The 57671-nt window shown below is 73.2% G+C and carries 52 protein-coding genes (2 of these 52 only partly in view); 32 read left to right on the forward strand and 20 right to left on the reverse strand.

Translation table 11 applies throughout. The features are described 5' to 3' along the window. The 7 genes from AAD528_RS12410 to AAD528_RS12440 form a co-directional block, all read right to left on the reverse strand. Positions 1-784, reverse strand: partial view of a GNAT family N-acetyltransferase gene (locus AAD528_RS12410; protein ID WP_345752391.1) — the 5' portion only. Its footprint begins 386 nt before the window's first position; only the first 784 of its 1170 coding nucleotides appear in the window; the start codon lies at positions 782-784; its stop codon lies beyond the left edge, outside the window. Between the two features lie 8 nt (positions 785-792). Beyond that, positions 793-1950: a GNAT family N-acetyltransferase gene (locus AAD528_RS12415; RefSeq protein WP_345752392.1), complete on the reverse strand. Its 1158-nt coding sequence runs from the start codon at positions 1948-1950 to the stop codon at positions 793-795. 136 nt (positions 1951-2086) lie between these two features. Beyond that, positions 2087-3124, reverse strand: coding sequence for an acyltransferase family protein (locus AAD528_RS12420; protein WP_345752393.1), 1038 nt, complete (start codon positions 3122-3124; stop codon positions 2087-2089). Positions 3125-3137: 13 nt separating this feature from the next. Next, positions 3138-4190: a hypothetical protein gene (locus tag AAD528_RS12425; protein ID WP_345752394.1), complete on the reverse strand. Its 1053-nt coding sequence runs from the start codon at positions 4188-4190 to the stop codon at positions 3138-3140. Continuing rightward, entirely contained in the window at positions 4187-4762 is a 576-nt protein-coding gene (locus AAD528_RS12430) for a hypothetical protein (protein ID WP_345752395.1), read from the reverse strand. The genes AAD528_RS12425 and AAD528_RS12430 overlap by 4 nt, the downstream gene beginning before the upstream one ends. Before the next feature lie 110 nt (positions 4763-4872). After that, entirely contained in the window at positions 4873-6033 is a 1161-nt protein-coding gene (locus AAD528_RS12435; protein ID WP_345752396.1) for an acyltransferase family protein, read from the reverse strand. A 79-nt stretch (positions 6034-6112) separates the two neighbouring features. Continuing rightward, a complete protein-coding gene (locus AAD528_RS12440) occupies positions 6113-7348 on the reverse strand; it encodes a glycosyltransferase (protein ID WP_345752397.1) in 1236 nt (411 codons plus the stop codon). Between the two features lie 126 nt (positions 7349-7474). On the opposite strand from AAD528_RS12440, the gene AAD528_RS12445 reads away from it, so the two are divergent. The 4 genes from AAD528_RS12445 (at position 7475) to AAD528_RS12460 (ending at position 11549) form a co-directional block, all read left to right on the forward strand. After that, complete coding sequence (locus tag AAD528_RS12445; RefSeq protein WP_345752398.1) at positions 7475-8632, forward strand: glycosyltransferase family 4 protein; 1158 nt, start codon at positions 7475-7477, stop codon at positions 8630-8632. A gap of 90 nt (positions 8633-8722) precedes the next feature. Next, the gene (locus AAD528_RS12450; protein ID WP_345752399.1) at positions 8723-9769 is read left to right on the forward strand and encodes a glycosyltransferase family 2 protein; all 1047 of its coding nucleotides are present in this window, start codon (positions 8723-8725) and stop codon (positions 9767-9769) included. Continuing rightward, positions 9766-10722 (forward strand): glycosyltransferase family 2 protein, encoded by a 957-nt coding sequence (locus tag AAD528_RS12455; RefSeq protein ID WP_345752400.1) that lies wholly within the window; start codon positions 9766-9768, stop codon positions 10720-10722. Before AAD528_RS12450 ends, AAD528_RS12455 begins: the two co-directional genes overlap by 4 nt. Then, complete coding sequence (locus tag AAD528_RS12460; protein WP_345752401.1) at positions 10719-11549, forward strand: alpha-1,2-fucosyltransferase; 831 nt, start codon at positions 10719-10721, stop codon at positions 11547-11549. Before AAD528_RS12455 ends, AAD528_RS12460 begins: the two co-directional genes overlap by 4 nt. 10 nt (positions 11550-11559) lie before the next feature. On the opposite strand, the gene AAD528_RS12465 is transcribed toward AAD528_RS12460, so the two are convergent. Next, a complete protein-coding gene (locus AAD528_RS12465; RefSeq protein ID WP_345752402.1) occupies positions 11560-13323 on the reverse strand; it encodes an ABC transporter ATP-binding protein in 1764 nt (587 codons plus the stop codon). A 277-nt stretch (positions 13324-13600) separates the two neighbouring features. On the opposite strand from AAD528_RS12465, the gene AAD528_RS12470 reads away from it, so the two are divergent. From AAD528_RS12470 to AAD528_RS12495, 6 genes are all read left to right on the forward strand, one after another. Further along, positions 13601-14653, forward strand: coding sequence for a glycosyltransferase family 4 protein (locus AAD528_RS12470; protein ID WP_345752403.1), 1053 nt, complete (start codon positions 13601-13603; stop codon positions 14651-14653). A 43-nt stretch (positions 14654-14696) separates the two neighbouring features. Then, the gene (locus AAD528_RS12475; protein ID WP_345752404.1) at positions 14697-16046 is read left to right on the forward strand and encodes an O-antigen ligase family protein; all 1350 of its coding nucleotides are present in this window, start codon (positions 14697-14699) and stop codon (positions 16044-16046) included. Further along, on the forward strand, positions 16046-17206 hold the full coding sequence (locus AAD528_RS12480) for a glycosyltransferase family 4 protein (protein ID WP_345752458.1): 1161 nt from the start codon (positions 16046-16048) through the stop codon (positions 17204-17206). Before AAD528_RS12475 ends, AAD528_RS12480 begins: the two co-directional genes overlap by 1 nt. A gap of 130 nt (positions 17207-17336) precedes the next feature. Then, on the forward strand, positions 17337-19259 hold the full coding sequence (locus tag AAD528_RS12485) for a glycosyltransferase (RefSeq protein WP_345752405.1): 1923 nt from the start codon (positions 17337-17339) through the stop codon (positions 19257-19259). Next, a complete protein-coding gene (locus AAD528_RS12490) occupies positions 19256-20275 on the forward strand; it encodes a glycosyltransferase family 4 protein (protein WP_345752406.1) in 1020 nt (339 codons plus the stop codon). The genes AAD528_RS12485 and AAD528_RS12490 overlap by 4 nt, the downstream gene beginning before the upstream one ends. Further along, on the forward strand, positions 20272-21405 hold the full coding sequence (locus AAD528_RS12495; RefSeq protein ID WP_345752407.1) for a glycosyltransferase: 1134 nt from the start codon (positions 20272-20274) through the stop codon (positions 21403-21405). The genes AAD528_RS12490 and AAD528_RS12495 overlap by 4 nt, the downstream gene beginning before the upstream one ends. On the opposite strand, the gene AAD528_RS12500 is transcribed toward AAD528_RS12495, so the two are convergent. From AAD528_RS12500 to cysK, 5 genes are all read right to left on the reverse strand, one after another. Continuing rightward, on the reverse strand, positions 21354-21968 hold the full coding sequence (locus tag AAD528_RS12500) for an arsenate reductase/protein-tyrosine-phosphatase family protein (RefSeq protein ID WP_345752408.1): 615 nt from the start codon (positions 21966-21968) through the stop codon (positions 21354-21356). The genes AAD528_RS12495 and AAD528_RS12500 overlap by 52 nt on opposite strands. 6 nt (positions 21969-21974) lie before the next feature. Beyond that, complete coding sequence (locus tag AAD528_RS12505; RefSeq protein ID WP_345752409.1) at positions 21975-23600, reverse strand: polysaccharide biosynthesis tyrosine autokinase; 1626 nt, start codon at positions 23598-23600, stop codon at positions 21975-21977. Positions 23601-23709: 109 nt separating this feature from the next. Continuing rightward, positions 23710-25101 (reverse strand): amidase, encoded by a 1392-nt coding sequence (locus AAD528_RS12510; RefSeq protein WP_345752410.1) that lies wholly within the window; start codon positions 25099-25101, stop codon positions 23710-23712. 1 nt (position 25102) lies between these two features. Beyond that, complete coding sequence (gene epsC / locus AAD528_RS12515; protein WP_345752411.1) at positions 25103-25666, reverse strand: serine O-acetyltransferase EpsC; 564 nt, start codon at positions 25664-25666, stop codon at positions 25103-25105. Continuing rightward, positions 25666-26604, reverse strand: a complete 939-nt coding sequence (cysK, locus tag AAD528_RS12520; RefSeq protein WP_345752412.1) for a cysteine synthase A — start codon at positions 26602-26604, stop codon at positions 25666-25668. Before cysK ends, epsC begins: the two co-directional genes overlap by 1 nt. A 251-nt stretch (positions 26605-26855) precedes the next feature. Here cysK and prmC point away from each other — a divergent pair, with 251 nt between their 5' ends. Further along, complete coding sequence (prmC, locus tag AAD528_RS12525) at positions 26856-27725, forward strand: peptide chain release factor N(5)-glutamine methyltransferase (protein WP_375339621.1); 870 nt, start codon at positions 26856-26858, stop codon at positions 27723-27725. Positions 27726-27806: 81 nt separating this feature from the next. Here prmC and AAD528_RS12530 read toward each other — a convergent pair whose 3' ends face one another. Then, a complete protein-coding gene (locus AAD528_RS12530) occupies positions 27807-29321 on the reverse strand; it encodes an exopolysaccharide biosynthesis polyprenyl glycosylphosphotransferase (protein ID WP_345752413.1) in 1515 nt (504 codons plus the stop codon). Positions 29322-29526: 205 nt separating this feature from the next. Here AAD528_RS12530 and AAD528_RS12535 point away from each other — a divergent pair, with 205 nt between their 5' ends. The 17 genes from AAD528_RS12535 to AAD528_RS12615 all read left to right on the forward strand — a co-directional run bounded on the left by AAD528_RS12535 (position 29527) and on the right by AAD528_RS12615 (position 48380). Beyond that, the gene (locus AAD528_RS12535) at positions 29527-30243 is read left to right on the forward strand and encodes an L-threonylcarbamoyladenylate synthase (RefSeq protein ID WP_345752414.1); all 717 of its coding nucleotides are present in this window, start codon (positions 29527-29529) and stop codon (positions 30241-30243) included. Continuing rightward, on the forward strand, positions 30240-31406 hold the full coding sequence (locus AAD528_RS12540; protein WP_345752415.1) for an MraY family glycosyltransferase: 1167 nt from the start codon (positions 30240-30242) through the stop codon (positions 31404-31406). The genes AAD528_RS12535 and AAD528_RS12540 overlap by 4 nt, the downstream gene beginning before the upstream one ends. Then, positions 31407-31889 carry a Cg1360 family ATP-synthase-associated protein gene (locus AAD528_RS12545; protein WP_345752416.1) on the forward strand — a complete coding sequence of 161 codons (483 nt, stop codon included), beginning with the start codon at positions 31407-31409 and terminating at the stop codon, positions 31887-31889. A gap of 175 nt (positions 31890-32064) precedes the next feature. After that, entirely contained in the window at positions 32065-32859 is a 795-nt protein-coding gene (atpB, locus tag AAD528_RS12550; RefSeq protein ID WP_345752417.1) for a F0F1 ATP synthase subunit A, read from the forward strand. Positions 32860-32900: 41 nt separating this feature from the next. Further along, positions 32901-33149, forward strand: coding sequence for an ATP synthase F0 subunit C (atpE, locus tag AAD528_RS12555; protein ID WP_344003555.1), 249 nt, complete (start codon positions 32901-32903; stop codon positions 33147-33149). Between the two features lie 28 nt (positions 33150-33177). Then, positions 33178-33735 (forward strand): F0F1 ATP synthase subunit B, encoded by a 558-nt coding sequence (locus AAD528_RS12560; RefSeq protein WP_345752418.1) that lies wholly within the window; start codon positions 33178-33180, stop codon positions 33733-33735. After that, on the forward strand, positions 33735-34517 hold the full coding sequence (locus AAD528_RS12565; protein ID WP_345752419.1) for a F0F1 ATP synthase subunit delta: 783 nt from the start codon (positions 33735-33737) through the stop codon (positions 34515-34517). Before AAD528_RS12560 ends, AAD528_RS12565 begins: the two co-directional genes overlap by 1 nt. Positions 34518-34584: 67 nt before the next feature. Next, positions 34585-36222, forward strand: coding sequence for a F0F1 ATP synthase subunit alpha (gene atpA / locus AAD528_RS12570; RefSeq protein WP_345752420.1), 1638 nt, complete (start codon positions 34585-34587; stop codon positions 36220-36222). Positions 36223-36244: 22 nt separating this feature from the next. Next, entirely contained in the window at positions 36245-37141 is an 897-nt protein-coding gene (locus AAD528_RS12575) for a F0F1 ATP synthase subunit gamma (protein ID WP_345752421.1), read from the forward strand. 28 nt (positions 37142-37169) lie between these two features. Further along, entirely contained in the window at positions 37170-38606 is a 1437-nt protein-coding gene (atpD, locus tag AAD528_RS12580) for a F0F1 ATP synthase subunit beta (protein WP_345752422.1), read from the forward strand. Between the two features lie 2 nt (positions 38607-38608). Then, positions 38609-38872, forward strand: a complete 264-nt coding sequence (locus AAD528_RS12585; protein ID WP_345752423.1) for a F0F1 ATP synthase subunit epsilon — start codon at positions 38609-38611, stop codon at positions 38870-38872. Between the two features lie 5 nt (positions 38873-38877). Continuing rightward, positions 38878-39627: a YaaA family protein gene (locus AAD528_RS12590; protein ID WP_345752460.1), complete on the forward strand. Its 750-nt coding sequence runs from the start codon at positions 38878-38880 to the stop codon at positions 39625-39627. Positions 39628-39712: 85 nt separating this feature from the next. Continuing rightward, entirely contained in the window at positions 39713-40582 is an 870-nt protein-coding gene (locus AAD528_RS12595; RefSeq protein WP_345752424.1) for a large exoprotein, read from the forward strand. Between the two features lie 77 nt (positions 40583-40659). Continuing rightward, entirely contained in the window at positions 40660-41640 is a 981-nt protein-coding gene (locus tag AAD528_RS12600; RefSeq protein WP_345752425.1) for an aldo/keto reductase, read from the forward strand. A 132-nt stretch (positions 41641-41772) separates the two neighbouring features. Continuing rightward, the gene (locus AAD528_RS12605) at positions 41773-42684 is read left to right on the forward strand and encodes a PP2C family protein-serine/threonine phosphatase (protein WP_375339618.1); all 912 of its coding nucleotides are present in this window, start codon (positions 41773-41775) and stop codon (positions 42682-42684) included. Between the two features lie 57 nt (positions 42685-42741). Further along, a complete protein-coding gene (locus tag AAD528_RS12610) occupies positions 42742-45525 on the forward strand; it encodes an FtsK/SpoIIIE domain-containing protein (protein ID WP_345752426.1) in 2784 nt (927 codons plus the stop codon). Between the two features lie 125 nt (positions 45526-45650). Further along, complete coding sequence (locus AAD528_RS12615; RefSeq protein WP_345752427.1) at positions 45651-48380, forward strand: cation-translocating P-type ATPase; 2730 nt, start codon at positions 45651-45653, stop codon at positions 48378-48380. A gap of 23 nt (positions 48381-48403) precedes the next feature. Here AAD528_RS12615 and AAD528_RS12620 read toward each other — a convergent pair whose 3' ends face one another. Then, on the reverse strand, positions 48404-49096 hold the full coding sequence (locus AAD528_RS12620; protein ID WP_345752428.1) for a nucleotidyltransferase domain-containing protein: 693 nt from the start codon (positions 49094-49096) through the stop codon (positions 48404-48406). A 20-nt stretch (positions 49097-49116) separates the two neighbouring features. Next, complete coding sequence (locus tag AAD528_RS12625; RefSeq protein WP_345752429.1) at positions 49117-50088, reverse strand: asparaginase; 972 nt, start codon at positions 50086-50088, stop codon at positions 49117-49119. Between the two features lie 220 nt (positions 50089-50308). Between AAD528_RS12625 and AAD528_RS12630 the strand changes: the two genes are divergently transcribed. After that, positions 50309-50779, forward strand: coding sequence for an OsmC family protein (locus AAD528_RS12630; RefSeq protein ID WP_345752430.1), 471 nt, complete (start codon positions 50309-50311; stop codon positions 50777-50779). A 30-nt stretch (positions 50780-50809) separates the two neighbouring features. On the opposite strand, the gene AAD528_RS12635 is transcribed toward AAD528_RS12630, so the two are convergent. Further along, positions 50810-51598 carry a lysophospholipid acyltransferase family protein gene (locus tag AAD528_RS12635; RefSeq protein WP_345752431.1) on the reverse strand — a complete coding sequence of 263 codons (789 nt, stop codon included), beginning with the start codon at positions 51596-51598 and terminating at the stop codon, positions 50810-50812. A gap of 133 nt (positions 51599-51731) precedes the next feature. Here AAD528_RS12635 and AAD528_RS12640 point away from each other — a divergent pair, with 133 nt between their 5' ends. Together AAD528_RS12640 and dxr are read left to right on the forward strand one after the other, a co-directional pair. After that, a complete protein-coding gene (locus AAD528_RS12640) occupies positions 51732-52694 on the forward strand; it encodes an FKBP-type peptidyl-prolyl cis-trans isomerase (protein ID WP_345752432.1) in 963 nt (320 codons plus the stop codon). An 8-nt stretch (positions 52695-52702) separates the two neighbouring features. Beyond that, positions 52703-53782, forward strand: a complete 1080-nt coding sequence (gene dxr, locus AAD528_RS12645; RefSeq protein WP_345752433.1) for a 1-deoxy-D-xylulose-5-phosphate reductoisomerase — start codon at positions 52703-52705, stop codon at positions 53780-53782. A gap of 281 nt (positions 53783-54063) precedes the next feature. On the opposite strand, the gene AAD528_RS12650 is transcribed toward dxr, so the two are convergent. From AAD528_RS12650 to AAD528_RS12660, 3 genes are all read right to left on the reverse strand, one after another. Next, positions 54064-55689 (reverse strand): Mur ligase family protein, encoded by a 1626-nt coding sequence (locus AAD528_RS12650; RefSeq protein ID WP_345752434.1) that lies wholly within the window; start codon positions 55687-55689, stop codon positions 54064-54066. A 73-nt stretch (positions 55690-55762) separates the two neighbouring features. Continuing rightward, on the reverse strand, positions 55763-56437 hold the full coding sequence (locus AAD528_RS12655; RefSeq protein WP_345752435.1) for a YcnI family protein: 675 nt from the start codon (positions 56435-56437) through the stop codon (positions 55763-55765). Between the two features lie 116 nt (positions 56438-56553). Further along, on the reverse strand, positions 56554-57123 hold the full coding sequence (locus AAD528_RS12660; protein ID WP_345752436.1) for a hypothetical protein: 570 nt from the start codon (positions 57121-57123) through the stop codon (positions 56554-56556). A gap of 63 nt (positions 57124-57186) precedes the next feature. Between AAD528_RS12660 and AAD528_RS12665 the strand changes: the two genes are divergently transcribed. Then, a protein-coding gene (locus tag AAD528_RS12665) for a M50 family metallopeptidase (protein ID WP_345752437.1) crosses the window boundary here: on the forward strand, positions 57187-57671 show its start. It continues 805 nt past the right edge of the window; the window shows 485 of its 1290 coding nt (coding positions 1-485); it begins with the start codon at positions 57187-57189; its stop codon lies beyond the right edge, outside the window.

The following is a 57671-nucleotide window of genomic DNA, read 5'->3' on the forward strand; positions in this document are numbered from 1 at the left end:
ACTCGTCGAGGATCGAGCGGAACCACTGCTCGGTGGAGTCGTGCAGAGCGAGTGCGAGGCCGCCCGCGTCGGCATCGCCCTTCCAGCCGGAGGCCTGCAGCTCCAGGAACCGCCCCACCGCTCCCGGATCGGCGCTGCGGTCCGCCAGCACGACGGGAGCATCGACGTCGCGTTGGAGGGCGCGCGCGCACCGGCGGAGCTCCTTCACGGTCTTGGCGCCGGCCGTCGGCAGGTCGACATCGGTGACGAGGGCGAGGGGGACATCGGGCTCCTCCGACGCCGCGGCGGCGGACGCCGCGCGACTCCTCGTCGCGAACGCCCACGGCTGACGCAGCTCCTCGACGACGAGGGCGTTCCGCTCGGCGGCGACCTGCGCCAGCGCGGTGGCCAAGGGGCCGTCGCCCACGAACTTGTGCAGCACGACCAGGCCGGGCAGCCTCGCCTGCTTCAGGCCGTCCAGCAGCGCCCCCAGAGTCGCGACGGGATCCTGGTGGTCGATCAGCGGATGATGCCGCTCCGCGTGCATGTGGAGGAAGCGTCCCGCTGTGGACGCGGCGCGGAAGGGGAGGCCCTGCCAGACGGGCTCGACCGTGAAGGCGAGCAGACCCCGCAGTCCGTCGCGGTCCTCGACGAGCACGAGGGAGAGATCCGGCGCGTCCGGATGGAAGCGCAGAGACGGCAGCAGCCACCGTGGATCGAGATAGACGTTGGGCTCGATGGCCCGTTCGGCCAGCTCCCGCCAGCGCGCGATGTCATCCGCGGTGAGCTCGGCCGCACGCACCACGCGCGCCCTCATCGGCCGCTCCCGGCCTGCACGCGGCGCGTGCGCGCGGCGCGGCTCAACCGCGAGTAGGCGCGCAGCGCGGTCTTCTCGACGAGGCCGCGCGATGCGAGCACGTAGGTCTCGTGCGGCGTGATGTCCGGGTACAGCTGGAGGGCGTCCCGCGCGCGGCCCATGCAGGGATCGAACGCGTCGACGCCCGGTCGGGTCAGGGCGCAGTGCAGCGCGACGAGGCGGTTCAGCAGACCGGGGCTGAAGCGGGCGAAGCGCTCGTCGTAGGTGTCGCGCAACGCGAACGCCCATCCGCCGGACATCACGGCCATCGCGATCGCCACCGTGACGCCGCCCCCTCTGAGCTCGACGATCGACAGGTCTCCCGTGGTGGAGAACGCGCGCGCGAGATCCTGCAGCCAGGCCTCCTTGCCGATCACGCGGTAGGCGTGGCCGCTCCGCGCCGAGTCGCCCTTCCATCCGGCCGCCTCGAGATCGAGGAACTCCGACACCGCCCGCGGATCGGCATCGCGCCGGACGATCTCGAGGGGCGCCCCCAGCTCCTTCTCCAGGCCGCGATAACGCTGCCGCAGCTTCCTGCCGGTCGTGCTCGCCAGGTGCGGCGTCCGCGCGACGAGATCGATGGGCGTCGTGTCCTGCTCCACGGGGGGAAGCGCGGGCAGGCGCGTCACGCCCGGGGACGCGTACTCGGACAGGGTGTGCCGCGGCATCCGGAGGTCCGTCGCCGCGCGACGCAGGGCGTCGGCCGCGGCTCCCGTGCGGGGGGCGTCGACCATCGCGGCGAACGCGGGCAGGCGACGCTGGGCCAGACCGTGCAGGAGCAGCCGCGCGGCACGTTCCGGGTCGCCCGCCGCCAGGAGCGGACGGCGGATCGGCATCACTGCGTCCATGAGCGGCCCGGTCGTCGCCGCGGCCATGGGCGAGAGACCGCGCAGCTCCACGGGCGCATGCGTGAAGGCATGCACAGCGACGAGCGCGCCGCTCTCCTCCCGCGCCAGGGCCAGCCTCACCTCGCGCGCCTCCGGCCAGTGGTCGACGCAGGTCCGCAGGAACCGCGGGTCCAGGAACGCGTTCGGCTCGACGGCGGACCGGGTCAGCTCGTCCCAGCCGTCCACGCCTTGGACCGCGTCGGCGAGCGCGACGATCTCGACGGTCACACTTCTGCCCTCTCGTCGACGAGCGCACACGACGCGACCTCCCGTCGGGCGTCGCCCCGCCAGCGTAGCGCGCGGCGTCCCGCGCGCGCGGGCGGATGTGCGGGGCCGCGGCGACGCGTGCGCGGTCCGGATGCGGTCATGCCGATTCCAGCAGCGGCGTCCGCCGCGGCTCCGGGATGCGCAGCCAGGTGGGCCGGTCGAAGAGCCCCGGGACACGTGCAGCGACGCGGTGGATGAGCAGGCTGACCGGGATCGCGATGGCCACGAGCAGCGGAACCAGGAACGGGACGAGCGCGGGGGGCCAGAAGGGCACGAGCCCGAGCAGGAAGATCGCGAGCGTCATGACGTACCAGTGCAGGACGTAGACCGGGAGCGTGTTCGCGCCGAGATGGGCGAGCCAGCCGAACCCGCGCGCACGCGCGAGGGCGATGGCGAGTCCGCAGCCGGCGGGCACGGCCAGCACGCTCATCGCGAACCAGACGACGACGTTCTGAGGCACCGCGAGGACGCGGAACAGCACGATCAGCGCCGCGTAGGCGATCGGAGCCGCGATCGCCTGCCAGAGCCGCACGCTCGGCACGAGGGCGCGCAGGCGCGGTCCCACGGCCACGGCGAGCAGGAAGAAGAAGTAGTACCGCCCGATCTTGCTCCACTCGTCCGTGAGCGGCGGCAGCAGTCGGCCCGTCTGGAACAGGCCGGACGCCACCGCGGCCACGAGGAGTTGCACGACCATCGGGATCCGGCGCGTCGCCCAGGCGACCAGGAAGTACAGGATCACGCCGTACACGAACCACGTGGCCGCATTCGGCCACACGGGCAGCAGCAGCAGCGCCTCCCACATCGGCATGCCGGGGTCCGCGACGAAGGGGATGAACTGGGCGACGACGAGACCCAGCGCGGTCCAGAGACCGTAGACCCAGATCAGCCGGAGCAGTCGGCTGTCGACCAGCCCGCGCAGGTCCTTCGCCAGCGCGCGCTGCGCGAAGAGGCCGGCCGTGAAGTAGAACAGCGGCATCCGGAACGTCTCGATGATGCCCGAGTAGTGGTCCCACTGCCATTCCGGCAGGGCGTCGAGGTAGTCGAAGTTGGCGTGCAGGAGCACCACGAGGATGATCGCGACGCCCTTCGCCGTGTCCACCCACTGCTCGCGCGGCTTCGCGGGCTTGTCAGTCATTGTCGCTTCTCTCTCATGCGCGCTCGGGGAGGGGGGATGATGCTCGGAGGTCGCGCGGAACGCCTCGCCGGCGGGCGAGCCACCACGCGGCGAAGATGCCCAGCAGCTCCCACTCGATGAGGAAGAGGTCGATCACGCGGTACATCGTGAAGTCGAGGCCCATCAGCGCGCCGATCGTGGTGTGCATCAGGATCGCCGAGACGAGGAACGCGCTGCGGAGCTTCGGCACCAGCGCCAGGAAGCCCGACAGCTCGAGGCAGACGGTCGCGACGGAGATCGCGACGAGCGCGCCGGGGGTGTGGGCGATCCAGTCGGCGAGGCCGGCGACGAGGCCCGAGGGATAGTGCCCGAACGTGGGGTTCGCATACGTGTACATCTGCAGGCCGAAGTCGTCGCGCCACGTCGCGGGCCCGCCGCCGACGATGTACACGTGCGATCCGGCGGTGAACCCGCGCAGGTAGAAGCCGAGCGTCTCGCCGTTGAGCCAGCCGAGCCCCCCGAAGCGCAGCTTCGACAGGCCGGACGTCGTGTACGTGATGGCGACGAGCACCAGGATGAGCGTGACGCCCCACTTCCGGTACGGCGCGGCGAGCCACCCCCAGACGTCCGGCCGGCCCCTGCGCCACCACCGGATCGCGCTGTCGACCGAGACGAGGTCGGTGCCGGGTGCGAACGCGAGCACGGCCAGCACCTGCGTCGCCAGCGAGGACTCGTGGTCGAAGACACCCTGCCCGGCCTCCACCGAGATGGCGAACGCGCCGAGGACGGCCAGCAGCAGCAGCGCCGGACGGGTCGCCAGGCCGATCACGCCCAGGCCCGCGCAGGCGAGCACGACGACGGCAACCGCGGTCGGGTGGCCGAGGAAGACATCCTGCAGCCCCTGCGGCACGAGACCCAGGACCCAGCCCTCGTGCAGGAGGGCGGGGGCGGGATCCTGCCAGCCGCGCACCGTGTTCAGGACGCGCTCCCCGTACAGCAGCGTCAGCACGATCCGCAGCCAGCTGAGCCTGCCGTGCCACAGCACGGGCAGCACCCGCGTCGTCAGGTGCTCGACTCGCCGCGTCATGATGCCCCGCCGTACGTCTGGGTGTAGCGGCGCGTCGCCGTGTCGTAGTGCCCCACGACGGCGGTCTCGAGCAGCTCGCCGGCGCCGTCCACGATGTCGACGTGGAGGACGACCGTGTCGTAGACGACGCCGCCGTGGTCCCGGAGGAAGTCGGTGAGCGGGCCGAAGAACCCGGACAGGCGCGCGTCGAACTGCGTGGGCGTGAGCGTCGCGCGGTCGGGGTCGCGGAACGGCGACGTCTCCGTGAGCGGGCTGTAGGCGAATGAGGCGAACTGGCGCATGAGCTTCAGTTCCCCCCACGCCGTGTTCTCGAGCGGCAGCGGCTCAGCGACGCCGTCGCGTACCCCCTCCATCCGGAACGTGTACAGGGGTGTGTCCTCGTCGACGTACTGGGCGAACATGGGCGCGACCGTGAAGGGGAAGTCCTCGACGCCGAGGGCGATGACGTAGGCGTTGGGGATCAGCAGCGCCGCCGTCACGACGATCGGCAGGGCCCGCGTCCGGAGGGCCGGGCCGGGGTGGCGGCGCGCGCGCGCACCGCCCTGCCGCGGCACGCGTGGCATGCGGTTCATCGGGACCTCCGGGCCGGCGGAGGGCTCTGGGCCTTCGCCGCGAAGAAGGAGCCCTGCCGCCGGCTGGTGATACCGGCGCCGGACGCTCGGCCGATCCCCGGAGACACGGGTCAGGCTCCCGTCGGCGCCGTCTGCGGACGTGCGGCCCGCGGAGCGCGGGCCGGCGTCATCCGGGCGCGGTCCTTGAGGCGCACCGCCCAGCGGATCGCCGGACCCTCGACGAAGCGCATCAGCAGCTCGGCCGCGATGAGGCTCGTGACCGCGCCCGCCACGACGGCGAAGACGGCGGCCGGGATCGAGGGCCCGGTGATCTTCAGGATGGCGCCCATCGTCATCCCTGCGACCGGGAAGTGCACGAGGTAGAGGGAGTAGGACAGGCGGCCCAGGTGGAGCGGCACGCGCCCGTGGCCGCGGGTGAGCGTGCCCGTGACGATGAAGACGTGGATCGCGATCGCCGCGGCCAGCGCGAACCACTCGCCCCACCACGCGTCGGCGCGCGCCGGCGCGAACGCGGCGGTGAGCAGCAGGATCCCGGCGGCGGCGCCGAGCACGGCGAGCATGAACCTGTTCCCGATCTCGCCGCGGACGAACCACGACAGGGTCGCCCCCAGGCAGAATTGCCACCAGAGGCCGATGAACCACGGTCCCGCGGTCAGGCCCAGCAGCGGCATCGAGATCGAGAACGCGCCGAGGGCGAGCATGGCGCCGCGCGCGATCGATCGCCTCCGCAGCGCGTTCGACCGCGCGAGCGCACTCGCCAGCAGCGTCACGGCCACGACCACGAGATAGAACTGCACCTCGAGGCACAGCGTCCACGCGACGGGCAGGATCTCCGGCACGCCGGAGATGTTCTGCAGGTACAGCAGGTTGAGGGCGACCTCGGCGAACGTGAACTCCCGCGTGTCGAAGCCGAGGCGGGCCTCGGCGAACGCGAGGGCGAGCGCGACGGCGATCATGACGTAGTACGGCGGATCGAGCCGGATCTGACGACGCAGCGCGAACAGCCCCCCATCGCCGGGCGTCGCGAGGCGCTGCGTTGTGTACCCGATCACGAAGCCGGAGATGACGAAGAACACTGCCACGCCGTTGCGCAGCGAGCCGACCGCGAGGTGCGCCCACTCGGGCATGCCGCCGGCGAGCAGGTCCCACCACGCCGAATTGAACAGGAGGTGGAATACGAGGACCGAGAGGGCCGCATAGCCGCGGAGCGCGTCGATCGCGCGATATCGCTCGGACGATCGGGCCGTGGACGGCGGCGGGGAGTGCTTCATCGGGACCTCCGGACCCGGCGGCAGGATGGCTGGGGTGCGCCGGCGAGAGGAGAGAGGCCGCGTCGCGGTCCCGTGATACCTACCGTGCCCAGGCCTCCCAGACGCGCTCGGCGGTGCGCTCGATCGCGAAGCGGGCGGCGTCCGCCGCCGCCGCCGCGGCGCGCGCGGCCCGGGCCGGGGGGTCGTCGAGGGCGAGACGGATCGCACCCGCCAGGGCGTCCACGTCGCCCGGCCGTACCAGCAGCCCGAGGGGCGCGACCCGCACCGCGTCGTCGCGCCCGGAATCGGCCCAGCCGGGATCGAGGATCTCGGGGACGCCGCCCGCGGCGGTGGCCACCACGGGCACCCGGGCGGCGGCGGCCTCGACGACGACCTGGCCGAACGGCTCGGGGACGGGCGAGGCGTGCACGAGCAGCGTCAGCTCGCGCAGGTGCGGCCCGACGTCGGGCACCCACCCCGTGAACTCGACGCGGTCGGCGATGCCGAGCGAGCCGGGGAGCGCGCGGATCTCCGCCTCGTACGCGGCCTCGCCGAACAGTGCGGCCCCGACGACCCGGAACCGCACGTCCGGATACGAGGGCGAGACGACAGCGGCGGCCTCGAGGAACTCCCGCTGTCCCTTGGTCGGGCTGACGCGGCCGATGAGGCCGACGAGCGGGGCTCCCTCGGGGGCAGGTGCGGTCTCGAAGGCTCCGGCGGCGAGGCCGGGATAGGCGAGAGTGGCCTTCCGGCGCGCCGCCGTGGGCAGGGTCGCGAGGGTGGCTCGCGAGTTGACGACGATCGCGCGGGGGCCGAGCACCGCGAGCGTCCGCAGGGCGGCGACGAGCGGCGTGGGGAGGTAGTCGCGCGCGAGCCGGTCGTGCAGGTGCCACACCCAGCGTCGCCCGGCGAGCGGCGCGGCGACGGCCGTGAGGATCGCGGCCTTCAGCGAGTTGGCCACGACGAGCTCGGCGCGGGCCTCGCGGATCGCCCGGGCAAGGCGCGGCACGAAGCGCGCCGTGCGCGCGAGCGACCGCGCGAGGGTCGCGGGGGAGAGCACCCGCTCGCGCGAGGTCCCATTGACCGTCGGATCGAGCGCGAGCACGGCGGTCGGGACGCCCGCGGCACGCAGGCGTCCCGCGAACGGGCCCGCACTGAACAACACGGCGCGGACATCGGCACGCGTGCCGTGCAGCCGCTCCAGGACCCGCAGCAGCGCGAGCTCCGCGCCGCCCTCCTGGCCCGTGTGGTCGACGACGAGGACGCGGAGCGATGCGGCGCCGCTCCCGTGCACGGTTGTCGCCGTGCCGTTGTCGGCGGATGCGCGCTGCTCCATCGGACCTCCGGACATCACGGATGGCGTCGGGAACGTCGCCGAGAACCGGGAGGTCGGAGGCCGCCACGTGATACGTGCCGCGGGGTCTGCGCGCGCCCCGCGCCCCGCGCCCCCTAGGGTGGTCGCGTGAGGATCGCACTCGTCACGAGCTCCTACGCGCCGTACGTGGGAGGAGTGGAGGAGCACGTGCGGCATGTCGCCCGCGTGCTGACCGAGCGCGGGCACGAGATCGTCGTGTGGACCGTGGCGCGCGACGGACGCGCGGCCGTGCGCGAGGTCGACGGCATCGAGGTCCGCGACCTGCCGGCACCGCTGCCCGCCCGCTCGCCGCGCGCGATCCTCGGGTTCCTGCTCCGGCTGCCCGGAGCGATGCGGGCGTGGCTCGACGCGGCGCGCTCCGCGCGCCCAGAGGTCGTCCACATCCAATGCTTCGGTCCGAACGGCACCTTCGCGCGCGTCCTGGCGCACCTGCTGCGCGTGCCACTCGTGCTGACGTCGCACGGCGAGACGCTCGCCGACGACGGCGGCGTGTTCGACGCGTCGGCGCTCGCCCGGGCCTCGCTGCGGGCCGCCGTGGCGCGCGCGAGCGCGATCACCGGCTGCTCGCAGGTCGTCCTCGACGACCTCGAGCGGCGGTTCGGGCTCGCGCCCGGCCGCGGCGAGGTGGTGTTCAACGGGATCGACGCCGCCGAGGTCGTCCCCGTCCGGCCCGCGGGACTGCCCTCCCGGTACATCGCGGCGGTCGGCCGTCTGCAGCGGGTCAAGGGCTTCGACCTGCTCGTCGAGGCCTTCGCGGCCGCGGACCTGCCCGCCGACGTGGGGCTCGTGATCGGCGGCGACGGGCCCGAGGCCGGAGTCGTCCGCGAGCGCGCGGAGCAGCACGGCCTCGGGGACCGGGTGCGGCTCCCGGGGCGTCTCGGTCGTCCCGAGGTCGCGGGTCTGCTCGCTGATGCGGCGGTCGTGGCCGTGCCGAGCCGGTTCGAGGCCTTCGGCATCACCGCGCTGGAGGCGTGGCGCGCCGGAGCGGCGCTCGTCGCGACGACCCGGGGTGGTCCGCCCGAGTTCGTCGTGGACGGCGAGGATGGTCTGCTGCGCGACCCCGTCGACACGCCGGCGTTCGCCGCGGCGCTGACGGCGCTGATCGCGGACGGTGCTCTGCGGGACCGACTGGCGCAGCACGGCGGCCGGAGGCTCGACGCGTTCACGTGGGAGGAGACCGCGTCCCGCTACGAGGGCGTGTACGCGCGCGTCGCGACGCTCGCCGCGGCCTCGCGCGCCGGGTGAGAATCGGCGCACATGCCGGGCGCGCCGGGCGCTAGGCTGATCGCGCCAGCGCCCAGCCGACTGTGGCGCGACCCACGGTCGGAGGGAAGCATGAGCGCTCAGCAACCGGCGGCACGGATGTCCGTCTCGGTGATCGTGATCACGTTGGGACGTCCGCAGCACATCGACGACTGCCTCACCCAGCTCGGGCGTCTGCGCACCGCGCCGGCGCAGATCATCGTGGTGGACGCCTCTCCCGATCGCCGGACGCACGACATCGTCACGCGCGCGCACCCGCACGCGCTCTACGTGCGCAACACCATGGGTCCCGGCACCATGTCGGAGTCCCGCCAGCTCGGACTGGCCGCGGCCGTCGGCGACATCGTCGCGTTCATCGACGACGACGCCCTCGTCCAGGAGGACTGGCTGGACGCCCTGGTCGACGCCTACGAGGCACAGGACGAGGGTGTCGGCGGCGTCGGCGGCCGCGCCGACAACGGCATCGAGGGCGAGGACGCAGAGGGGTGGGACCGCATCGGTCTCCTGCTCCCGAACGGCGAGCTGACCGGGTTCTTCGCCGCGGACCCCGGCAGGCGGGTCGATGTGGATCACATGCTGGGCGCGAACCACTCGTTCCGCCGCCAGGTGCTGCTGCGGCTCGGGGGTATCCGAGGAAACTATCCGGGCACGTGTCTGCGCGAGGAGAGCGATACGTGCCTGCGTGTCCGTCAGGCGGGATACCGGCTCCTGTTCGAGCCTCGCGCGGTGGTGCGGCACGTCGCCGCGCCTTACGCGACCAAAGGGAGGCGATTCGACCACCGCTACCTCTACTACGGGCAGCGCAACCACATGGTGCTGCTCGCACGGGTCTACGGGTGGCGCGATCCGATCCTGCGCCGCTACGTCGCCACGGCAGTCCGGCACCAGGGCGGACGCTTCCGCCTCGCGGGCCGCATCGCCCTGCAGGGGCGCGACGAGAACGACCGGCCCGTCTCGCCGGTCCGCCGTCTCACCGGGCCGCCGCGGCAGATGACCCGGGTCGCAGCCGAGGTCGCGGGCCTGCTTGCGGGACTGGCCGCGGGCGCGACGGGACGCCGCCGCGATCGTGCGGCCGGCGTCGCGACGCCTCCCGTCGCGGGGCGCTGGGGAGCCCGATGAACGGCGCGGGCGAGGGCGGGATCGGCTTCGATGTCGTCATCTGCACGAACCGCTTCACGAGGTACCTGCCGCTCGCGGTGGCGTCCGTCGCGAACCAGACGTACACGGACTGGAACCTGACGGTCATCGACGACGGGTCGGATTCGCCCGACGAGATCGACCGCGTCGTCGAGGGTCTGCCGCGCGCACGTGTCATCCATCAGGACAACCGCGGGCTGCCCGCGGCCCGCAACGCCGCCGTCCGCGCCACGACGGCCAACGTCGTGACGTTCCTCGACGAGGACGACCTCTGGCCTGCGGGACGACTGGAGTCGCAGGCCCTGCTGCTCCAGCGGCGCCCCGGCTCGTGCGCGGTCTTCGGCGACGGGGAGTACATCGACTCCGAAGGCCGCGTGTTCGGGAGCTGGGTGACCCCGGAGGGGTCCCGCGAGGAGTTCCTCGGTGGTCGTGTGCCGCTGCCGCGGATCACGACGCTGGCGATACGTCGCGAGGCCTTCGCTCGGACGGGACTCTTCGACGAGAGCTTCTCGATGGCCGAGGACATCGAATACATTCTCCGCCTCGTGCGCGTGGGCGGCCTCTCCGGAACGGCCACCTCGCTGGTGCAGTACCGGCGACACGATCTCAACATGACGAACGCCTCGCCGGACAGTCTGCGCGCCGGTGCGCGCCGTGCCGTGCAGCAGAACATCGCGCTCGCGGAGGCGCAGGACGCGGCACGGGACGTCGCCCTGCTACGGGAGTACCTGCGGCGAGAGGATCGACGCTGGGCGGCGGATTCGGCGTCGCGCGTCATCCACCTGCTCAAGCAGGGAGGCGCACGACGTGCGGCGGCCGACGCTGTCTCCTCGCTGCGGCTGGCGCCGCTGGACTTCCTCTCCGGTGCGCTCCGCGCGGTCGGCGCCAGAGCCTCCTCCCGGCTCGCGCGGGCGCCGCGGCAGGAGCGGACGTGACCTCGCCGCTGGCCCGCCGCGCCGTGCGGCACGTCCGCTGGCGCCTCGAGCGAGCGCGCCGGATGTGGCAGATCCTGGTGGGACGCGGCGACCGGACGGTCATCATGACGCCGCAGGTCGGCCCCCGCTTCGGCAATCTGCTCTACCTGTGGCTCGCCGCGAGTCGGCGCAGCGCCGAGGGCAGGCCGACCGTGGTGATGTCGTCGCCCGCGATGGACGAGTGGCTGCCCGTGTTCCCCGCGCTGCGTGAGCTCACCGTGGAGCCGACCGACCTCCGCGTCCACGACCGGCGCGAATGGGACGCGACCTACGGTTTCCAGCGCTTCGGGGTCGACTTCACGCGCGACTCGCTGGCTTCGTTCGTCCGCGCCCACCTGGCGGCGCACATCCCGGCGGATCGCTCCGGCCGGCTCGTCGTGAACGTGCGCCGCGGCGATTACTACGCCGAACCCCACCTGCGGGAGCTCTACGGCTTCGATCAGGTCGCATACGTCGCGGCGGCGCTCGATCGCATCGGCGCGGTCGATCGGGCGCTCGTCGTCTCCGACGACGCGGACTGGTGCCGGGAGCACCTCGATCCGGTGCTGCGGCCGAGGGTCGCGGAGATCGAGTACATGGATCCGGATCCGCGGGCCAACTTCCTCGCGGTCGCCGGCGCGAGCCGCATCGTCGGCACGAACTCGACGTTCACCTACTGGGCGGCCTACGTCGCCGACGTCGTCCACGACGATGCCGTCATCGTGATGCCCGGGTTCCACTCCCGCGCGCCGGCGGCGGAGACGGCGTACCAGCTCGATCCCCGTTGGACGATCCTGGACGGGTTCTAGGCGGACGGGCTCAGGAGAGCTCGCCGAGCTCGACGAGTCGTGCGAAGTCGGCGTTGGCGGCGCGCAGCTCGTCGAACGTGCCCCGCGCGTCCACGCGGCCGTCCTTGAGGAAGACGAGGTCGTCGGCGTGACGCACGGTCGACAGCCGGTGGGCCACGATGACGATCGTCAGGCTGCCCTTGAGGCGTGCCAGCGTCTCGGTGATGTCGCGCTCCGTGAGGTTGTCGAGCGCCGAGGTCGCCTCGTCGAGCACGAGCAGGGACGGTCGCCGGTACAGGGCGCGAGCGATGCCGATGCGCTGGCGCTGCCCGCCCGAGATCCTCACGCCGCGCTCGCCCACCTCGGTCTCGATGCCGTCCGGCAGCTCGGCGACGAAGTCCGTGAGCCGGGCCATCGCCAGCACCTCGCGGACCCGGTCGAGGTCGATCTCGTCCGGCGCCAGTCCGAACGCGATGTTCCGGGCGAGCGTGTCGTTGAGGAGGAACACCTCCTGCGGGACCACGCCCAGACCCCCGTACCAGGCCGCACGGTCCGCCTGGATCGACTCGCTGCCGCACAGGATGTCGCCCTGCGTCGGCTCGAGCAGCCCCAGGACCAGGTCGAGCAGCGTGCTCTTGCCGGCACCGCTCGAGCCCACCAGCGCGAAAGTGCGGTTACGCGGGATGGTGAGCGACACGTCGTTCAGGATGAGCTGGTCCGAGTCGGGGTAGCGGAACGACACGTGCTCGATGCGGAGGTCGCCCTCGTACGTCACGTCGCCGCGGGGGACCTCCTGGTGCGAGGGGCTGGCCTCCAGCTCGTCCAGCGCGACGCCGAGGTCGCGCATGCCGATCCGGCCGGAGCGGATCGCCGCGAAGCTGTTCGCGAGCACATTGAGCGTCGGAAGCCCTCGAAGCGCGGCCGCCGAGAACACGCCGAGCACGGCGAGCGCCTCCGCGGGCCCCACGGTCGAGAAGAGCACCAGCGAGATCCCGCCAATGGCGATCACGAACGCCACCTCGAGCGCGAAGCGCGGCAGCTCGCCGATGATCGCCAGCTGGCGGCCGCGGTGCGCGAGCTGAAGCTTGGCGCGTTCGTACCCTTCGGTGAAGATGCGCGCCCGCGAGGACAGACGCGCCTCGCGGAACCCGTCCAACCCGGGGAGGAGGAACTGCCACGCCGTGCGGCTCGTGCGAGCGACCTCTTCGCCGATCCTGGTCTGCAGGCCGCGCAGAGAGCGCTGGATCCCGAACACCGCTCCGGCGAACAGCAGGGCGACGAAGAGCGTGACAAGCGGCGACGCGATAGCCAGCACGACCACGATGCCCACGAGGAAGATCGCGTTCGTCACCAGCGTCAGCATCGAGAAGAGCACGGATCCCGCCAGCGTCGTCGTGTCGTTGATGGCCCAATACACGTCGCTGAGGCGACGCGTGCGGTGTACGGCGTACGGCGACAGCAGGTACCGGCGCAGCAGTTCGGACGCCGCGAGCGCCGAGACCTTGCTCGTGCGGCCGAGCAGCCACCATCGGAAGGCGAGGGTGACGATGCTCTTGAGGATGAAGGCGACGGCCATGCCCCCGGCGATGGCCGGGATGAGCACGGAGGGCGAATCGGTTCCCAGGAGCCCCGAGATGACGGGCAGCACGCCGCTGTCCGTCCCGACGCCGCTGAGGAGCTGCGTGAGGGGGATCATCGCCGCCACACCGAGGCCGTCCAGGAGGGCCAACGCCAGCGACGCCAGGATCGTCCCCAGCACCCACCGCCGCGGCTGCGTCCCGGTGAGTCTCAGCATCCGTCCTGCTTGGGCGAGGAGGCGCTGGTCTCCTGCCGTGCTGAGCTGGGGTGCGCGTGCGGCTTCCGAATACATGGGTCTCCCGTGGCCTGGGCGGTGCCTGGTCGGCTCCGTCACAGCCCTATGAGCACCGCGCGAGCATTCTGAGACATCGGATCTCGCGGATCCGCAGCGCGCGGCGCGCCGATCCTGCCAGCCCCTACGATGACCCCATGTCCACCACTCAGGTCCCGCGGTCCCGGGGAGACGCACCGCACGGGCAGAGCGTCGCGCGCTCATGAGGCGGCTCGTGATCGCGACGACGGCGACCGCGATGCCCATGGGCGCGCAGGTCTACCAGGAGGAGATCGCCGCGCGCGCGCAGCGCGCCCTGGATGACGTCGGCGGGTCCTGGCGCGTCGATCGGATGATCGCCCGGTCGCTGCGGTCGCGACTGCCGGGCACCGCGCGCATCCCCGTGGGCTGGCTCGCGCGTGCGGGGTACCGGGAGCGCCGGGCTCTCGGTCGTGTGCTCTATCCCGGGGCTGCGCTCGTCCATCGCATGGAGCTGGGCCTGCCGCCCGCTGCCGGCGAGGTGCTGACGATGCACGATGTCGTCGCGTGGCGGTTCCCCGACGAGGGAACGCCCCCCGCCTCGGCGCGCGTCGAACTGCGCGAGGCCGCCGCCGTGGTCTGCGTCTCGCGTCACACCGCGGCCGACGTCGCCGAGCTGTTCGGCGTCGAGCGGCTGCATGTCGTCACGCTCGGCGTGGACGAGCGCTTCCGCGCGGCCGAGCCGCTGGCGCCGGCCGAGCGGGAGACGCTCGGCATCCGCGGCCGGTACGTGCTGCATGCCGGCGGCGCGACGCGGCGCAAGAACCTGGAGGGGCTCGCGGGGGCCTGGGAGCGGGTCCACGACGCCGTCCCCGACGTATCGCTCGTGCTCGCCGGGCCCGCGCACGCGCGGCGCGACGATCTCTTCCGCGCGCTGCCGCGGGCGCTGCGGGTCGGACGACTGCCCGATGCGCAGCTGACGGGGCTGCTCGCGGGGGCCGAGGCGGTCGTCGTGCCGTCGCTCTACGAGGGGTTCGGCCTGCCCGTCCTCGAGGCTATGGCCGCGGGGGTGCCGGTCGTCGCGGCCCGGACGAGCTCTCTGCCCGAGGTGGCGGGCGGCGCCGCGACGCTCGTGGACCCCACGCCCCAGGCGATCGCCGAGGGCATCCGCCACGTGCTCTCCGGCGCCTTCGACCGTGAAGGCGCGATCGCCGCGGGACGGGCGCGTGCGAGCGGCTTCACCTGGGAGCGCAGTGCGCGGGAGCATGCCACGGTCTGGGCCGCCGCCGACAGCTGAGACCGTGGATGCCGCACGCGTGGCCCGTCCCTATCATGGCGCTATGACGACCGGGGGATCTCCGTCTCGCGCGAGAGACCTGTCTCGGGCGAAGACCGCCCTCGCCTGGATGGTGGGCGGCGCCGTGGTCGTCGTCGTGGGCGTCGTGCTCGGCGTCCTCACGGCACGCGATCCGGCGCTCGGCATCGTCGTCGCCGCCGGCATCGTGATCCTCGGCATCGCGATCGCGGATCTCTCGCTCGTGGTCGTGGCGGCGGTCCCGGCTACGCTCGTCCTGCTGCGCGTGGGCGGTCTGCTCAGCATCAGCGACCTCGTGCTCGCGGGGTCCACGGTCGGCGCTTTCCTGTTGCTGCGCGGCCGCGATGTGCGCGGTCTGCAGCCGCTGCTGTGGGCGGGCACCGTCTACCTCGCCGCGGCGATTCCCGTCCAGATCCTGCACCCTTACTCGGACAACGTGCTCGAGTGGCTGCACGAGCTGGTGCTCGTGGTGGGGAGCATGGTCGTCGGCTTCGCGATCGGTCGTGAGGGTCGGGCGCGCAGGGCGCTGTCGGCCTACCTGATCGCGTGCTCGGGGATCGGCGGCTGGGCGGCGGTCGTGGCCGGGCTGGCCTTCGTCCGGACGGGCGCGTTCGAGGCCGTCTACTTGCCGGGGCTGCACAAGAACACGATCGGCGGGATGCTCGCGGTAGCGGTCGTGATCGCCTTCGCGCGCCCCGTCTGGGCGGGCTGGACCCGGGGGTGGGCGTACACGGCGCTCGCGCTGTGCGGCCTCGGCGTGCTCGCGGCGCAGTCACGCCAGGGGCTCGTGGGCGCGATCGTCGGCATGCTCTTCATCGCCATCCGGCCGCGTCCGCAGACCGGCAGGCATTCCCGATGGGTGTGGCTCGCGGTCATCCCGGTCGGCGCCTACGTGCTGAGCGAGGTGAACGCGCAGCTGGCATCCGACAACCGGTTCAACTCCGCCCACCAGCGGCTCACCTGGTACGACGACGCGCTGCAGGTCTGGCAGGAGTCGCCGATCTTCGGCGTCGGGCTGCGGTGGTGGTACACCGACCGGTTCGAGGCGCGCTTCCAGCCTCCGAACGCCGAACTGGAGGTGCTGACGTCCGTCGGCGTCGTGGGCCTCATCGCGTTCCTGGTGATGTTCGCGGTCGCGCTGCGGTTCCTGATCCGGATGGATCCCGTGTACGGCACGGTCGGCGCGGCCGTGGTGCTGACGCGGTTCGCGCAGGCGCAGTTCGACCTCTACTGGGTCGCGGGGCAGGCATCGCTGCTCTGGATCGTCGCCGGCATCTGCTGCGGGGTGCAGGCGCGCGACCGCGCCGCGGCCGAGGCGGCGATGGATCCGCGACACGGGCCCACGCTGCGCCACCGCCCGACGGTGCGCACGTGATGGACGTGCACCACGTGATCACGCCCGGGGATCACTACTCGCCCCGCACCGGATCGGCGATCCCGACGGTCGTCCACGGGCTCGCGTCGGGCGCGCGCACGGCGGGCGATGCCGGGCGCTATCCGCAGCGGGTCGTCCTGCAGGCGGACACGTTCCGCCCGCGCTACGACTCGGCCGACCTCCTCGAGTACGACGGGGTGCCCGCCCCGGGGCGCCGAGAGTGGTACGCGGATGTCCTGCGCGGGCGGATGGGGCTGGCCCGGCGCGGGGCGGAGCGCTACTTCGCCCCGGCGGTCGCCCGCCTGCGGCGCGAGGCGCCCGGCCTCGTGCTTGCCCACAACGCTCCGATCGTCCCGTGGCTGCTGAGCGACAGCGCCCACCGGTCCGTGCTGTACGCGCACAACGACCTGCTGCGCAGCTACTCCCGCGCCGAGGCGACGCGCATCGTGGGGGCGGCGGACCGCGTCGTGTGCGTGAGCGAGGCCCTCGCCGCCCAGATGCGCGCGCACCTGCCGAGGACGCTGCACGACCGCGTCCGGGTCGTCGGCAACGGGATCGACACGGCGGCCTTCTCACCGGCGGCGGAACGGCTTCCCGGTCCGCCGCGCGTGATGTTCCTCGGCCGCGCCATCCCCGAGAAGGGCGCGGACATCCTGCTCGCCGCGGCGGCGCGGATCCGTCGCGAGGACGTCGAGTACGTGATCGTCGGCAGCCGCGGCTTCGACTCCGGGGCGGCGCTCTCGCCGTACGAGAACCGGCTGCGGGAGCTGGCCGCACGCGTGCCCGGCACCGTGCGCTTCGAGCCGTTCGTCGCGCGCGCCGAGCTGCCGGCGCTGCTGCGCACCGCCGACGTGCTGGTGCTGCCCTCGCGCTGGCCGGAGCCCTGGGCGCTCACGGTGGGCGAGGGGCTCGCGACCGGCCTGCCCGTGATCGCCGCGCGACGCGGCGGCATCCCCGAGGCGCTCGGGGATGCCGGCATCCTGTTCGACCCGGATCGCCCCGCGGAGCTCGCCGACGCGATCGCCGCGCTCGTGGAGGATCCCGCGCGTCGCCGGGCGCTGGGCGGACAGGCGAGGCGCAGCGCGCTGGCGCGGGACTGGACCTGGGCGTGGTCTCACCTCGCGGCCGTGCTCGACGAGCTCGCGGACCGGACCGGCTGATCCGCGCGACGTTTCGACCGGGATCCGCCGCCGGATGTATCCCCCGCGCGGGAATGCACTCCAGGAGGTGATGAGCAACGACGGGGGCGGGGATCGAGTGGCACGGGTTCTGAGGGTCGCGCATCACGGCGTGGTCGACGCGTGGCGCGAGCGCGAGCGCGTGCTGCGGGCGCGCGGTCACGACATCCGCCTCCTCTCGGCGCGGCGATGGAACGAGGGCGGGCGCGACCTCGTCCTCGCGCCCGGATCCGACACGTTCGTGGAGGGCGTGCGCACGATCGGCTCCCACCCGAACGGCTTCCTGTTCGACCCGCGACCCCTCTGGCGGGCGCTGGGCGAGCCCGTCGACCTCATCGACCTGCACGAGGAGCCGTTCGCGCTCGCGACCGCCGAGATCCTGCTGCTGCGCCGGCTCCGCCGCAACCGGGCGCCCTACGTCCTGTACTCCGCGCAGAACATCGACAAGCGCTATCCGGTGCCGATCCGGTGGTTCGAACGGTGGGCGCTGCGGGGCGCCGCCGGGGCCTCGGTCTGCAACCGCGAGGCGGGCGACATCCTCGTGCGCAAGGGCCTGCGGGGCGCCGCGCGGCTCGTCCCCCTCGGCGTCGACCTGTCGACCTTCCACCCCGACGCGCGTCCCGCCGTGCGGGAGCGCCCGGTGGTCGGCTACGTCGGGCGGCTCGAATCCCACAAGGGCGTCGACGTCCTGCTGCGCGCCGCCGCGGAGCGGCCGGCGTGGCGCGTCGAGATCACGGGCGATGGACCGGATCGCACCGAGCTCGTCGCGCTCGCCGCCCGACTCGGCATCGCGGACCGGGTGTCCTTCCTCGGATTCGCGGAGGGCGCCGAGCTCGCGGCGCGGTACCGGAGGCTCGACGCGCTGGCGGTGCCGTCCGTGCCGACGCCGGGCTGGCTTGAGCAGTTCTGCCGCGTGGCCGTCGAGGCGATGGCCTCGGGCGTGCCGGTCGTCGCGAGCCGCACGGGCGCGATCCCGGATGTGGTGGCCGATGCCGGAGTGCTGGTCGAGCCCGGTGATCCCGGGGCGCTCGCCGCCGGCCTCGACGAGGCGCTCGCCCCCGACACGTGGTCGCGCCTGCGCGCGCGGGGACTCGCACACGCGACGGACTTCACGTGGGAGCGGGTCGGGGCGCTCCACGACGAGCTCTACGCCGTCGCCGCGCCGGCGGCCGACGCGGGCGCGGCACGAGCTCCGCAGGTCGTCGCGGTGGCGTACGGCGACCCGGGCCTGCTCGACGGTGCGCTCGCCGAACTGGGCGGCGGCTTCCCACTCACGATCGTGGACAACTCCTCCTCGACGCAGACCCGCGCGGTCGCGGAGCGGCACGGCGCGCTCTATCTCGACCCGGGGCGCAATCTCGGCTTCGGCGCGGGGGTCAACGTCGCACTGCGCTCGCTTGCCGAGCGCGGTCTGACGGGCGACGACGTGCTGCTGCTGAACCCCGACGCCCGTATCGATGCCGCGGGCGTCGAGCGCCTGCACGGCGCCCTGCACGCGCGTGCGCGGCTCGCGGCGGTCGGCGCGGCGCAGACCGATCCGGCCTCGGGCGCACCCGTGCGGGTGTGGTGGCCGTTCCCGCACCCGCTGCGCGCCTGGGTGGAGGCCGTGGGACTGGGGCGGCTCAACCGTGCGAAGGGCTTCGCGATCGGGTCCATCCTGCTGCTGCGCGCCGAGGCCGTCGCCGACGTCGGCCTGTTCGACGAGCGCTTCTTCCTCTACGCGGAGGAGGTGGACTGGCAGAAGCGCGCCCGCGACCGCGGATGGGGGATCGACGTCGCGGAGGTCAGATCGACCCACATCGGCGCCGCGACGAGCAGCGACGACTCGCGCCGGGACCTGCTGTTCCACGCGAGCGCCGAGAAGTACATCCGCAAGCACTTCGGGACCGTCGGATGGCAGGTCTACCGGCTCGCGCTGATCGCGGGCTCCGCCGTGCGCGGCGTCGTGCTGCCGGGAGTGCGCGGCGCGGCGGCGCGTCGGCGTCGCGCCCTGTACGCGCACGGGCCCGTCGCGACGCTCGGCGAGGCCGGATGATGCGCCCCCACGTCGTGCACCTCGTGTGCTCGGCGGCCTTCGCGGGCGTGGAGCGCTACGTTCTGAGCGCCGCCCGCCAGCAGGCCGACCGGGGCCTGCGGGTGAGCGTGATCGGCGGCGATCCCGCCGTGTTCCCGGCCGCGCTGGAATCGATCGGCGCGCGGTGGCTGCCGGGCGCGACCCGGGCGGCGGCCGCCCGCGCGCTGCGGAGCATCCCGGATGCCGGCATCATCAACAGCCACATGACGGATGCGGACATCGTCGCGGGTCTCGTCGCCCGCCGCGGTGCGTCGCTCGTGAGCACCCGGCACTTCGCCGCCCGCCGCGGCAGCACGGCGCCCAACCGCGTCATCGCGGGGGCCGTGGCGAGCAGGGTGCGCGCGCAGATCGCGATCTCGCACTACGTCGCCGCGCACGTCGAGGGCGACAGCGAGGTCATCCACACGGGTGTCGAGGACCGCGAGCCGTCCGCGGCGCCACGCGAGCGGCTCGTGCTCGTGGCGCAGCGGCTGGAGAGCGAGAAGCACACCGCCGACGTGCTGCACGCGTGGGCCCGCACGAGCGCGCGCGGCGCGGGGTGGCGGCTCGCGATCGCGGGTGACGGCTCGGAGCGGCCGGCGCTCGAACGCCTGGCGCAGGAGGTCGGCGTGGCCGCCACGGTCGACTTCCTCGGCTTCGTGCGCGACGTCTCCGCGCTGTACGACCGGGCGTCGCTGCTCGTGGCGCCCACGCCGCGCGAGGGTCTGGGACTCTCGGTGGTCGAGGCGATGGCGCATGCCCTGCCCGTCGTAGCGTCGGACGCCGGCGGGCACCGCGAGACCGTGGGCGGCGTCGCCGGCGCGGCCCTGTTCCCGCCGGAGGATGCGGCGGCCTTGGCCGCCCGGATCGACGCGCTGGCGTCCGACGGCGATCGACGGTCCGCGTACGGCGAGGCGCTGCGGGCCCGGCAGCGGGCGGAGTTCACGTTCCGCCGTCAGACCGACCGCACCATCGACCTCTACGAGCGTCTCCTGTGACGCGGCCTCTCGTCGTCGTCTCGCTGGAGCCGTGGGACGACGTGTGGCGCCGCAACCAGTACCTGATCGACGGCCTGCTGCGGCGCGACGACGACAGATCCGTGCTGTTCGTGGAGCCGCCCTCCGACCCGCTCCACGACGTGCGCTCCCGTCGCCGGCCGCGGCCCGCGACGGGCTTCCGGGACGCCGCCGGGCACGGTGGCCGGCTGCGCCTGCTTGAGCCGGTCAAGGCGCTTCCGCGCGCCGCCGGCCCGCTCGCCGACCGCCTCCTGCACGGCCAGGTCCGCCGCGCCGTCGCGCGGCTCGGCTGGCGGGAGCCGATCCTGTGGCTCAACGATCCGCGCTGGTGGCGCCTCGCGGAGCGCACCGGATGGGACGCGGTGTACGACATCACGGACGACTGGACGCGCGCGGAGCGGGCACCCCGCGAGCACGCCCGCCTGGTCGAGGGGGATGCGGAGCTGCTGAGCCGCAGCCGGCGGGTCGTGGTGTGCTCGCCGGGGCTGGCCGAGAGCAAGGCCGGGGCGCATCCGGTGCTCATCCCCAACGCCGTCGACGTGGAGCGCTACCGCCGCCCGCTGCCGCGCCCGGACGACCTGCCGGCGGATCCGGTCGCGGTCTACGTCGGCACGCTGCACGAGGACCGGCTCGACGTGCCGCTGCTGACGCGGATCGGCCCCCGGGTCGCGGAGGCGGGGGGCGCGATCGCGCTCGTCGGACCGGATGCGCTCTCTCGCGCGCACAGCGAGGCGCTGCGCGCGACGCCGGGCATCCGGCTCCTCGGCCCCCGACCATGGGCGGCGATCCCCGCGTATCTGCAGCACGCGCATGCGCTGGCCGTGCCGCACGTCGTCTCGCCCTTCACCGACAGCCTCGACCCGATCAAGGCGTACGAGTACCTCGCGGTCGGTCGCCCGATCGTCTCGACGCCCGTCGCGGGCTTCCGGGAGCGCGCCGGGACGCCGGGCACGGTGATCGCGGACGCCGCCGGCTTCGGCGACGCGCTCGTGCGCACGCTCGGGGCGCCGTCCGCGCGCTCGTCGCCCGCCGTGCCGGACTGGTCGGAACGCGTCGCCGACTACGACGCGCTGCTGCGGGGGATCGGCTCGCCGGCGGCCCCCCCAGCGTAGAGCCAGGCGACGAGCGCCTCGGCATGCGGCTCGAGCTCGTCCGCCAGGCGCCGCCACGCCCGCTTCGGCCCCGTGAGCGGATCGGGGGTGTCGTCCTCGTCCGGCCCGAACAGCCGGACTCGCGCGTCGCCCGAGGCGGCCTCGTCGAGCCAGGGGCCGAGCGGCAGGGCAGGCGGGACGGGGAGGCCGTCGCGCCGGCGATCGAACTGCCGCACGGTGAAGACGCGCGCCCGCATCCCCGGGTGCGCGGCGACCAGCTCTCGCGAGAGGCCGCGCTCCATCGTCAGGATGAGGTCGAACCCGTCCACGTCGATGGCGCTCAGCGATGCGCTGCGATGGCCGGCGAGATCCAGCCCCCGCTCGCGCGCGACTGCGACGCCGTTGCGCGGTGTCGGATGCCCGCCCTCCAGGACCCCGGCGGACGCGACGGAAAGGGGCAGGGAGCCCGCCGCGCGGCGGAGGATCTGCTCGGCGAAGGGCGAGCGGCAGCGGTTCGCGGTGCACACGTACAGCACGCGGACCGGCGCGGTCTCGCGCGGGGAGCGGCCCGTCTGCTGCGGCATGCCTCGTCAGCGCGCGTCGGTGTCGGCCGGATCGGCGCCGGCGTCCTCGGCGGCCCCATCGGGAGCAGGCTCCGGACGCCCCGTACGGCGCGGACCCGAAGAGTCCCGCGCCGCCGTCTGCGTGTCGCGCTGGTAGGCCGCGTACGAGGCCGGGAGCTTGCGCCGCGAGCGGTTCGCGACGACGCCGAGCACCGTCGCACCGTTCGTCGTGAGCTCGTTCAGGACGGTGGTCATCCGATCCCGCGTCGTGCGGTGCATCGCCGCTATCACGACGACGCCGGACGCATGCGCGGCCAGCAGCGCCGCGTCGGTGAGGGCGAGCGAGGGGGGCGCGTCGATCAGGACGATGTCGGCACTCGCGCCGAGGTGCGTGAGCACGTCGTCCAGCTCGGGCAGTGCCAGCAGGTCGGAGGTGTCGGCATCCGCGGTGCCTGACGGCAGGATGCGCAGTCCCCGCACATCGGTCCCGCGCAGAAGCGCGTCGATCTGCTCGCCGGACGGAGGGCCGTCGTGCTGCGGGGCGTGCCACAGCAGCTCGGCGAGTCCCTCGCCCTCCGCGGCGTCGCCGAAGTAGGTGGCGAGCCCGGGACGTCGCAGATCGCCGCCCACGAGGATCGTGCTCTTGCCGGCGCGCGCCCAGGCGACCGCGAGGCGCGCCGAGATGAACGACTTGCCGTCGCCCGGCTCGACGCTCGTGAGCACGACGATGGCCCGTTCGGGAGGGAGGAGCACCTGCAGGCTCGTGCGCAGCGCGCGGAATCCCTCGTTGAGCGGCGTGGCCGCGCGCGCCGCGACGTGCAGGGGCTCGCGGGACTTCGCGGCCTTCCTGTCGCGCGGGAGCTCGGCGAGCAGCGGTGCGCCGGCGAGCCTCTCGAGCTCGCGGGAGTGACGGATCCTCGTGTCGAACTGGTCGATGATGAGGGCGAGGCCGACGCCCGCGATCAGGCCCGCGGCGAGCGCCGTGGCGATGATGGCGATCGCCGGCGTGCCCTGCCGCTCGCCGTCGCGTGCGGCCTCCGTCACGATAGCCGGCGCGCCGGCGTTGCCGATGGCCGTGAGCTGCGCCGAGAGGGCACTGGCGCGCGCCAGCTCGCCGGAGAGATTCGCGGCGGCGATCATGTCCTCGGAGTCCCGCTGGACCTGATCCTGGTATTCCTTCGCGAGTTCGATGGATCGGTCGTACCGCTCCTGGAGGGTCGCGACGCCGGTCTCGACCTGAGCAGCGAGGTAGGCGGCATAGGCCTCGGCGACGGCGTCGGCGCGCCGGCGGGACGCCCGGGCCGATTCGGCCGACGCGGTGACGATCACCTGGTCGGCGAGCTCGCCCGGCGCGACGTCGTACGACACCTGTCCTTCCAGGACCGCGACAGGTTCTCCCAGAGCACGGGCTGCCTCCTGGAGGACCGGCCGGGAGGTGATGGCCGAGCTGTCGAGGTCGACCTCGACGCTGCCCAGCTGCTCCTGCAGCTGACCGGACGTCGCGACCGCGCTCAGGCGAAGAGTCGTCGTGGACGCGTACTCGGGCGTCTGCTGCGACGTGTAGGCCGCGGAGGCGATCGCGGCGACCAGCACGATCACGACGACCACCCAGCGGCGCTGCCACAGAACGGCGAGAATCTGGCGGAAGGTCACGAGGCTCCTGCATCGACGCGAGACGGGACACGGTCACTGTACTCAGGTGAGAACGTGGTCAGCCTATCCGTCCTCGTGGGTGGGACCGGCAGGCGAGTGCCGACCCGGCTCACGCCCCGGGAGGCCAGGGCAGCGGCCCGCGGGCGCGCTCGAGGTGCGCCGCGAGATACAGGATGAGCGCCTCACCTCCCGGCCGGCCGATGATCTGCACGCTGACGGGATGGCCGTCGGCGGTCATCGGCACCGTCACGGCGGGCAGGCCCGCGACGTTGACGAAGCTGCTGTAGGGCGCGTACTCGCACTGCCGCGCGAAGCTGCGCTCGGGATCGTCCTGCGCGAACCAGCCGACGGGCTGCGGCGGCAGGGCGAGCGCGGGCGTCAGCACGGCGTCGAAGCCGTCGAATGCCGTGATCGTGTCCCGCTCGAACGCGGAGGCCGCCGCGAACGCCGACAGCAGGCGGTCGGACGGCAGCGCCCGCCCCTCGCGGATCAGCCAGGCCGTGATCGGCTCGACCTCGCCGAGCCGATCGTCCGGCACGGGGATGCGCGCCGCGGATGCGCGCCACAGGGTCATGAACATCTCGGCGTAGCCCGACGGCCGCCACCCGGCGTCCTCGATCGCGTGGCCCGCGCCGTCCAGGACGCGGATCGCCTCGTCCAGCGCCGCGCGCGCGGTCGAATCGAGCCGGATGTCCATGGTCTCGTCCCACGGGGACGTCGTGGTGACACCGAGGCGCAGCTGACCCGGCAGCACGCGCGCGGCCTCCGAGAACGGGCCCTCGCCCGGCGCCTGCGTGGCGTAGGGGTGGGGGCCCGCCGCCAGCACGTCCAGCAGCATCGCGGCGTCGTCGGCCGAGCGCGCGAGGGGACCGGCGACCGCGAGGCCGCCGGGCGAGTCCAGGCCGGAGCCGGCGGGCACGCGCCCGCGGGAGGGCTTCAGGCCCACCACGCCGACCGTGGCCGCGGGGATCCGGATCGACCCGCCGCCGTCCGACGCGGGAGCCGCGGGCAGGAGACCCGCCGCCACGGCGACGGCCGCGCCGCCGCTGGAGCCGCCCGCGCCGTTCGCCGGGTCCCAGGGGTCACGCGCCGGCGGCCCGATCCGCGTCTCCGTGAAGCCCGTGAGCCCGAACTCCGGCGTGGCGGTCTTGCCCAGGCTGATCGCGCCCGCCTCGTCCATGACCACGGCGAGCGGATCGGATCGGTCGGGGACGTGATCCGCGTTCACGCGCGAGCCGTAGCGCGTGGGCACACCCGCGCGGGCCGTCAGATCCTTGTCCGCGAAGGGCACGCCCCACAGCGGCGGTGGATCGGCCGGGGGCGCGCCGAGTTCGCGTGCGCGCCGCATCGCGCGGTCGGCCGTGACCTCGACGAACGCGCCGAGGCCCGCCCGCGCCTCGACGCGCGCGAGGAAGTAGGACGTCGCCTCGACCGGCGTGACCTCGCCGTCGCGCAGCGCGGCCGCGAGCGTGCGCAGGCCGAGCTCGTGCAGATCCGTCACGTCAGATCACGTACTCGGGGGCGGTCAGCAGCGCCCTGGAGTCCTCGCCGTCGCGCCGCGGGCGCGCCTTCGCCGGCACGCCGGTGAGCACGCTGTACGGCGGGGCATCGCGCGTCACCACGGCGTTCGCCCCGACGAGGCTGTATGCGCCGACCGTCACCGGGCCCAGGATCTTCGCGCCCGCCCCGACCGCGACACCGTCGCCGATCGTGGGGTGCCGCTTGCCCTTCTCGGTCGAACGGCCGCCGAGCGTCACGCCGTGGTACAGCAGCACGTCGTCGCCCACCTCGGCGGTCTCGCCGATCACCACGCCCATGCCGTGGTCGATGAACAGCCGCCGGCCGATCGTCGCGCCGGGGTGGATCTCGATGCCGGTCAGCGCACGAGCCCCCTGCGAGAGGGCCCGCGCGACGAACCGCGCGCCGTGGATCCACAGCGCGTGCGCGGCGCGATGCGCCCACACCGCGTGCAGCCCCGGGTACAGCAGGGCGATCTCGAGGCCGCCGCGCGCCGCCGGGTCCCGCAGACGGGCGGCGGCGACGTCCTCGCGGATCCGGTCCAGCATCAGTCCTCGCGCAGGTCCTCGAACAGGGCCGTCGTGAGGTATCGCTCGCCCGTGTCGGGCACGATCACGACGATCCGCTTGCCGGCGCTCTCGGGGCGCTTCGCGACCTCGAGCGCGGCCCACACGGCGGCGCCCGACGACATGCCCACGAGCAGGCCCTCCGACGCCGCGAGCTCGCGCGCGACGCGCAGCGCGTCGTCGAACTCGACGGGCACGACCTCGTCGATCACGCCACGATCGAGGATCGCCGGCACGAAGTTCGGGCCGATGCCCTGGATCTTGTGCGGACCGGGACGTCCCTCGCTCAGCACGGGGGAGTCCTTGGGCTCGACGGCGACGACCTGCACGCCCGGCACCTTCTCCTTGAGCACCTGGCCGACGCCCGTGATCGTGCCGCCCGTGCCGATGCCGGCGACGAAGACGTCGACCCGGCCGTCCGTGTCGCGCAGGATCTCCTCGGCCGTCGTGCGGCGGTGGATCTCGGGGTTCGCCTCGTTCTCGAACTGGCGCGCCCAGATGGCGCCCGGCGTCTCGGCGACGATGCGCTTGGCCTCCTCGACCGCGAACGACATGCCCTTGGTCGGGTCCGTCAGCACCAGCTCGGCGCCGAACGCCTTGAGCAGCACACGACGCTCCTTGGACATCGAGGCCGGCATGGTCAGGATGACGCGGTAGCCGCGCGCGGCGCCCACCATGGCGAGCGCGATGCCGGTGTTGCCGCTGGTCGACTCGACGATCGTGCCACCCGGCTGCAGCTCGCCCGACTGCTCCGCCGCGTCCACCAGCGCGATGCCCAGGCGGTCCTTCACGCTCGAGGCGGGGTTGTAGAACTCCAGCTTCGCGAGCACCTCGGCCGAGGTGCCGTCGGTGACCTTGTTGAGCTTCACGAGCGGCGTGTTGCCGAACGCGGTGGTGATGTCGGCGTGGATGCCGGGCATGGCGCTTCTCCTCATCGATGTGGGCGGGGCCGGACGCGACACGGCCGCAGCACCAGCGTAGGCGTCGCGCGGCGGCGGTGTCCCGCGTGTGACGGGATCGACCGGGCGCGGTGTATTCCGGGCCCGGTATCCGGGGGCGGTCCGGTTCCATCCCGCCGCGGGCATCCGGTCGGGATTAGGCTGTGTCCTCATGCGCCGCACCCGAGCGGCCGGACGGAGCCGAAGTGACCACGCTGCACGCCGCAGAGGAGCTGCACGTCTCCCGCGCGCTGCGCGACGCGCTGCGGCGGGCCTCCGAGCGCCTGGCCGGCGCGGGGGTCCCCGATCCCCAGGTCGACGCCGAGCTGCTGCTCGCGCACCTGCGCGACCAGGGCCGCGGCGAGGTGCAGGCGGGCGTCGTCCGCGGCGACGAGCTCACGGCCGAGGAGGCCCTCGCGTACGAGGATCTCGTCGCGCGCCGCGCCGCCCGCGAGCCGCTCCAGCACATCACGGGCATCGCGTACTTCCGCCACCTCGAGCTCGCCGTCGGACCGGGCGTCTTCGTGCCGCGGCCCGAGACCGAGTCGGTCGCGCAGTTCGCGATCGACGCGCTGCGCGCGGCCCCCGTGCCCGAGCCGGTCGGCGTCGACCTCGGCACCGGCAGCGGCGCGATCGCGCTCGCGATGGCCACCGAGGTGCCGCACGCGCGCGTCCACGCCGCGGAGAACTCGCCCTACGCATTCGTCTGGACCAAGGAGAACGTGCGCCGGATCGGCGCGTCGAACCTCCGCCTCGTGTTCGCCGATCTCGCCGTGGCCTTCCCCGAGCTGGACGGCACGGTCGACGTCGTCGTCTCCAACCCGCCGTACGTGCCGGACGACGCGATCCCGCGCGATCCGGAGGTGCGCCTGCACGATCCCCGCGCGGCGCTCTACGGCGGTCCCGACGGCCTCGATGTCGTGCGCGAGCTCAGCCGCGTCGGCACGCGCTTGCTCCGCCCGGGCGGCCTGCTCGTGATCGAGCACGGCGAGCTGCAGGGCCGCGCGATCCGCGACCTGCTCGCCGCCGACGGCTGGCGCGCCGCCGCCACCCACCCCGACCTCACCCTCCGCGACCGCACCACGACCGCGATCCGCCCATAGAGCGACCCCCGAGCGGTGAAACCCCGCGTGTGGGAGCGAGGCGACCGTGCCGCGGATGCGGCCGACCAGCGCGCGGCCCACCTAGTACGCGCCCCTCGGCCGCACGACCGCGCCGACGGTGCGCAGCATGAGCCGCAGATCGCCCGCGAGCGAGCGGTTCTCCACGTAGTGCAGGTCGAGCGCCACGCCGCGTTCCCAGTCGAGGTCGCTGCGCCCGCTCACCTGCCACGGACCGCTGATGCCCGGTCGTACGTACAGCCGCCGCCGCTCGTCCTCGTCGTAGGCCGTGACCTCCGACGGCAGCGCCGGGCGGGGGCCGATCACGCTCATGTCGCCCGTGAGGACGTTCCAGAACTGCGGCAGCTCATCCAGCGAGTACCGCCGCAGCACGCGCCCGACGCGGGTCACGCGGGGATCCCGTTGCAGCTTGAACATGGGCCCCGCCGCCTCGTTCGCGCCGGCGAGAGCCGCGCGTTCGCGTTCGGCCGTCGCGGTCATCGAGCGGAACTTGATCATCGAGAAGATGCGGCCGCCCTCGCCGACGCGATCCTGCCGGAAGAAGACCGGGCCGGGGGAGTCGATCCGGATCGCCACTGCGATCGGCGCGGCCAGGAGCCCGATGGGGACGAGCGCAGCCGTCGCGACGGCGACGTCGACGGCCCGCTTGGCCGCGCGCCGGACGTCGTACACCGGCTGCGTCACGCGCAGCAGCGGCAGACTCCCGCTCCAGTGCACCCGCACACGCGACGCGGCGACGTCCGACAGCCCCGGCCACACGAGCAGCTCCGCCGCCGTGCCCTCCAGGCCCCACGCCAGCCGCCGCAGGAACCCGGGGTCGTCGGGCACCCGGGCGACGATCACGGTGTCGGCGTGCAGCATCGCGGCGGCGTCGACCGCCCGCGCCGCGAGCGCCGTGCCGTCGAGGTGGCCGTCCACCACGCCGTCACCCCAGACGACCGTGCCGCAGACCCGGATGCGCTCGGAGCCGGCGAGCGCCTGCTCGAGCGCGGCGAGCTCGGCTCCCGCGCCGATCAGGATCGCCCGCGCGACGTGCTCGCCGACCCGCAGCCGCGCCGCGAGGCGACGGCGCCACAGCCGCCGGACGGCGGCGAGGGCCAGGAGGCCGAAGGGCGATGCGGCGAGGAGCGGTGCGACGTGCGCGACGTCGAACGGCGACGGACCCGCGCCGTCGAGCAGCACCGCCGCGATCGCGAGCGCACCCATCGCGCCGGCGGTGGCGGTCGCGATCCGTCCGAGCTCGCGACCGGACGGCGTCAGCGGGTCGTGTGAGCGGGACGCCCGCAGGCCCGCCCACCAGACGACCGCGGCGACCATGGCAGCGGCGACGGACGCCGGCTCGCCGCCGGCGACAGCCGCGAGCGTCGCGGTCGCGGCGACCACGACCGTGTCGCCGGCGACCAGCAGGCGACGGTGCGCGGCATCGCGATGCCGACGCCGCGCCAGCGACGACGCTGTCGCCGGCGCGGCGAGTCCGGGAAGCGGGACGACCGCGGCCTCGGGCCGGGCCGCGGTGAGGGGGGAGTGCGGGGCCGAGGCACCGGCGACGACGGGGAGGGACGCGTCGATCGCGGTCATCCGAGGACTCTCCGGCGCGAGATCGCGGGCGCGAGGGTCGGCGGTGCGCTGTGCTCGGTCGTCATGTCATCCCTTCCGCAGGACGCCGCGACGGACCCGTCTCGCACGAGAGCGTGAGGAGGTGCCGGGACAGGCGTCTTCCGATGACCTGAGGAGCGGAGGCGACCGCCGGGTGATACGCGGCAGGCCACGTAGAATCGTGCCGATGTCCTCCCCGCTCTTCGACTGCAGCGACGAGGCCCAGCTGCTCTCCGGCATGCGCCAGGCGCGCCAGGCGATCGGCCGCGGCCACCTCATCGTGATGCCCACCGACACCGTGTACGGCGTGGCGGCCGACGCCTTCAGCGCGCAGGCGGTGCAGCGGCTGCTCGACGCCAAGGGGCGCGGACGCCAGCAGCCGCCGCCCGTGCTGGTGTCCGGCGTCGACGCGATGCGCGCGCTCGTCGAGGAGGTCCCCGAGGCCGTCGAGCGCCTCGTCGAGCGGTTCTGGCCGGGCGGGCTGACCATCGTCCTGCCCGCGCAGCCGTCGCTGTCGTGGGACCTGGGGGAGACCCAGGGCACCGTCGCGGTCCGCATGCCGGATCACCGGATCGCCCTCGAGCTGCTCACCGAGACCGGCCCGCTCGCCGTCTCCAGCGCGAACCTCACCGGGCGGCCGGCGGCCGTGATCGGCGACGACGCCCGCGCCATGCTGGGCGACAGCGTCGCGGTCTACCTCGACGACGGCCCGTCGCGCACTGGCGTCGCTTCCACCATCGTCGATGCGACCGCCCTGGTCGGCCCCCGCGAGGACGAGCCGCGCGTGCGGATCCTGCGGGAGGGCGCCGTGTCCCGCGACGAGCTGCGCGAGGTCCTGGGAGACCTCCTCGAGGTCCCGGACGACGCGGATCCGGACGACCACGCGCACAGCGGGCCCGCGTGAGGCAGTACCTCTTCACGATCCTGCTGACGGCGGCGCTCACGACGGCGCTGGCCTGGGCGGTGTGGCGCCTCAGCATGCGCTACAAGCTGTACCCCGGGATCCGCGAGCGCGACGTGCACAAGACGCCGACGCCGCGCCTGGGCGGGATCGCGATGTTCCTCGGCATCGTGATCGCGATCCTGGTCTCCGCGCCCAATCCGTTCTTCCAGATCTTCTGGGGTGACCCGCGCGCCGTATGGGCCATCCTGGGCGCGTCGCTGCTGATCGTGCTGGTGGGCGTCGCGGACGACCTGTGGGACCTCGACTGGACGATCAAGCTCGGCGCCCAGTTCCTGGCCGCGGGGATCATCGCGGTCGGCGGTGGCCTGCAGATCTACGCGCTGCCGATCGGCGGCATGACGCTCGTGTCCAGCTGGACCAGCATCGTGCTGACGATGTTCTCGATCGTGATCGTGATGAACGCGGTCAACTTCATCGACGGGCTCGACGGGCTCGTCGCGGGCGTCTGCCTCATCGCCAACGGCGTGTTCTTCGTGTACTCGTACATGCTCACGCGCGACACCCTGACCACGAACTCGAGCCTCGCGACCTTCCTTGCCGCGGCGATGGTCGGCGCGTGCGCCGGGTTCCTGGTGCTCAACTGGAAGCCCGCGAAGCTGTTCATGGGCGACGCCGGCGCCCTGCTGCTCGGCCTGCTGATGGCGACCTCGACCATCGTCGTGACGAGCCAGCTGCCGCCGTCGCTGCTCGATCCGGTCGAGGGCATCGGGCGCTCGCAGCTGTTCGGCGCGTTCCTGCCCACGCTGCTCCCGCTCGTGGTCGTGCTGCTGCCCCTGGCCGACTTCGGTCTCGCGGTGCTGCGCCGCACGAGCGCCGGCAAGTCGCCGTTCGCGCCCGACCGCAAGCACCTGCACCACCGCATGCTCGACCTCGGCCACTCGGATCGGGACGCCGTGCTGATCTTCTACGCGTGGACCGCCGTGATCTCGCTCGCCGTGCTGCTGATGTACCTCGCCACGCGCGAGGACTGGTACGGCCAGTACTGGATCGGCGTGGTCTTCGGCGTGATCGGCGTCGCCGCCTGCCTCGTCCTGACCCTGATGCCCACCCGCCGCACGCTCGGCGCGCCCGAAGCACCGACCCCCGCCGCCCAGGAGGCCTGAATGTCCCGCCCGGATCCCACGTCCATCTCCAGCACGCCGGTGCTGCGCACCGCCCTCATCTGGGGCGCCGTCGCGACGGTCGTCGTGGCGGTCGTCGGCGGAGGCATCGGCTTCGCGGTCGCCGGCGCTGACGGGGCCTTCAGCGCGCTGGCCGGCGCGGCGATCGCGGCCGTGTTCATGCTGCTGACGGCGGTGAGCATCCTGATCGCCAACCGCTGGTTCGGCGACGCGCTGTACGTGCCGATCTTCTTCGGCATCGTGCTCGGCGGATGGCTGCTCAAGCTCGTCCTGTTCATCGTCGCGCTGCTCCTGCTGCGCGGGCAGCCCTGGATCGTGCCCGGCGTCTTCTTCGTCTCGCTCGTCGTCAGCGTGGTCGCCTCGCTCGCGATCGACGGCATCGCCATGCTCCGCTCTCGCGCGCCGTACGTCGACGTGAAGCTGCCGGGGGAGGACGCCCCCGACGAGACCGCGTCGGGCCGCTGAGCGGGTTTTCGACGCGGCGTAGAAGCGCCCGAAACTTTGATAGGCTGGGCGTGTTCCTGCCGATTCCCCCGCGGATGCCGATGGCGACATCGGGACGGCAGATGACGACTTCCTGCCCTCCCCGGACCTCGTGCCGGAGCTATGAAGCCGGAGCCACACGTTGACTCAAGCCGCGATGCTGATCGCCTCTGCCGAATCGAGCGATGGCGCGTTCCACCCGCCGTCCATCACGGACTTCTTCCCTCCCGCGATCTTCGGCGAGGGCACGCTCTTCGAGTTCACGCGCATCAACGCGGCCCAGCTGCTCGCGACCGCGATCCTGGTGATCCTGCTGATCGTCGGCACGCGCAGCATGAAGGTCGTCCCGGGTCGCCTGCAGAGCATCGTCGAGATGGGCCTGGACTTCGTCCGCGTCAACATCGCGCACGACATCCTCGGCCGCAAGGACGGCAACCGCTTCCTGCCGCTGCTGACGACGATGTTCTTCATGATCCTGTTCATGAACCTGACGGGCATCATCCCCGGCATCAACATCGCCGGCACGAGCGTGATCGCGGTGCCGCTGCTGCTGGCGGTCATCTCCTACGTCACGTTCATCTACGCGGGCATCAAGAAGAGCCCCGGCAACTTCTTCAAGAACTCGCTGTTCCCGGCGGGCGTGCCTGCCGCGCTGTACATCATCGTCACGCCGCTCGAGTTCCTGTCGACGTTCATCATCCGCCCCGTCACGCTGACGCTGCGACTCCTGATGAACATGATCGTCGGCCACCTCATGCTGGTGCTGTTCTTCTCGGCGACGCACTTCTTCTTCTTCACGGCCGGCTCGTGGTGGACGCCCCTCGGCGTCGGCACCCTCGCGTTCGGTCTCGCCTTCACCCTGTTCGAGGTCCTGGTGGCATTCCTCCAGGCCTACGTCTTCACGATCCTCACCGCGGTCTACATCCAGCTCGCGGTGGCGGAAGAGCACTGACGGTCGCCGATCGGCGCACCGCCCAACGAAAGGAAAAATCCGTGGACGCTACTACGGTTCTCGCCAACGTGTACGGCTCGATCGCGACGGTCGGCTACGGTCTCGCGGCCATCGGCCCGGCCATCGGCGTGGGCATCGTCGTCGGCAAGACCATCGAGTCCGTGGCCCGTCAGCCCGAGCTCGCCGGTCGTCTGCAGGTTCTGATGTGGATCGGCATCGCCTTCACCGAGGCCCTCGCGTTCATCGGCATCGCGACCGGCTTCATCTTCGGCTACGCCCCCATCCAGTAATTCCGCTGCTGACACGTAAGGAGACAGGATGCTGAACGCTCTTGTCACGGTCGCCGCGGCGGAGGAGCACGAGGCGCCGAACCCGCTGGTTCCGGCGGCGTACGACATCATCTGGTCGCTCGTCTGCTTCCTCGTCATCCTGTTCGTGGTGTGGAAGGTCGCGCTGCCGCGTCTGACCGCCATGCTCGACGCGCGGTCGGCGGCCATCGAGGGGAACATCGCGAAGGCCGACGAGGCCCAGCGACAGGCCGAGGCCGCCCTCGAGGAGTACACGAAGCAGCTCGCCGACGCGCGCAAGGAGGCCGGCGACATCCGCGAGGCCGCCCGCGAGGACGGCAAGCGCATCGTCGCCGAGGCGCGGACCAGCGCCACCACGGAAGCCGAGCGGATCACCGCGACCGCGCACACGCAGATCGAGGCCGAGCGCCAGGCCGCGCTCGTCACGCTGCGCAGCGAGGTCGGCACGCTCGCGATCGACCTGGCGGGCAACGTCATCGGCGAGACGCTGAGCGACGACCAGAAGGCGTCGGCCGTGGTCGACCGCTTCCTGGCGGACCTCGAGGCCTCCGAGAAGGCGGCGAACTGATGGGCAGCGCGACCACTCAGGCGCTCGCGGCGAGCGTCACGGCGCTCGGTGCGGCGACGGTCGACCTCGACACGGCTCGCGAGCTCTTCGCCGCCGCCCGTGCCGTCGCCGGCTCGCCGGCGCTGAGCGGCGCGCTGGCCGACCCGGCTGCGGCGGCCGAGGCCCGCAGCGCCCTCGTCACCGGTGTCTTCGGCAGCCTCTCGCCGACGACGCAGTCGCTCCTGGCGACGGCCGCCGCCCAGCGGTGGTCGTCGCAGGACGAGCTGGTGGACGGGATCGAGGAGCTCGCCATCCGCGCGGCCGCGAAGGCCGACGACGGCGACCTGGAGGGCGAGCTGTTCCGCGTCTCCCGCATCGTCGCGGAGAACCCCGAGCTCGAGCTCGCGCTGGGCAGTCGCCTCGGCGACGGCGCGGCGAAGGGCGCTCTCATGCAGACGCTGCTCGGCGGTCGCACGAGCGAGGCCACCGAGCTCGTGGTGTCGTCGCTGGTGCAGCAGCCCCGCGGGCGCCGCGTGCGCGGCATCCTGTCGCGCGCGATCCGGATCGTCGCCGCCCAGCGCGGCCGCACGGTCGCGACCGTGACCACGGCCACGCCCCTCACCGCGGCCCAGACCGAGCGTCTGGCCACCGCGCTCTCGCGCAGCTACGGCGGCCAGGTGACGATCAGCACGGTCGTCGACCCCTCGGTCGTCGGCGGCGTGCGCGTGCAGATCGCGGACGACGTCATCGACGGCAGCATCGCCTCGCGTCTCGCGAACGTGCGCCAGCAGCTCGCCGGCTGACCCACCACTTCGCCGCCACCGGCGGACTCACTTGGGGATCGCGGATCCCACAACATGAAGGAAGACAATGGCAGACATCACGATCAGCCCCGACGTCATCCGTGACGCGCTGAAGGACTTCGTCGCCGCCTACGAGCCCACCGGCGACGCGGCGACCGAGGTCGGCACCGTCGTCGACGCGGCGGACGGCATCGCCCACGTCGAGGGCCTGCCGGGCGTCATGGCCAACGAGCTCGTCCGCTTCGCGGACGGCACGCTGGGCCTGGCTCAGAACCTCGACGAGCAGGAGATCGGCGTCGTCGTGCTCGGCGAGTTCGCCGGCATCGAGGCGGGTGCGCAGGTCACGCGCACGGGCGAGGTCCTCTCGGTCCCCGTGGGCGAGGGCTACCTCGGCCGCGTCATCGACCCGCTCGGCAACCCGATCGACGGCCTCGGCGAGATCACGGGCATCGAGGGCCGCCGCGCCCTCGAGCTCCAGGCTCCCGGCGTCATGGCGCGCAAGTCGGTGCACGAGCCGATGCAGACGGGCATCAAGGCGATCGACGCCATGATCCCCGTCGGCCGCGGCCAGCGTCAGCTGATCATCGGCGACCGCCAGACCGGCAAGACCGCGATCGCGATCGACACGATCATCAACCAGAAGGCCAACTGGGAGTCGGGCGACCCGACCCAGCAGGTCCGCTGCATCTACGTCGCGATCGGCCAGAAGGGCTCGACCATCGCCTCGGTGAAGGGCGCCCTGGAGGAGGCCGGCGCGATGGAGTACACCACCATCGTCGCGGCTCCCGCGTCCGACCCGGCCGGCTTCAAGTACCTGGCGCCCTACACCGGCTCGGCCATCGGCCAGCACTGGATGTACGACGGAAAGCACGTCCTGATCGTCTTCGACGACCTGTCCAAGCAGGCCGAGGCCTACCGCGCCGTGTCGCTGCTCCTCCGTCGTCCGCCGGGACGCGAGGCGTACCCCGGTGACGTCTTCTACCTGCACTCGCGTCTGCTCGAGCGCTGCGCGAAGCTGTCGGACGAGCTGGGCGCCGGTTCGATGACGGGTCTGCCGATCATCGAGACCAAGGCCAACGACGTGTCGGCGTACATCCCGACCAACGTGATCTCGATCACGGACGGCCAGATCTTCCTGCAGTCCGACCTGTTCAACGCGAACCAGCGCCCCGCGGTCGACGTGGGCATCTCGGTCTCCCGCGTCGGCGGCGACGCGCAGCTGAAGCACATCAAGAAGGTCTCGGGAACGTTGAAGCTCGAGCTCGCCCAGTACCGCTCGCTGCAGGCGTTCGCGATGTTCGCATCCGACCTCGACGCGGCCTCGCGCCGTCAGCTGGCCCGCGGTGCGCGCCTGACCGAGCTGCTCAAGCAGCCGCAGTACTCGCCGTACCCCGCCGAGGAGCAGGTCGTCTCGATCTGGGCCGGCACCAACGGCAAGCTCGACACGATCGAGGTCGAGGACGTGCTGCGCTTCGAGGCCGAGCTGCTCGACCACCTGCGTCGCAACACGACGATCCTGGACACGCTGCGCGACTCGGGCAAGCTCGAGGACGACACGGTCTCCGAGATCGACAAGGCCATCGACGCGTTCCTGCTCGAGTTCCAGGGCGGCAAGGGCCAGCACCTCACGGCCCCCGGCCACGAGGAGTTCGCGGCGACCGCCGACATCGACCAGGAGAAGATCGTCAAGGGCCGCCGGGCGTAAGCCCGCCGTCGGACGACGCATCATGGGAGCAAAGCTCAGGGAGTACAAGCAGAAGATCTCTTCTGCTCAGACGACCAAGAAGATCACGAAGGCGATGGAGCTCATCGCGGCTTCGCGCATCCAGAAGGCGATGACGCGCGTGCGCGCGTCGGAGCCCTTCTCCCGCGCGGTGACGCGTGCGGTCTCGGCGGTCGCCACGCACACCGACATCGACCACCCGCTGACGCGGGAGCCGGAGACGGTGACGCGCTCGGCGATCCTGATCCTCGGCTCGGACCGGGGCCTCGCGGGGGCGTTCAACTCGCAGGTCATCCGCGAGGGCATGGAGCTCGCCGAGCTGCTGCGCTCGCAGGGCAAGGAGGTCGTGTTCTACCTGTTCGGCCGCAAGGCGGTCGGCTACTTCCAATTCCGCGGCATCACCGCGGCGGCGGAGTGGACGGGTGACGCGGACGTGCCGGGCTTCACGACGGCCGAGGAGATGTCCCTGGCGCTGCTCGAGGCGTATGAGAAGGACGCCTCGGACGGCGGCGTGGACGAGATCCACGTCGTGTACAACCGCTTCGTCAGCATGATGACCCAGGAGGCGGTGCAGGTGCGCCTGCTGCCGCTGGAGGTCGTCGAGGGCGTGGCGGAGACGGCCTCGAACAGCGACGTGTACCCGCTGTACGAGTTCGAGCCCGACGCGACCGAGGTGCTCGACCGACTGCTTCCGGTGTACATCCAGAGCCGCATCTTCAACGCGCTGCTGCAGTCGGCCGCCGCCAAGCAGGCCGCGACGCAGAAGGCGATGAAGTCGGCCAGCGACAACGCCGACAAGCTCATCACCGACTACACCCGCCTGCGCAACAATGCGCGCCAGGCCGAGATCACGCAGCAGATCGCCGAGATCGTCGGCGGCGCCGACGCCCTGGCGTCCTGAAAGACGTTCTGAAAAAGAGAGAGACGAAATGACTGTCACTGAGACCGCGGTCGTCGGACGGGTCGCCCGCGTCACGGGTCCCGTCGTCGACATCGAGTTCCCGCACGACGCGATCCCCGAGGTCTACAACGCTCTGAAGACGACCATCGTCATCGGCGAGACCTCGTCCGAGATCACGCTCGAGGTCGCCCAGCACCTCGGCGACGACAAGGTGCGCGCCATCTCCCTGAAGCCGACGGACGGCATGGTCCGCGGCCAGGAGGTCCGAGACACCGGCGCGCCGATCTCCGTCCCCGTCGGCGACGTGACGAAGGGCAAGGTCTTCGACGTCACGGGCGAGGTCCTGAACCTGCCCGACGGCGAGAAGATCGAGGTCACCGAGCGCTGGCCGATCCACCGCAAGGCGCCGAACTTCGACCAGCTCGAGTCGAAGACCCAGATGTTCGAGACGGGCATCAAGGTCATCGACCTCCTCACGCCGTACGTGCTGGGCGGCAAGATCGGCCTGTTCGGCGGTGCGGGCGTCGGCAAGACCGTCCTCATCCAGGAGATGATCCAGCGCGTCGCGCAGGACCACGGCGGTGTGTCGGTGTTCGCCGGCGTCGGCGAGCGCACGCGTGAGGGCAACGACCTCATCCACGAGATGGAGGAGGCGGGCGTCTTCGAGAAGACGGCCCTCGTCTTCGGCCAGATGGACGAGCCGCCGGGGACGCGTCTGCGCGTCGCCCTGTCGGCCCTGACGATGGCCGAGTACTTCCGCGACGTGCAGAAGCAGGACGTGCTGCTGTTCATCGACAACATCTTCCGCTTCACGCAGGCGGGCTCCGAGGTGTCGACGCTGCTGGGGCGCATGCCCTCGGCCGTGGGCTACCAGCCGAACCTCGCGGACGAGATGGGCGTGCTCCAGGAGCGCATCACCTCGACGCGCGGTCACTCGATCACCTCGCTGCAGGCGATCTACGTGCCGGCCGACGACTACACGGACCCGGCCCCGGCGACCACGTTCGCGCACCTCGACGCCACGACCGAGCTCTCGCGTGAGATCGCGTCGAAGGGTCTCTACCCGGCCGTCGACCCGCTGACGTCGACCAGCCGCATCCTCGACCCGCGCTACATCGGCGAGGACCACTACCGCGTGGCCACCGCCGTGAAGCAGATCCTGCAGAAGAACAAGGAGCTGCAGGAGATCATCGCGATCCTCGGTGTCGACGAGCTCTCGGAAGAGGACAAGATCGTCGTGTCGCGCGCGCGCCGCATCCAGCAGTTCCTCTCGCAGAACACCTACATGGCGAAGAAGTTCACGGGTGTCGAGGGCTCGACCGTCCCGATCAAGGAGACCATCGAGTCGTTCGACGCGATCGTCAAGGGCGACTTCGACCACGTCGCCGAGCAGGCGTTCTTCAACGTCGGCGGCATCGGCGACGTCGAGGCCAAGTGGGCGCAGATCCAGAAGGAGAACAGCTGACCATGGGTCTGCAGGTCACCCTGGTCTCCGCCGAGGAGGAGGTCTGGACGGGCGAGGCCAGCCTCGTGGTCGCCAAGACCACCGAGGGTGAGATCGGCTTCATGCAGGGGCACGAGCCCGTGCTGGCCATCCTCGCCGACGCGGGCCAGGTGCGCATCACCGAGCCCTCCGGCACCAAGGTCATCGCCGACGCCCGCGACGGCTTCGTGTCGATGGAGGGCAAGACGCTCACCATCGTCGCGGGTCACGCGGCCCTGGTCTCCTGACCACGATCCTCCTGCCCCCTTCGGAGACGAAGCGGGCAGGCGGATCGGGCGCCCCGCTTCATCACGACGGCCTCGCGCTGCCGGTGCTCGCACCGCAGCGCGAGGCCGTCGTGGCGTCCGTGGTCGCGCTGTCCGCGGATCCGGATCGCGCGGCGAAGGTCCTGAAGCTCTCGGCGCGACAGCTCGGCGAGATCGACGTCAACGCCGCCCTGCGCGCGGCGCCGACCATGCCCGCGGTGGACCGCTACACGGGGGTCCTGTTCGACGCGCTCGGCGCCGCGTCCCTCGACGGCGCGGCGCGGGCGTGGCTGGGGGAGCGGGCGCTCATCCAGACGGCGCTGCTCGGGCCGGTCGGCGCGCTCGATCCGATCCCGGCCTACCGGCTCGCGGCGGGCGCGTCGCTGCCGGGTCTGGCGCCGCTGAAGCGCGTGTGGGCCGACGCCGTGCGCCACGCGTTCGCGGCGCTGCCGGGACTCGTGATCGACCTGCGATCCGAGGCCTACGCGGCCCTCGGGCCGGTGCCCGAGGGCGTCGCGAGCACGTACGTGCGGGTCGTCGCGGCGGGGCCGGACGGCACCGTGCGGGCGCTGAACCACTTCAACAAGAAGTCCAAGGGGCTGCTGGTCCGGCGTCTGGCGCAGGATCGTCCGGAGATCGGATCCGTCGAGGAACTCGCCTCATGGGCGACGTCGGCGGGACTGGTGATCCGCTCCGGGGCGCACGCCGGGGAGACCGAGCTGCTCGCGAGCGACTGACCCGCGCGCTCTGTCAGCCCGCACTCAGGATCGCTAGGGTGGGGGCCAGCGGCCGCCGCTCGGCCGCCCGAGTGTGGAGGTCTTCATGGACTACGACTACTCCGGCTTCGCCGCCCTGTGGGCCGCGATGTTCGGCTTCACCCTGTTCTTCGGCATCCTCTTCTACGTCGTCGGCTCGTTCTTCCTGATGAAGCTGTTCGAGAAGGCGGGGGTGCAGGGCGGCTGGCGCGCGTGGGTGCCCGTGTACAACCTGATGGTCTTCTACAAGCTGGGTGACCTCAGCCCCTGGCTCGTGCTGTACGCGATCGGCGGATCCATCCTTCTCAGCTGGGCGGGCATCGGCTTCATCTTCTCGCTCGCGTTCGCCGTGTTCTCGGCGATCGCGGCGTACCGCATCGGGCTGAAGCTGCAGAAGGAGGGCGCCTGGGTCGTCCTCTACATCTTCCTGTCGCTCGTCTGGCTCGGCATCCTCGGGCTCGACCGCTCCCGCTGGAACCAGAACGTGCCGCCCGCGCAGTGGGCGGGCAACGCCTTCCTCGGCGACCGGACCGTGTGGGACGGCGTCCCCCCGCAGGCCGGTGCCGCGCCGCAGGGCTACGGCCAGCAGGGCTACGGCCAGCAGGGCTACGGGCAGCCCGGCTACCCGCAGCAGGGGTTCGGCCAGCCCGGTCACCCGCAGCCCGGTTACCCGACGCAGCAGCCGGGATACCCGACGCAGCAACCGGGGTATCCGCAGGCGCCCGGTCAGCCGGGCTACCCGGCGCAGCCCCCGGCCGGCGCGCCGGTGCCGCCGCCGGCTCCGGCAGCCCCGGGAGGACCGGTGCCGCCGCCGGCCGCGCCTCCGGCGCCTCCGGCCGCCCCGCCGGCTGCTCCGCCGGCGCCGCCGAGCGCGCCGCGTCCCGACGGCGACGAGCCGCCGGCCGGCCCGGTGCCGCCGGCTCCGCCCGCGCCGTAACGATTCCTCGAACGCCCCCGCCCGATCCGTCGCGGCGGGGGCGTCCGCCCGTCCGCGGGGCGGCTAGCGTGGGATGCATGAGTGTCGCGCTGCGTCGGGTCGGGAAGTCGGGTCTGCTGGTGTCGGAGGTGGGCCTCGGATGCAACAACTTTGGGCGCCCGGGTACCAGGACCGAGACGCTCGACGGCACGACCGCGGTGCTGGACGCCGCCATCGAGCACGGCGTGGTCTTCCTCGACACGGCCGACATGTACGGCGGCCAGGGGCGCAGCGAGACGCTGATGGGCGAGGCGCTCGCGGGACGGCGCGACCAGGTCGTGCTCGCCACCAAGTTCGGGCACCGCTCGGTCGACATGGGCTACGGCGCCGCCGCGGGGGCCAAGGGCTCGCGGGCGTACATCCGTCGCGCGGTGGACGCGTCCCTCGCGCGGCTGCGCACCGACTGGATCGACCTGTACCAGCTGCACACGCCGGATCCGGAGACGCCGTTCGAGGAGACCCTCGACGCGCTCGACGACCTCGTGCGCGAGGGGAAGATCCGGTACTACGGTCACTCGAACCTGACGGGCTGGCAGATCGCCGAGGCGCACCTCACGGCCGGCGCGCGGATCCGATCCGGATTCGTGTCGTCGCAGAACCAGTTCTCGCTGCTGGAGCGCGACGCCGAGCGCGAGGTGCTGCCCGCCGTGCGTCGCTTCGGCCTGGGGTTCTTCCCGTACTTCCCCCTCTACAACGGGCTGCTGACGGGCAAGTTCACGCGCGAGGGCGGTCCCGAGGGCAGCCGGATCATGTCGCAGCGCCGCCACCTGTGGGAGAACGCGCCGTGGGACGCGCTCGACGCGTATCGGGCGTTCTGCGGTGCGCGCGGCATCACGATGCTCGAGGCCACGTTCGGGTGGCTCCTGTCTCAGCCCGCCGTGTCGAGCGTCATCGCGGGGGCGACGTCGCCGGAGCAGGTTTCGTCCAACGCCGCGGCCGGCGCCGCGTGGCGGCCCACGGATGACGAGGTCGCCGAGATCGACGGCTTCTTCCCCGGACCCGACGCGCCGGCCGTCTGACCCGGCCCGGGTGGCGTCGCCGCGGCGCGCGCCGGCCCTGCGGCTAGGATGTGAGAGCCTGCGACGCGCCCGCCCCGAACCGCTGTCCGGTCGCCCGAACGCCCGTCGCCCCCCGATCCGGAGGTCCTGCCCGTGTCCGATGCCCCTACGACGACGCAGTCGCAGACTGTGGCACTGCCCACGGGCCTCGACGCGATCCTCACGTGGGCGGGAGTGACCCATCGCGGCCGCAAGCGCGACATCAACCAGGACGCGCTGCTCACGGCGTATCCGCTGTTCGTCGTCGCGGACGGCATGGGCGGCCACATCGGCGGCGAGATCGCCAGCGCGAGCACGATCGACCGGCTGCAGCGCATGGTCGGCAAGGGACCGGTGTCGCCCGAGGCCATCGAGAAGGCCCTGGTCAAGGCCGTGCGCGACATCGGGGATCACCCCGAGACGACGGACGAGGGCACCGGCACGACCGTCACGGGCGTGTATCTCGACATCACCGACCAGGATGCGCACTGGGTCGCGCTCAACATCGGCGACTCGCGCGTGTACATCCAGCGCGATGACGCGCTCGCCCAGGTCACGACCGACCACTCGCTCGTGCAGGAGCTCGTCGCGGCGGGGCGCCTCAGCCCCGAGGAGGCCGAGAACCACCCCTACGGCAATGTGATCACGCGCGCGGTGGGCCCGAGCGAGGGCGCCGTGCCGGACTACGTGCGCCTCGACGTGCGCGACGGCGACCGGTTCGTGATCTGCTCCGACGGGCTCACGAAGGAGCTCACGGACTACGGCATCCTGCACTTCCTGCGCCTGCACGCCGACCCCGAGGCCGCGGTCGACGCGATGCTCGAGGCGGCGCTCGAGAACGGCGGCCGCGACAACATCACGATCGTCGTGCTGAACGTCGCGGTGCCCGGCCAGCAGCCGGTCGACGAGGACGCCGTGCGGACGGCCGAGGCCCCGATCGCGGCCGACGACGACGTTCCGGCGTCGGAGGAGACCGCGACGCACGATGCCGCGGGCTCGTCCACAGAGGACGATCCGGAGCGGTAGTCCCCGGGCGGGCGTCGCGCGCGCTCGCCGAGCCCGTCGGGCGGCTGGACTGGGCGCATGCCCACGCCGCTCGACGAACCCATCATGCTGCCGGCGCCGCTGCCGCCCCCGCGACGCGGCCCGTTCCCGATCGTCGCCGCGATCGTCCCGGTCGTCGCGTCCATCGCGATCTGGGCGGTGACCGGATCGCTCATCGCGCTGTGCTTCGCGGCGCTCGGGCCGCTCATGGCGGCGGGCACGCTGGTCGACGGCGCGCGCACGGGCCGCCGTCGCCGGCGAGAGGAGCAGCGCGAGAGCGCCGAGGCGCTGCGCCGCGCGCGCGAGCAGGTCGACCGACGGCACGAGGCCGAGCGCGCGACGCGCTGGCGGGAGCGCCCGGACGTCGCGGCGCTCGTCGCGGACGCGCGGCGGCAGTGGCGCAGCGGGGCGGACGAGATCGTGGTCGGGCGCGGCCGCGTCCCCAGCGCGGTGCGGGTGTCGGGCGGCGACGGCGACGCGGCCCGCGCGCTGCGCGCGCACGCGGCGGGGCTCGACGACGCGCCCGTGACCGTGCCGATCCGCACCGGCGTGGCGGTGCAGGGCGACGCGGTTCCGGCGCGCGCGGTCGCCCGCGCGCTCGTGCTGCAGCTGTGCCTGGCGCGGCCCGCCGGCGAGCTGGCGCTCGTGGCGGCGCCCGACGGCGAGCGGGCCTGGGCCGAGGCGCTGCCGCACTGGGCGCCGACGGCGGACGCCGCGATCCGCGTCGCACTGGTGGCGGCAGGCGCGGCCGTGCCGCCCGCGGACGTGGTGATCGCGGTCGCCGAACGCGGGGGCCAGGCGCCGCCCGAGTGCGGCGCACTGCTCGAGGTGGAGGGCGCCCCGGCGCGCGGCCGGCTGACCTTCGGCGGCGAGCCGGCCGACATCGCCGTCGAGGCGGTCTCCGCCGCGCAGGCCGCGGTCCTCGCGCGGCAGCTCGCCGCCCGCGGCGCGGCATCCGGCGCACGCACGCCGCGGCCGGGCGGCGGCGCCGTGGCGCTCGGGGAGCTGCTCGGCGGCGCGGACGCGCGCGAGTCGCTGGGCGCGCTCGGCGCGGTCATCGGCGTCGAGGGCGCCGAGCCGGTGTCGCTGGACCTCGTGGCGGACGGACCGCACGCCGTCGCCGTCGGCGTGACGGGCAGCGGCAAGAGCGAGCTGCTCGTGACGTGGGTGACCTCGCTCGCCGCGACGCTTCCTCCGGAGCGCGTGCAGTTCCTGCTCGCCGACTTCAAGGGGGGCACGGCGTTCGCGCCGCTCGCCGGCCTGCCGCACGTGGCCGGCGTCATCACCGATCTCGACGGCGGCGGCGCCCGGCGGGCGGTCGAGAGCCTGCGCGCCGAGCTCCGCTCTCGCGAGGCCGCGCTCGCGGCGGCGGGCGCGCGCGACGTCTCGGACCCGCGGGCCGGGCTGCCCCGGCTCGTGATCGTCGTGGACGAGTTCGCCGCCCTGCTGCAGGAGCACCCCGACCTGCACGCGCTGTTCACCGACATCGCCGCGCGCGGACGTGCGCTCGGCATGCACCTCGTGCTCGGCACCCAGCGCGCGGGCGGGGTCCTCCGCGACGCGCTCGTGGCCAACAGTCCGCTGCGGATCGGCCTGCGGATGGCCGAGGCGGCCGAGAGCCGTGCGCTGCTCGGCACCGACGAGGCCGCGCTGCTCGCGGGCGGGGCCGAGGGGCGGGGGCTCGCCTGGATCCGGCGGGCGGGCGACGGCCGCGCGCGTCTCACCCGCATCGCGCTCTCGGCCCCCGCGGACACGGCCGCGGCCGCCGCGCGGTTCGCCGGGCGGCCGCGTCGACCGGGCCCCTGGCTGCCGCCGCTGCCGCCGCGGCTCACGACGGCCGACGCCGCGGCGCTCGTCGGGGAGCCGCCGGACGGGACCATCCTGCTCGGCGTCGCCGACGAGCCCTCGGCCCAGCGGCAGTCGGCGGTGCTGCTGCGCCCGGGCGTCGACCGCGGGCTCGTGGTGGTCGGGGGCGGCGGGACCGGGCGCTCCTCGGTCGCGGGGCTGGTCGCGGCGGCGCGACCGGATGCCGTGATCGTTCCGCGGGATGCGGAGGGCGCGTGGGACGCGCTCGAGATGATCGATCGGGTGCGGCCGGGGCTCGTGGTGATCGACGACGTCGATGCGATGCTCGCGCGCTTCCCGGCCGAGTACGCGCAGGCGGCGGCCGAGCGGCTCGAGGCGCTCGTACGCGACGCGGGCGAGACCGGCACGACGGTCGTGGTCACCGCCGCGCGGCTGACGGGCGCCGTGATGCGCTTCGCCGACCTGCTGCCGCGGCGCGCCCTGCTCGCGCTGCCGGGCCGCGCCGAGCACGCGGCCGCCGGGGGCGACAGCGCGTCGTTCGATCCGCACCGCCCGCCGGGCCGTGCGGTGCTCGACGGCCTCGAGGTGCAGTTCGTGCTCGCGGCGCCTCCTCGCGCGGTCGAGCCGGCGGATCCGGTGCGCTGGGCGCCGGACGCGCCCGTCACGGGAATGGTGCTGCGCGCGGCCCGACGCCGCGGCGAGCAGCTGGCGGACGCCTGGCCGGGCGACGTGCGCGTGCTGGTGGTGGACGACCTCGCGCCCGTCACGAGACCGGCCGCGCTCGACCGCGCGGGGGAGCGGCTCGTCCTCGTCGGCGACGGCGACGCGTGGCAGCGCCAGTGGTCCCTGCTGCAGGAGCTGCGGGCGTCCGCGCCGCTGGTCGTCGGCGCCGACTGCGCGGTCGAGCTGCGGACGCTCGCGGGGGAGCGGGAGCTGCCCCCGTTCGCCCGGACGCGGGCGTCGCGGGCCTGGCTCGTGCGCGACGGGCTCCCGCCCGAACGGATCATCCTGCCGTGAGCGCGGCCCTCGCGGCGGGGACGGCGTCACCGGTTGACAGCGCGAGGGGCCACTGGTCAAGATGACGGCGAGAGCACGCGCGGGAGCGGTCGGCGCGCCGGCCCTGTCGGAAGGGTCGATTCGACATGGATGCCAGCGACGGAGCCGCGGGGAGCGTGAGCGCCCCGGAGACGACGGGAGCGGACGCCACGCCGTGGGCTCTCCCGGCCGAGGACGTCGTCGACGCGCTGGGGACGCGGCCGACCGGCCTGTCCGATGCGGAAGCGGCCGCACGCGCCGCCGAGCACGGCCCGAATCAGCTCCCCGAGGCCAAGCGCAAGCCCGCCGTCCTGCGGTTCCTCGGCCACTTCCACGACACGCTGATCTACATCCTGCTCGCTGCGGCGGCGGTCAAGGCGGTCATGGCCGACTGGCTCGACTTCTGGGTGATCATCGTCGTCGCGACGATCAACGCCGTGATCGGCTACGTGCAGGAAGGGCGGGCCGAGAAGGCACTCGCGGGCATCCGCGGCATGCTCTCCTCCACCGCCCAGGTGCGCCGCGACGGCGCCTGGCGCGTGATCCCGGCGGCCGAGCTCGTGCCCGGCGACGTCGTGCGGCTCGCGCCGGGCGACAAGGTGCCCGCCGACATGCGCCTGATCCTCGCATCGCAGCTGCGCGTGGACGAGGCGGCGCTCACCGGGGAGTCGGTGCCGTCGTCCAAGTCCGTCGAGCCGGTGGCCTCCGACGCCGGCGTCGGCGACCGCGCGTCGATGGTGTTCTCGGGGACGATCGTGTCGGCGGGGCAGGCGCGGGCCGTCGTCACCGGCACCGGCGCGGGCACCGAGATCGGCAAGATCCAGGCGCTCGTCGGCGAGGCGGGCTCGCTCGACACCCCGCTCACCAAGCAGCTCGCGGCTTTCGGGCGGGCGCTGACCCTGGTGATCCTGGGCATGGCGGCTCTGATGCTGCTGATCGGCCGGTTCGTGCACGGCATGCCGTTCGACGAGCTCGTCTCCGCGACGATCGGCTTCGCGGTCGCCGCGATCCCGGAGGGCCTGCCGGCGCTCGTGACGATCACCCTCGCGCTCGGCGTGCAGCAGATGGCGCGGCGCAAGGCCATCACCCGCAAGCTGCCCGCGGTGGAGACCCTCGGATCGGTCACCACCGTGTGCTCCGACAAGACCGGCACGCTCACGACCAACGAGATGACGGTCCGCCGCCTCGTGACCCCCGTCGCGGACTACGACGTGTCGGGCCTCGGCTACAGCCCCGTCGGCGGCATCGCGCGAGCGGGCGACGGCGGCGACGGCTCGGGCGGCGACGTGCGCGCGCTGCTCACGGTCGCCGCGCTCTGCAACGACGCGCATCTCGTGCGGGACGGCGACCGGTGGCAGCTCGTGGGCGAGCCGACGGAGGGCGCGCTGAAGACCGTGGCCCTGAAGGGCGGCGTCGCCCGCGAGGGCAGCACCCGCGTGGGCGTGCTGCCGTTCGACTCCGCGAACAAGCTGATGGCGACGGTCGAGGAGCTCTCCGACGGCGACCGGCTGCTGCTGGTCAAGGGCGCGCCCGACCGCCTCCTCGAGCGGGCGGCGACGCAGCGCGGCACCGTAGGCAGCGAGCCGCTCGACCCCGCGCGGTGGGAGGCCGTGATCGACGAGCTGAGCGGACAGGGCCTGCGCGTGCTGGCGGCGGCGCGCCACGCGGCCCCGCCCCGTGTGGGCGACCTCGCGCTGGACGAGCTGCGCGACCTGGAGCTGGTGGGCCTGTTCGGCATCGTCGACCCGCCGCGCCCCGAGGTAATCGCCGCGGTCGCCGACTGCCACACGGCGGGCGTGCGGGTGAAGATGATCACGGGCGATCACGCCGGCACCGCCGTCGCCATCGCGCGCGAGGTCGGCATCGTGTCCGAGCCCGACGCGCCTGTCCTGACCGGGGCGGAGCTGGAGGCGATGAGCCAGGATCAGCTGGCCGCGGTCGTGCGCGACGTCGACGTGTACGCGCGCACGAGCCCCGAGCACAAGATCCGGATCGTCCGCGCCCTGCAGTCGCACCACGAGGTCGTCGCGATGACGGGCGACGGCGTCAACGACGCCCCCGCGCTGACGCGCGCGAGCGTCGGCATCGCGATGGGCATCAAGGGCACGGAGGCGACCAAGGAGGCCGCCGAGATCGTGCTCGCCGACGACAACTTCGCCACGATCCGCTCCGCCATCCGGGAGGGCCGGCGGATCTACGACAACCTGCGCAAGTCGATCGTGTTCCTGCTGCCGACCAACGGCGCCCAGTCGCTCGTGATCCTGATCGCGATCGTGGGCGGGCTCACGCTGCCGCTGACCCCCGTGCAGGTGCTGTGGGTCAACATGATCACGGCCGTCACGCTGTCGCTGTCGCTCGCGTACGAGCCGGCCGAGCGCGGCATCATGACCCGCCCGCCGCGGCAGCCCGGCGGATCCATCATCTCCGTGCGCGAGCTGATCCTGGTGCTGGTGGTCTCGCTCCTGATCGGGGGAGTGACGCTCGCGGTGTTCTACGGATCGCTCGGGCGCGGCGAGCCGATCGAGCTCGCCCGCACGGAGGCCGTGCTCATGCTCGCCCTCGGCCAGCTCGCGTTCCTGTTCAACTGCCGCATTCTGTCCCACTCGAGCCTCAGCCTCGACGCCGTGACCGGAAATCCGGTCGTGTGGTGGTCGGCGGCGGCGCTGCTGGGCCTGCAGGCGCTCTACTCGTACGTGCCGTTCATGAACGACCTGTTCGACTCCGCGCCGATCCCGCTGCAGGCGTGGCTGATCCCGGTCGGCTGCATGATCGGGCTGTTCCTGATCATCGAGGTCGTCAAGTACGTGTGGCGCCGGCTGCCGGGGAGCGTCGTCTGAGAGACGCGGTCCCGGCGTGGGCGTCAGCGCACGAAGTCCGCCTGCAGGCGGCCGCCGAGGAGCTCGAGCTCCGCCGCGGCGGCCACGGCGAACGCGGTGTGATCGCCCGCCAGGAGGGGATCGGCGAGGCGCGCCGTGCGATCCGGATCCCACGCGCGCAGCCCGCGCGGGAGGTGCTTGCCCGTCGCGATCCAGCGCCCGTGCCGCAGCAGCAGGAGCTGCCCGAGCCGATCGAACAGGAGCGCGGCGAGGACGTGCCGCTCGAGCGGGTCGGCTGCGTCGCGCAGGTCGTCGAGCACGTCCGTGACGATGTACCGGCGCAGGTCCAGCTCGTGCGGATCGACCCGCGGTCCGGCATCCCGCACCGCGCGCCAGCGGGCGCGCAGCGGTTCCAGCAGTGATCCCGACCGCACGGGGCGCCCCTCGATCAGCATGTTGAGCAGGAGCGGGCGATGCGCCGCCAGGTCGCGTTCCGCCCAGCGGGCGAACGCCTCGGGCGTGTACGCGAACACCTCGAACACCTCGCCCTCGAACGCGTACGTCGCGGCGCGCGAGTCCTCGCCGGCGTCGAACATCGCCGCGGGGCCGATCACGAGCAGGTCGATGTCGCTCGAGGCGGTGCGCTCGCCGCGCGCCGTGCTGCCGGCGAGCAGCGCCGTGTCGGCCGCGGCGAACCGCGCCTGGAGGAATCGGCGGGCGATCGCGTCGTGATCCATGGATGCGACCGTAGGGGACCTCAGACGGTCGCGCGGATCCGGCCGACCTCGCGGCCGCCGCCCTGCACCGCGAACAGCGGGTGCGCCGCGAAGTCGGCGACCTCGCTCGCCGGCACGGCGCCGGCGTTCGCGAGCAGCTGCAGCGCGACCAGGGGTGCGGCGCGGAGGGATCCGTCGAGCGTCTTGAGCGCGACGGTCGTGCCGTCAGGGGCGACCATGATCTGCACGCCCTCCGCCCCGAGCTTCGAGAAGACGCCGAAGCGCTCGATCGCCAGCGTGTCCGAGCCGCCCGGACCGTCGATCGTCCAGGGGTTCTCGCGCACGGCGCGCACGAGCGCGCCCGCGACGCGGTGCAGCGCGAACGGCGACCGCTCCGACGAGGTGCCGACGCGCTGGATCCCGCGGGCCAGGCCCACCAGGGTGAGCGCGTGCACGGGGGCGCCGCAGCCGTCGGTCACGGTCGCGGCGATCTTCTCGCCCGTGAGGCGCTCCACGACCTCGCGGATGTGCACCTGCAGCGGATGGGCGGGGTCGAGGTAGCCGCTCACGTCCCAGCCGGTGGCGACGCACGCCGTCAGCATCGCGGCGTGCTTGCCCGAGCAGTTGTGGCGGATCGCGGCGGGCTCCAGGTGCTCGCGCACCAGCGCGTCGCGCGTGGCGCCGTCGGTCGGGCGGCTCGGCGGGCAGCCGAGGTGGTCCTCGGTGAGGCCGGCGGCCGAGAGCATGTCCCGCACCACGGCGGCGTGGCGGTCGGTGCCGGCATGGCTCGCGGTCGCGAGCGCCAGCCGTTCGCCCTCGAGTGCCGCGCCGGCCGTGACGACCGCGACGGCCTGCAGCGGCTTGAGCGACGAGCGCGGCAGGATCAGCGCGTCCGGGCTCCCGAGGTGGGCCACGACCTCGCCGCCCGGGGCGAGGACGATCGCGGATCCCGCATGACGCGACTCCACGAAGCCGCCCCGCTCGACCACCGCGAGCTCCGCGGAATCCTGCACGCTGAAAGTCTCCACATTTCTAGACTCTCACGCCGGACGCATCCGCTCGGGCACCCCTTCGGGGTGCCGCTCGCGTCCGCGTGCGCTGTCGCCGCGCTCCATCGAGGGCGTGAGGCGGCGGGCGCACTCGCGCCCGCGCACTCGCGCGCTGAGCGCGCTCGCACAGTGGCAAAGCCGACAGACGGCGCCGACCCGCGTGTGCCCTGGAAGACTGGGGCGCATGCACGGAGAGCACCGCTACGCCCTGACCTCGACCTGGACCGGCAATCGCGGGACGGGGACGTCCGGCTATCGCGACTACTCGCGCGACGTCACGCTCGAGATCGACGGCAAGCCCGCGCTGCTGGCGTCGTCCGACAAGCCGTTCCGCGGCGATCCGGAACGCTGGAACCCCGAGGACCTGCTCGTCGCCGCCCTGTCCGAGTGCCACCTGCTGTCGTACCTGCACGCCTGCGTGCAGGCCGGCGTCGTCGTGACGTCCTACGTGGACGAGGCCACGGGCCTGCTGCGCGAGGACGGCAAGGGCAGCGCGCAGTTCGAGGAGGTCGTGCTGCACCCGCGCGTGACGGTCGCGGACGCGTCCATGATCGAGGCCGCCGAGGCGGCCCACAAGACGGCCCACGAGTGGTGCTTCATCGCCCGCTCGGTGAACTTCCCGGTGATGCACGAGGCCACCGTGTCGGTGGGCTAGCGGCGAGGGGGCGGCTGGTCCGCCCGCGGATCAGCGCCTCTCGTGGGGGAGCGCGCGGCGGATCTTCTCGATCGGCGACTGCGCGGGGGACTCGTTGAACGCGTCCGCGAGCTCCTGACCCGAGAGGGCGTGGATCGCGGCCATGATCTCGTCGGTGGCCGTGCGCCGGGCCCGGCCGGAGGAAGCCGCACCGTGGTGCGCGAGGTCGAGCGGCTCTCCGAATCGCACGGTCACGCGCTCGCGCAGGCTCGGGAACCGCGCGCCCACGGGCATCACCCGGTCGGTGCCGATCAGCCCGACCGGAACCACCGGCGCCCCGGTCTGCAGCGCGAGGAACGCGACGCCCGTGCGTCCCTTGTACAGGCGTCCGTCGAGCGAGCGCGTGCCCTCGGGATACAGCGCCACGGCGGCCCCGGTCGCGAGGATCTGGCGCTGCTGCTCCAGCGCGTCGAGCGCCGCCTGACCCGCCCCGCGGCGCACGGGCACGGCTCCGACCGCGGTGAACAGGGTCCTGGACAGCCAGCCCTTGACGCCCGTGCCCTCGAAGTACGACGACTTCGCCAGGAAGCGCACGGGGCGCGGCGCGATCGCGACGGGGATCGCGATCGAGTCGATGAAGGAGAGGTGGTTGCTCGCGAAGATGACCGCGCCCTCCGGCGGGATGTTCGCCTTGCCCTCGACGCGCGGACGGTAGATGGCCCGGGCGAGAGGCGAGAGCGCGCGGCGTCCGAAGTCGTAGAACCGGCTGGGCCGGCGCGGCTCGTCGCCGGCGGCGGGCGTCTCGTCGGGTCCCGGAGCCACGGAGTCCGCAGAGGTCATCGTCCGAGCGTAACGCGCCCCCTATTCCTCACGAGGCATGACCCGAGAGCGCCTTTCGCCGCTGTCGTCCAGGGTGTTCGTCACCGCGATGAGGCAGGATGGGACGACCCCCACAAACGATCGAGGTATCTTCGTGCGTCTTCGTCCCGCAGCCCTTCTGTCCACGCTCGCGCTCGCCGCGGTCGCCCTCGCGGGCTGCTCGGGCGAACCGGCACCGGAGTCGAGCCCGGACGCGAGCGCGTCGGCCGCGCCGACCGACCTGTGCGGCGCGGCGCTTCCGAGCGGCGCCTCGGCCGAGGCTGTCACGGTCGACGGCGAGCCCGGCTCGAAGCCGACCATCTCGCTGGACGGCCCGCTGGAGATCACGACGCCGGAGCGCGCCGTGGTCGTGGAGGGCGACGGCGAGAAGATCGAACTCGGTCAGAACATCGACTACGCCCTCGCCGTGTTCGACGCCGCCTCCGGCGAGGAGCTGCAGAGCATGGGCTTCGACGACGCCCCCGCGCTCCCGGAGCCCGTCGCGATGAACAGCGGCACGGCGCAGCTGTTCGGCTGCGCCACGATCGGCTCGCGCATCGTCGCGACCGTCCCCGGATCGGGTGAGCAGCAGCCGGCGGCGATCTACGTGCTGGACCTGCTCGGCAACGACACGCCCGCGACCGCGTGGGGCGAGCCGCAGGAGCCCGTCGAGGGCCAGCCGACGGTCGAGCTCGCCGAGAACGGCGAGCCGACGATCACGCTTCCGGATGCCGAGCCGCCGGCCGAGACGCAGGTCACGACGCTCAAGCAGGGCGACGGCGCCACGGTCGAGTCCGGCGACGGCGTGCTCGTGCAGTACACGGGCGTGAAGTGGTCGGACGGGTCCGTCTTCGACTCGAGCTGGTCGCGCGGCGCCGCGGCGCCGATGAGCACGCAGGGCGTGGTCGCCGGCTTCCAGAAGGCGCTCGAGGGTCAGAAGGTCGGCTCGCAGGTGCTCGTCACGATGCCGCCCGCCGACGCGTACGGCGCGCAGGCCGGGCACGAGCTCGAGAAGGAGACGCTGACGTTCGTCATCGACATCCTCGCCGCGGCGCACTCCGCGCAGCCGGCCCAGTAACCGCCGCGATGCGCCGCGTCGTCATCCTCGGGTCCACCGGATCCATCGGCACCCAGGCGCTCGACGTGATCCGGGCCAACCCGGAGCGCTTCGAGGTCGTGGGGCTGTCGGCGGGGTCGAACGCCGCGGCGCTCGCGGCGCAGGCCGCGGAGTTCGGCGTCGCGGCGACCGCGCTGGGCGCCGTCGACGCCGAGCGCCTGGTGCGCGAGGTCGACGCGGACGTCGTGGTCAACGGGATCACCGGATCCGTCGGGCTCGGCCCCACGCTCGCCGCGCTCGAGAGCGGGCGCACGCTGGCGCTCGCGAACAAGGAGTCGCTCATCGTCGGCGGCGATCTCGTGAAGCGCCTCGCCCGGCCCGGGCAGATCGTGCCGGTCGACTCGGAGCACTCCGCGCTCGCGCAGGCGCTGCGCTCGGGCGCCGCCGCCGAGGTGCGCCGGCTCGTCCTGACCGCCTCGGGCGGTCCGTTCCGCGGCCGCTCGCGCGACTCGCTCGCGGACGTCACGCCGGCCGAGGCGCTCGCGCACCCGACGTGGGACATGGGGCGCGTCGTCACCACCAACTCGGCGACGCTCGTCAACAAGGGCCTCGAGGTGATCGAGGCGCACCTGCTGTTCGACGTGCCGTACGACCGGATCGACGTGGTCGTGCATCCGCAGTCGATCGTCCACTCGATGGTCGAGTTCGTGGACGGGTCCACGATCGCGCAGGCGTCGCCGCCGGACATGCGGCTGCCGATCTCGCTCGGCCTGGACTGGCCGCACCGCGTCGCGGGTGTCGGCAGGCCGCTCGACTGGACGACCGCGTCGTCCTGGACGTTCGAACCGCTCGACGAGGAGGCGTTCCCCGCCGTGGCGCTCGCGAAGCGGGTGGGTCAGGCGGGACGGACGTTCCCGGGCGTCTACAACGCCGCGAACGAGCAGGCCGTCGACGCGTTCCACGAGGGGCGGCTGCCGTTCCCCGGCATCGTCGACACCGTGCGCCGCGTGGTGGACGCGCACGACGCTCCGACGGAACTCACGCGCGAGTCCCTCGCCGACGCCGAGGCCTGGGCCCGCGCGGAGGCGGACAGGATCATCGGGAGCTGACCCGCCCGCGGCGGTGCTGCCATCCCGCCCTGCTCGCCCGACGAAACGGGGGTCGCCTGTGCCCCTGTGCGAACGAAGTGAGCGTGGAGCGTCAGCGACTGCCGACCATCTCGACAACGCGAGATTCGCGGGATGGAGCGCAGCGACAGCCTTCGATCACGAGTCCCGGCGCGTAGCGTCGGGCGAGCGATCGATGACACTCACTGCGCTGCCCCGCGAAGCGGGAGAGGAACACCGGCCGAACCCACGATCGCGTTCACGCCACGCCGCGAAGCGGGAGATCAGTCCGCGTACGGGTCGTTCCAGTTGCGCTCGCCCACGGGCCAGCCCGCGTCGATCAGCGCGCGGCGCGCGAGCTCGCGGCCCGAGTAGAACAGGCGGACGCCCTGCACGTCGCGGTGGTCCTGATGGCCGGGGCCGAACCACATGATGGCGTCACCGGGGCCCACGAGCTTCACGGCGTCGACGATGGCCTGCTCGGGCGGCACGATCTCGTACGCGTCCTGCTCGGGCTTGACGGAGCGGGCGCCCTCCAGCAGCATGCGGCGGACGTTGGCCGGGTCCTCCCACCGCGGGTTGTGGTCGGTGATGATCACCACGTCGCCGTAGTCGGCCGCGGCCTTGCCCATCGCGAAGCGCTTGGTGGTGTCCCGGTCGCCATCGGCGCCCATCATCACGACCAGCTTGCCCGTGGTGACCCTGCGCATGGCCTCGAGCGTCTTCTGGATGCCGACGGGCGTGTGCCCGAAGTCCACGTAGACGGCGGGGCCGCCCTCGCCGTGGATGCGCTCGGCGCGACCGGGCAGGTGGGCCCGGATGCCGCCGTCGCGGTCGAGAGCCGAGGCGATCCGCTCCCACGGGTACCCGGCCTCGAGCAGCATCACGATCGCCGCGCCCGCGTTGGCCGCCATGTGCGGGCCGATCACGGGCACGAACGACGTGAGGGTGCGGCCGTCCTCGTTGTTCGTCAGGGTGAAGCCGGTGCCGTCCAGCGTCTCCTCGAGCACCGTGACGGTCCACTCGGCGGTCGCGGCGAGATCCTGATCCACCGCGATCGCGGGTGTGGCGATCGTCACGACCGGCACCTCGGCGCGCGCGACGACCTCAGCACCCGCAGGAGTGTCGAGCGACACGACCGCGCGGCGCGCGCGGTCCGCGCGGAACAGCGGCAGCTTCGCCTCGAGGTACTCGTCCATCCCCGAGAAGTCGTCCATGTGGTCGTGCGACAGATTCGTGAACATCGTCACGTCGAACACGATCGCGTCGACGCGGTGGCGCATGATCGCCTGCACGCTGACCTCGAGCGCGGCGGCCTCGACGTGGTGCTCGCGCATCACGGCCAGCAGGGCGTGCATCTCGTACGCCTCGGGGGTGGTCAGGCGCGCCATGACGGCGTCGCCCGCGACCACGCGCAGGGCCGACGACGACAGGCCGGACACGACGCCGAGCTGGCCGAGGATGCCGTCCAGGATGTGCGTGATGCTCGTCTTGCCGTCCGTGCCGGTCGTGCCGAACAGGATCGGCAGTCCGCTGTCGGCGCCGGGTTCCGTGCCGAAGACCCAGGCGGCCAGCGCGCCGAGCACGCCGCGCGGGTCGTCGACGATCACGATCGGCAGGCCGACGGGCTCCGCGATGTCCGCGCCCTCCGCGTCGGTGACGATCGCGGCCGCGCCGGCGTCGGCCGCGGCCTGTGCGAACTCCGCGCCGTGCTTGTTGCGGCCGTGGATGGCCACGAACACCTCGCCGGGGTGAAGGTCGGTGGTGGCGAGCGTGACGCCGCGCACCTCGACCCCCTCGAGCGATCCGCGACTGCCGCGTCCGAAGCGCTCGGCGAGTTCCGTCAGGGTCCGCTTCGGCGGGTTCTCGGGACGCAGGACCGGGGGGATGTTCGAGGCAGGCTTCGTCATGGCGCGTCCAGTTTCTCACGTGTGTCGCGGCAGGCCGCCGGGCGGGGCGCGGCGTGGCGCCCCGCCCGGCGGATCAGCCCCGGCGGGCGGAGCGGCGGTACGCCGGCACCGCGACGACCAGCGCCGCGAGGCCCGCGACCAGCCCGCCGGCACCCAGCGCGACCGGAAGCGGATCGGCGCCCGTCGCCGACGCGGTGGGCGCCTCCTCGTCTTGCGCGGCGGCGGCGTCGTGCCCGGCGCCGGCCGCGGCGGCGCCGAGCGCGACGGTCGGCGCCGGGTGGTCGACGCCGTGCGGATCCTCGCCCTCGGGCACGAGCTCCGACCACGACGTGGAGCCCTCGGCGCACAGCTGCTCGACCGGGAACGCGAGGGTCCCCGTCGCGTCGTCCGCGTACTTCACGCCGAGCTCGAGCGCGGCGCGGCGATCGTCCGGCACCGGCTCGTCCGCCGTGTACGTGACCTGCGTGACGAGGCCGTCCGCCTCGTCGCGCTCGACGTCGATCGTCCAGCCCGGCTCGATCGTCGGGGTCACCGAGTCGAGGCCCTCGGGCATGTCGATCTGCAGCGCGGTCGTGGGGGAGCCGTCGCAGCCGTGGCCGAACGCGAACGTCAGGACGTCGTAGCCGCCGGCGACCGGCGCATCCGGCGTCACCGTGACGTGCGCGCTGGCGGCCAGGGGAGCCGCGAGCACGAGGCCGGCGGCGAGGGCGACGCCGGCGGCGACGCGGGTGCGGGTGGTGAATGGCATATCGGTCTGTCTCCAGGATCGGGATGCGAGCGCGCGCGACGGATCCGCGCGCAGGGGCTCGCGAGAGAGATGGGGGCGGCGTGCGCCGGATCGCCCCGCCCGAAGGGCCGGCCGGATCAGACGCCGAGCGGCGCCGGGGGCCCGCGCCGGGAGACCGGCGAGAGGAGCCGCGCGACGACGGGTCGCGCGACGAGGACCTGCGGGGCCGGCATCGCCGCGGACAGCGGGGTCCGCGGCGCGTCGATCCGGCGCAGCACGGCGAGGCTCCCGCGGGCGATCGCGCGGACGATCCGCTCGCCGCGCCACAGCAGCACGACGGTGAGCAGCGCCGCCACGGCGTGCCCCGTGTACATGCCCGCGCTCTCGGGCGCGGCCGCCAGGAGCGGGAGCGGCGTCGCGCCGTGCCCGTGGTGCTCGGCGATCCGGGCGCCGGCCGGGGAGCCCAGCAGCTGGAACGCGGCATGGAACGCGGCCTGGCTCACGATCACGGCGGTCGCGAGACGCGGCAGGTGCGGGCGCGGCCCGATCAGGCCGCCGGCGACCGGCGTCAGCAGCGCGATCATGAGCGCCACGAGCAGGGGGGCCGGCGCGGGGCCGCCCGCGATCGTGTGCGATGTCGCCGCCAGCAGCGTCGCGACCACGGCCGCGACCGCGCCGCGGAGGACGCGCAGCTGCCGGGTGGTCACGCCATCGAATCTACCCGCGCCGCCGCCACAGGATTCATAGGATGCGCGCAGTACCGTTGACGCGTGGCTGTGCTCGCGTTCGTCATCGGTGTGGTCGTCGTCGTGGTCGGGCTGGCGCTGTCGATCGCCCTGCACGAGATCGGGCACCTCGTGCCGGCCAAGCGCTTCGGTGTGCAGACGAGCCGCTACATGGTCGGCCTCGGCCCCGTGATCTGGTCCAGGCGGATCGGCGAGACGGAGTACGGCGTCAAGCTGCTGCCCATCGGCGGCTACATCTCGATGGCCGGGATGTACGCGCCGGTGCGTCAGAAGGTCCGCACCCGCGGCATGCTCGCCACGCTGGTGCAGGATGCGCGCGACGCGAACGACGAGACCCTCGTCGGCGTCGACGACGCGCGGGCCTTCTACCGCCTGCCGGTGTGGAAGCGCATCGTCGTCATGCTCGGCGGCCCCCTCATGAACCTGCTGCTCGCGCTGATCCTGTTCACCGTGCTCTACAGCGGGATCGGGATGAACCAGACCACGACGACGATCGACACGGTCGCCGA

It is taken from the genome of Microbacterium rhizophilum, from assembly GCF_039605615.1.
GTDB lineage: Bacteria > Actinomycetota > Actinomycetes > Actinomycetales > Microbacteriaceae > Microbacterium > Microbacterium rhizophilus.

Coding starts and splice junctions, on each gene's coding strand:
- AAD528_RS12420 (WP_345752393.1), bottom strand. CDS start 3,124: ATGACTGACAAGCCCGCGAAGCCGCGCGAGCAGTGGGTGGACACGGCG.
- AAD528_RS12425 (WP_345752394.1), bottom strand. CDS start 4,190: ATGACGCGGCGAGTCGAGCACCTGACGACGCGGGTGCTGCCCGTGCTG.
- AAD528_RS12430 (WP_345752395.1), bottom strand. CDS start 4,762: ATGAACCGCATGCCACGCGTGCCGCGGCAGGGCGGTGCGCGCGCGCGC.
- AAD528_RS12435 (WP_345752396.1), bottom strand. CDS start 6,033: ATGAAGCACTCCCCGCCGCCGTCCACGGCCCGATCGTCCGAGCGATAT.
- AAD528_RS12440 (WP_345752397.1), bottom strand. CDS start 7,348: ATGGAGCAGCGCGCATCCGCCGACAACGGCACGGCGACAACCGTGCAC.
- AAD528_RS12450 (WP_345752399.1), top strand. CDS start 8,723: ATGAGCGCTCAGCAACCGGCGGCACGGATGTCCGTCTCGGTGATCGTG.
- AAD528_RS12455 (WP_345752400.1), top strand. CDS start 9,766: ATGAACGGCGCGGGCGAGGGCGGGATCGGCTTCGATGTCGTCATCTGC.
- AAD528_RS12465 (WP_345752402.1), bottom strand. CDS start 13,323: ATGCTGAGACTCACCGGGACGCAGCCGCGGCGGTGGGTGCTGGGGACG.
- AAD528_RS12470 (WP_345752403.1), top strand. CDS start 13,601: ATGAGGCGGCTCGTGATCGCGACGACGGCGACCGCGATGCCCATGGGC.
- AAD528_RS12475 (WP_345752404.1), top strand. CDS start 14,697: ATGACGACCGGGGGATCTCCGTCTCGCGCGAGAGACCTGTCTCGGGCG.
- AAD528_RS12480 (WP_345752458.1), top strand. CDS start 16,046: ATGGACGTGCACCACGTGATCACGCCCGGGGATCACTACTCGCCCCGC.
- AAD528_RS12490 (WP_345752406.1), top strand. CDS start 19,256: ATGATGCGCCCCCACGTCGTGCACCTCGTGTGCTCGGCGGCCTTCGCG.
- AAD528_RS12500 (WP_345752408.1), bottom strand. CDS start 21,968: ATGCCGCAGCAGACGGGCCGCTCCCCGCGCGAGACCGCGCCGGTCCGC.
- epsC (WP_345752411.1), bottom strand. CDS start 25,666: ATGCTGGACCGGATCCGCGAGGACGTCGCCGCCGCCCGTCTGCGGGAC.
- cysK (WP_345752412.1), bottom strand. CDS start 26,604: ATGCCCGGCATCCACGCCGACATCACCACCGCGTTCGGCAACACGCCG.
- AAD528_RS12530 (WP_345752413.1), bottom strand. CDS start 29,321: ATGACCGCGATCGACGCGTCCCTCCCCGTCGTCGCCGGTGCCTCGGCC.
- AAD528_RS12535 (WP_345752414.1), top strand. CDS start 29,527: ATGTCCTCCCCGCTCTTCGACTGCAGCGACGAGGCCCAGCTGCTCTCC.
- AAD528_RS12545 (WP_345752416.1), top strand. CDS start 31,407: ATGTCCCGCCCGGATCCCACGTCCATCTCCAGCACGCCGGTGCTGCGC.
- atpB (WP_345752417.1), top strand. CDS start 32,065: ATGCTGATCGCCTCTGCCGAATCGAGCGATGGCGCGTTCCACCCGCCG.
- AAD528_RS12560 (WP_345752418.1), top strand. CDS start 33,178: ATGCTGAACGCTCTTGTCACGGTCGCCGCGGCGGAGGAGCACGAGGCG.
- AAD528_RS12565 (WP_345752419.1), top strand. CDS start 33,735: ATGGGCAGCGCGACCACTCAGGCGCTCGCGGCGAGCGTCACGGCGCTC.
- atpA (WP_345752420.1), top strand. CDS start 34,585: ATGGCAGACATCACGATCAGCCCCGACGTCATCCGTGACGCGCTGAAG.
- AAD528_RS12575 (WP_345752421.1), top strand. CDS start 36,245: ATGGGAGCAAAGCTCAGGGAGTACAAGCAGAAGATCTCTTCTGCTCAG.
- atpD (WP_345752422.1), top strand. CDS start 37,170: ATGACTGTCACTGAGACCGCGGTCGTCGGACGGGTCGCCCGCGTCACG.
- AAD528_RS12585 (WP_345752423.1), top strand. CDS start 38,609: ATGGGTCTGCAGGTCACCCTGGTCTCCGCCGAGGAGGAGGTCTGGACG.
- AAD528_RS12595 (WP_345752424.1), top strand. CDS start 39,713: ATGGACTACGACTACTCCGGCTTCGCCGCCCTGTGGGCCGCGATGTTC.
- AAD528_RS12600 (WP_345752425.1), top strand. CDS start 40,660: ATGAGTGTCGCGCTGCGTCGGGTCGGGAAGTCGGGTCTGCTGGTGTCG.
- AAD528_RS12610 (WP_345752426.1), top strand. CDS start 42,742: ATGCCCACGCCGCTCGACGAACCCATCATGCTGCCGGCGCCGCTGCCG.
- AAD528_RS12615 (WP_345752427.1), top strand. CDS start 45,651: ATGGATGCCAGCGACGGAGCCGCGGGGAGCGTGAGCGCCCCGGAGACG.
- AAD528_RS12620 (WP_345752428.1), bottom strand. CDS start 49,096: ATGGATCACGACGCGATCGCCCGCCGATTCCTCCAGGCGCGGTTCGCC.
- AAD528_RS12630 (WP_345752430.1), top strand. CDS start 50,309: ATGCACGGAGAGCACCGCTACGCCCTGACCTCGACCTGGACCGGCAAT.
- AAD528_RS12635 (WP_345752431.1), bottom strand. CDS start 51,598: ATGACCTCTGCGGACTCCGTGGCTCCGGGACCCGACGAGACGCCCGCC.
- dxr (WP_345752433.1), top strand. CDS start 52,703: ATGCGCCGCGTCGTCATCCTCGGGTCCACCGGATCCATCGGCACCCAG.
- AAD528_RS12650 (WP_345752434.1), bottom strand. CDS start 55,689: ATGACGAAGCCTGCCTCGAACATCCCCCCGGTCCTGCGTCCCGAGAAC.
- AAD528_RS12655 (WP_345752435.1), bottom strand. CDS start 56,437: ATGCCATTCACCACCCGCACCCGCGTCGCCGCCGGCGTCGCCCTCGCC.